Below are 57,671 nucleotides of genomic sequence, written 5' to 3'. Positions count from 1 at the left end.
TTAAATATGTTTTTGGAAGTGTTGGATGCTATTGAACCGGAAAATACCGAGTTAGAAGATATTGATCGCCTTATCGCCATGGTTGATGAACTGGACGATAAAATGCAGCAATTCAGAGCACGTCCGACTGAAGAAGAATAAACATGCATAAAGAAAACGATCCATGCCAGCGACATTGCTGACATGGATCGTTTTCTTATTCTCACAAAATGCTATTACCTCTTCACTAGCCAGCTGCGCTTACTTTTCTTCGTCGCAATCATATCTATACGCCCTTGCATAACCGCATTGATCTGCCCTCCTATTAACAGGAGCATGGCCGATATATACAACCAAAGCATCAAAATGATGATTCCTCCGATACTGCCGTAAGTTGCTGAAAAATTGCCAAAATTATTAATGTATATGGAAAAGGCATACGAGATGATCAGCCAGCCAACTGCTGTAAAAGCGGCTCCGGTCATAACGCTTCTGACATCCAGTTTGATATTGGGTGCTACCCAATAAATTACTGAACACACCCCGAAAATAATCAGCGGCGGTATAGTAAAACGAATGGTAGCCCATAACTCCAGAAAGCCTTCTTCCAATCCAAGGAAAGTGAAAATAAAAAGACCGATTTGCCGTCCAAAAATCGGAAGAACAAGTGCCACGATTAAGATAAAGATGAATAGTACCGTAGAGATGATCGACATTCCCCGTGCTATCAGCAAAGGTCGATTTTCTTCCACACCATATGAAAAATTCAATGATTTAATAAGTGCATCCATGCCAAGGCTCGCCGACCAAATAGTAGCGATAATACCAAAAGATAAAAGACCTCCATTTTGATTGGTCAATATTTCTTTTAGCGTCTCTTCAATAATCGTATACACTTCTATTGGAGCTATTTCTTTCATAAAACTGTAGATTTGATCTTCCGATAAATTTAAATAAGGCAATAAAGTTACTATGAAAATCAAAAGCGGGAATATCGACAACAGGAAAAAGAACGCCAATTGCGCTCCTAGTCCTGTTACATCTATATCTTTGATACGTTTAATTAATTCTTTTAAAAAACCTTTTCCGGTTGTTACATCATGGCTTACCGCCAGATTATGCAACCGTTCCTCTGGCTCTGTATTTTTGCCTTTGTTCCCTGTTTCTATTGGAATTAGACCTTTTTTGAAGTATTCGTGCCAGAAGTCGATCCAGTTCTTGAGCCGGTTGCAGACCCTGAATTAGATCCTGAGCTGCTTCCAGAACCAGATGATGATGAATCACTGCCTTCTGTCAAAGATGAAGTGCCAGATGGGCTGTCTTCTTTCAATGCAGACAGTACATCATCTTTCGAGTCGATCACTGCATCTTTTGTGTCAACAAACGCGTCTTTTGTTTCCATTGCCAATTCTTTGACCTGTGGAGTCAAATCTTTCAACTCATTGACTTTTTCCCCTACATAAGAAGCGTCTTCTGAAATTCGTGAATAGATATTTTGAACTCTTTCTGTCTGCTGCTGTACAGCAGACACTAATTCTTTTCTATTTTGAGCATAATATTGAGCACTGCTGCCCACTTTTTTCGATTTATTCATTACGTCATTTCGTGTATTGCGGTCAAATAAAGATACGATCACTCCAACCGCAGCTCCCATAAGTAATCCTGTTAATAGTTTGTTTTGGCTCATCCTGAATTCCTCCCAATAATTGTAGTACTTGCGTCTCTTTTGGATTTTTCCCTAATCTCCAGAAATTTAAACACTAAGTAAATTTTATTTTTCAAAAAACCCTTGACTCTTTGGTTAATATTTCAGAATATTGAGTCTAAAGGTGGTGAACAAAGGGGGAAGTATTAAAAAATTATACATACAAAGGGGAAATACGATGGAGAGACTAGAATCAATTTTGGGCAACATCAGCAGTTTTGTATGGGGTCCACCGCTTTTAGTATTATTGGTGGGGACAGGGATTTATTTAACGATTCGTTTAGGTCTTTTACAAGTACGATTATTGCCTTATGCGTTAAAACTTGTGTTCACCAAAAATCAAGACACTAAGTCAGAAGGAGACATCAGCCATTTCCAGGCGCTGTCAACCGCTCTGGCAGCGACTGTTGGAACAGGTAATATCGTCGGGGTTGCAACAGCCGTTATTTTGGGTGGTCCGGGAGCTGTATTCTGGATGTGGATGTCCGCATTTTTTGGCATGGCTACCAAATACGGAGAAGCGGTGCTGGCAGTAAAATACCGCGTCGTTGATGCCAGAGGATTGATGGCTGGCGGACCAATGTATTATTTGGAGCACGGCCTGAAACAAAAATGGCTAGGAGTGTCATTTGCCGTTTTCGGTTCGATTGCTGCATTCGGCATTGGCAATGGAACTCAATCAAATTCAGTAGCAGCAGTGGTTCGGGATACATTTAATGTACCCACATGGATTACAGGCATTATCTTAACCGTTTTCGCTGCATCAGTCATTTTGGGCGGCATTACGACAATCGGAAAAGTCACTTCTTATTTTGTTCCGTTCATGGCATTGTTTTACATTATTGCCGGAGCTATTATCATGATTACAAATGTCGAATTGATTTTGCCGGCCATCGGCACTATTCTTAGTTCGGCCTTTACTGGCGAAGCAGCTGTAGGTGGTGCAATAGGGGCCGCTATACGCTACGGAGTTGCGCGTGGGGTGTTCTCCAACGAAGCGGGCCTCGGGTCTGCACCAATTGCGGCAGCAGCGGCTAAAACCGATATGCCCGGCCGCCAGGCTCTCGTTTCCATGACACAGGTATTCATTGATACATTGATCATCTGCTCCATTACAGGCATCACCATTGTTATGTCCGGCCTTTACACAGATAAATCTCTGGAAGGTTCTGCACTGACAACGGCGGCTTTTGAACAGTTTTTAGGACCGGCTGGACCGATTGTTGTTGCAATTGGATTAATTTTCTTCGCTTCTTCCACCATCATTGGCTGGTCGTATTACGGAGAGAAATGTTTCCAGTATTTATTTAAAAACCCTAGCCTTTTGATTGTGTACCGCGTTGCCTTTATTGCAGTCGTGTTCATCGGGGCAACGGTTTCGCTCGATGTGGTTTGGATGTTCTCTGATATCATGAACGGTTTAATGGCTCTTCCGAACTTAATCGGACTTCTCGGTTTATCGGGTGTCATCGCTTTGGAAACAAAACGGATCGTTTCAAAAATCAAAGAAGAAAAAGCACAAGTGATTGCCGACAAAGAAGCGGCACGAGCTGGCAATTGACTTTTATTTTGAACAGTGAAATGATGAGTTATACCCTTCGAAAGGCAGGAACCCATCATGGACCTATCAAAACCGTCAAATGAAAACGTCTCGTTTATGATTGAAGAAATAAAAGCGAAATTGCGCATGGTCAATGCCGACGCGATGAAGCCGGAACATTTCAACTCATCGAAATACGAAGACTTGAAAGAACTGTATGAAATGGTCGCAAGCCGCGACAGCATCACACCAAACGAAATGCAGGCAATTGCGCAGGAACTTGGTTCATTGCGCAAATAATAAAACACCTTGGCATTCAGATTTTTCTGGAATGCCAAGGTGTTTTTTCTATGAATGCAAAGAACGCCCTTTCCGCTAAGCCCTCCAGCGCTTGTCGGAGCTGATCAGGCGCCTTAGCTTTTCTTAATGTCCAGCTTCAGCGCCTAGCTCCTCGAGTCGCTTCGGTCTTCCCGGGAATGGCAAAGAACGCCATTTCCGTTAAGCTCTCCAGCGCTTGTCGGAGCTGATCAGGCGCCTTAGCTTTTCTTTTGATATTGCACAATATACCAGCCGCCTTCTTTGATGACGGTTTGGATGCCAAGCATGGCGAGTCCTGCTTCTTCTCCCCATTCATTAAGTTCCTGTCTGGTCGGCAACCGGTATAAATTATCAAAAGAGGAGAAAAAACTATTAAAGACGTTGGCAAATGGAGGATCATCGCTGGTTCCGGCAATTGGCGTCACAATTGATAGAACTCCATCATCTTCCAGCCAACTGCCCAGTTCGGTGAATAAGGCTTGCCGTTCTTCCAGATCAATATAGTGGATGACATTGTTCATCATAACCATGTCCTGGAGTTTTTGTGGTTTGTAATGCCACAAGTCTGCATTTTCTATTACAATATTGTCATTGTCTGCCGTCAGCTTTTTAGCAGTTTCTGCTACTGTAGGACTGATTTCAATTCCAGTGAATTGAGTATCTGGAAAACGATCCGCCAGTTTCTGGATATACCCTGCTTCTCCGCAACCGATATCGAGAACTGTTCTGCTTTTGCTTTCTCTGATCCGTCTGGACATTTTAGGCATCGCCAATACTTCCAGCAAACGGCTGGTTTCCGCTACTGTCGGTGCGTGTTTTTCTTCATCAAAGTGGCGGCGGTTCTGTTTCCTCATCATTTCCGGATAGCTGAGAAGCGTGGGAATATGCAGTTCCATCATTTCTTTCAGCAAAACCCCTGAGGAATTATGGCCTTTCGGTTTTGGCAGTTTCCAAGCATTCCATGTTTTATAGCGCCCTCTTCCAGCTTCTTTCAAGTGCCCTATAGAAACCCCTACATTGACCCATTGGTTCAGCAGTTCTTCATCCAATTGCAGCGCATCCGCCACATCAAATTTTGTCACTGGCCGCTCAAACGCTTTAAATAAATCCAGTTCATAACCTACATAGGCATGCCAGCTGTATAAAAACGGTTCGTTGCGTTTCATGTACATCCGGGCCTTAAACATTTTCATCACATCTATCATACAAGTCCCTCCACTTTCCACGGATAATCTTCTTCTCTGGTAAAATATTTCAATTCTTTTGTATCTGAGGTTAAATCTCTGCTTCGCACAGGCATGAAACCTCCTTGAATAAACCGGTCACGGACATTTTCTTTCCACATGCCCAGACCGGAAACGTTGAGCATTTGCTTGAAATGAAGAATTGGGTCTTCTTCCATCCGTTCAACGGTCTTTTTCCGGAGATAGCTGACCGTCCGGAAAGGAAACGAATAGGCAAGAGCTGACAAATGGCTAAGCTGCAGCACATGTTCTGCTCTTTTGTAGCGCACTTTTTCATACCACAATAAATTTTCAGGCTGCCGATTCCCGGACTCCATCATATCAGCCAAAAGTTCACCGAGGATATCGGCATCTTGGATGGCCATATTCATGCCTTCACCAGCCATTGGGTGAACTGCGTGTGCAGCGTCTCCAATAATGGCTTTATTGCCTTTTATATAGGCAGGGGCATGGAACATGACTGGAATCATCAGCTGAATTTTCTTCCAGTCTTGCAGCTGCTGAACATAGCCATCAAGAGAAGGCGCCAAATCGGTGTAAAGTTTATGGAAATGGCTGATCGGTTTTTCTTTCAATTGCTGATAATCTCCTTCCGGAATCAAGTACACACTTCGCACCAGATTATCAGGCAATGGAAACAAGCCTAAGAACCTGTTGTATGTAGAAATGATTTGTCCATCTCTGAAATTTTCAGGCCTCGGAAACGTCACGGTTAAAAAATGATGATTGTAGGCGCTTTGTTTTATTTCGATGCCCATCGCTTTACGGGTGATGGAAGCCCGGCCTTCCGCACCGATGAAATAATCGGCCTGTACTTCTATTTGTTCTTTGCCTTTTCGCAAAATGGCCTTATCTTCAGTAACTTTTTTGCATGTTGTTCCTCTCAAATAATGAAAGTTGGAAAAGTGTGAGGCAGCCCCGAGAATAATTGATTTCAACTCTTCATGATGCGCCATATAAGCGGCATTATATTTTCCTGGCAATACACTGTAGTCAAGATATGACTGGTCCCGAACAGCTAGTGTACTCGACAGTTCCAGCATATCGAGTACCTTTATTTCATTAGCGCGTTCCTTAATCTCCTCAAAGAGTCCAAGTCCGTCAAAAATCTGCATGCTTTTAGGCTGCAGCAATTCGCCTTTATAAGCCGGGGTATGGGAAGCCAGACGTTCAGCAATGACAACATCCACCCCGCGCTGTGCCAGCTTCAGCGCCAGCGTCAAACCGCCGACTCCGCCGCCGCTTATGAACACATCTGTTTTCATGAGTTTCAGCTCCTTATTTCTGTTTACCCGCAAGTAAAGGCCGGGAAAACCTTTCTTCTACGGGCATAAAAAAAGAAGCTCTCAAATATTGAGAGCTTCTTCTTGTCCACTATTCATATATCCTGCGAAAACCTCTGACTGCTTTAATTAACAAACCGCGGGGATAAAAAACCCCCGCGGTTTAAAGTGTCTCTATTAAAGTTTGTTATATGCTACAGCTAGCTTCGCGCCAACTTCAGCGTTGTGTTTCACTAATTCGATGTTCGCCACTAGACTTGTGCCTTCAGTCAACTCTTTCACTTTGCCTAGAAGGAAAGGCGTTGTTTCTTTACCTGCAATGCCGTTTTCTTTAGCCTCAGCCATAGCTTGGTCGATTATGCCGTTAATGAAGGATTCTTCCAGAGCATGCTCTGCAGGAATCGGGTTAGCCACAACTGCGCCGCCTTTAAGTCCAAGATCCCATTTCGCTTTCAACACTTTTGCCAATGTGTCAACGTCATCCGCACGGAAAGTCAAATCAAATTCGCTTGACTGCGTGTAGAATGCCGGCATTTTATCTGTTTTATAACCGATAACCGGTACGCCTTTTGTTTCAAGGAATTCCAGAGTCAAACCGATATCTAAAATTGATTTTGCTCCAGCGCATACAACCGCTACTCCAGTAGTTGCCAACTCTTCAAGGTCAGCAGAAATGTCCATTGTAGTTTCTGCACCACGGTGAACGCCGCCAATGCCGCCTGTTGCAAATACGCGGATTCCTGCCAGTTCTGCACAAATCATTGTGGCTGCAACAGTAGTAGCTCCAATTTTACGTGTCGCAATCAACTGGCCAAGGTCGCGGCGTGAAACTTTTGCCACATCCGGGCTATTGCCGAGGAGTTCAAGCTCTTCATCGGACAAACCAATTTTGATTTTGCCATCCATAATGGCGATTGTAGCTGGTACCGCTCCGTTATCACGGATAATTTGTTCAACGATGCGGGCAGTTTCCACGTTTTGCGGGTAAGGCATGCCGTGGGAAATGATCGTAGATTCCAACGCCACGATTGGCTGGTTGTTGTCCATTGCTTGTTGTACTTCTGTTGAATAAGTAATCATTGAGTTCATATAAGTTCCTCCAGTTCATTTTGTAATTGCATTGCCGATAATTCGGTTCTTACTGTTGCTTCGCTTTGCAGCGTCTTGGCTGCATTGACCAGCCCCGTTTGAATAATTTTTTCAAACGGATGGTCTTTTAAATAACTATGGATGATGCCGCTGGAAAAAGCGTCTCCCGCTCCTGTGACATCGAGCAGTTCAGGAACACTGATGGCAGAAAATTGGCTGACCTGTTCCCGGTTCCCAGCCATTGCACCATCTTTGCCGCCGGTAATTACCACATTTCCCGCTCCATGTTCCAATAAGCGAGTAATCGCATCCTGCCAAGTTTCCTCGGAGTCTATCGTAATGTCTAAAAAGCGCTCCGCTTCTCCCCGGTTTAAGATCAGCCAAGTAATACCCGACAAATCTTTTTCAAGCCGGTCGATTTTGGGAGTCGAAACAGGAATAACCGCGAGCGGAATGCCTCTGGCCTTTGCCAGTTCTCGCACATACTGGACCGTTTCTTTTGGACAGTTCAAATCGATGACCAGAAAAGCCGCTGTTAATAAAGCCGGTTCATTGCGTTTGACATAGTCCACTGTCAAAGAATCATAGATGGCCATGTCGGCCATTGCCAAAATCATCTCTCCATCCGGCTCTAATATTGCGGTGTAAGTGCCGGTTGAGAATTCATTATGGGGTATGGTCAAATCGGTATCCATGAAAGGAGACGAATTTTCTTCAATCAATTTCCACTCCTGGTCATTTCCAGCAATGGACATCAGCTTTACTCGGTGCCCCATCCTTCCTAAGTTCTCCGCAACGTTCCGCGCGACTCCGCCGATGCTGACGGAAACCTTAGCCGGATTGGAAGTGCCCATTTGAGCCGCCTTATCGAGCCAGAATTTCCGGTCGACATTGGCACCGCCGATGCAAACAACTGTCCCTTCTTCCGGAAGTATGTATGCACGGCCAGCAATCTTCCCTTGCCGTATGAGACCTGATATTAAGTTGGCTAAAGAAGGACGGGACATTTTCAGAGAATCCGCCATTTCCTGCTGAGACAGATAAGGGTTTTTCTTGATCAAGGCGATAACTTCCTGCTCTTTTTTATTCATTTACCCACCTCCTCGTTGAACATTTGTTTAAATCATAAACTTTTATAATAAAAAATGCAAGTAAATAATACTGTGATTTTCTGCCTAAAGATTGCCAAGCTTGACTGAAAATTGCTAATATAATAATGATGAGAGGGGAGATTTATTTGACAACTTTTGATGAAAAATTAGCCCGCTATGCCCATTTAGCTGTAAACGTTGGCATCAATATTCAGCCTGGTCAGCCGCTTTATATCAATGCAACTCTTGATGCTGCACCTCTGGTACGATTGATTGCAAAAAAAGCTTATGAAGCGGGAGCAAAACAAGTTCACGTGGATTGGAGCGATGATGAAATAACCCGTCTTCGCTTTGAATTAGCTCCGGGAGACTCGTTTTCTGAGTTTCCGGTATGGAAAGTACAAGAACGTGAATTGCTTGCAAATCAAGGGGCTGCCTTTATCAGCATCATGTCTCAAAGCCCGGACCTCTTAAAAGGCATCGACTCTAAGCGTATTGCCGCTTTCCAAAAAGCAACCGGTACTGCTTTAAGCAAATATCGCCAGTATGTCCAATCGGACAAAATCAGCTGGACTGTCCTGGCTTCTCCTTCTAAAGCATGGGCTGCGAAAGTATTCCCCGAGCTTCCGGAAGAACAGCAAGTGGACGCTTTATGGGAAGCGATTTTCAAAGCGGTGCGTGCCGATTTGGACAACCCTGTTCAGGAATGGCTCAACCATGATGAAAAGCTACATACCAAAGTCGATTATTTAAACAATAAAAAATACGCGAAGCTTCATTACACAGCACCGAATACCGACTTGGAAGTCGCTCTTCCAAAAGGACATTTATGGTGCGGAGCAGGATCTGTGAACGAAAAAGGACATACCTTCATGGCAAATATGCCGACTGAGGAAGTGTTTACAGTGCCTGACAAAACAGGGGTCAACGGTGTTGTAGCCAGTACAAAACCATTGAGTTACGGCGGCAATATCATTGATGATTTCAGGATTACTTTCGAAAACGGAAAAATTGTTGAGGTCATTGCTGAACAAGGCGAAGAAGTTTTGAAAGAATTGGTCGCAACTGATGAAGGATCCCATTACTTGGGAGAAGTTGCACTCGTGCCGCACCAGTCACCTATTTCAGCTTCGAACATTTTGTTCTATAACACCTTGTTCGACGAAAACGCATCTAACCATTTTGCTATTGGCAGTGCTTATGCATTTTGCATCGAAGGCGGCAAAACAATGTCCAAAGAAGAATTAGCAGCTCATGGATTAAACCAAAGTATTACGCACGTAGACTTTATGGTGGGGTCAGATGAAATGGACATTGACGGTATTTTAAATGATGGCACTCGAGAACCGATTTTCAGAGCTGGAAATTGGGCTTTTTAAGTATCATTATTTCGACACTTAATTTCTACCTGACTTTCATGTATAATGAAATTTGATGAACGCAGATATGAAAGGAGTTTTCATTATGTTAGAAGGCATTACGATAGTTCTTGGGTTTATGGTTGTCATTTTCTTGCTCTTCTTCACATTGTTGCACTACTTGGGCAAGGAACTTCACGCACACGATGCGGAGCACGTTGATCCACTACCGAAAAAGAAATACTAAAAAAAACCGTTCTCTAATTTTAGAGAACGGTTTTTAATATGTTGAGACGGTTATTTTAATATAATCTTGTTTCATTTTCTTTAAAAAACAATGATATAGTAAATCTTTTTACCTGTTTTTTGTAATTTCAACATACAATAGACCTTTCTAAGGTATCATTTTCATATCAGGTACTTTTTACATTGTTTTTTCCATGGTAAAATGCAGAGTGGTAGTCGTTTATAATAGGAGGAGTTTAGGCATGTTTTCTTCAACAGATATCGGAATTGATCTAGGAACAGCAAATATTTTAGTATATACAAAATCAAAGGGCATTATATTGAATGAACCTTCAGTTGTAGCATTGGACACGAAGACAGGGAAAGTGATTGCTATTGGTGAAGATGCCAAAGCAATGATCGGCAAAACGCCAAGTTCAATTCGGATCGTACGTCCGTTAAAAGAAGGCGTTATTGCAGATTTTGACGTTACCACTGAATTATTGAGATTAGTTATGCAAAAAGCAGCAAAACAAATGGGTGGATCTTTACGCAAACCGAATGTAATGATTTGCACTCCTTGTGGAGCCACATCTGTTGAACGACGTGCAATTCTTGATGCAGTCAAGCAAAGCGGAGCGAAAAGCGTTCATTTGATTGAAGAGCCCGTTGCTGCTGCAATTGGAGCAGATCTTCCTGTCAGTGAACCGATTGCCAGTGTAATTGTAGACATCGGCGGTGGGACCACTGAAGTTGGAATCATCTCATTTGGTGGAGTTGTTTCAGCAAATACAGTGAAAGTTGCAGGAGACCGGATGGATGAAGACATCATCCAATACGTCCGCAAACATTACAATGTATTGATCGGTGAACCTACTGCAGAAAACATAAAAAAAGAAATTGGCTACGCGTTGATTACGCATAAAGAGGAAACGATGGAAATTCGCGGCCGTGATATTATGACCGGATTACCGAAAATCGTTAATTTGACATCTACTGAAATTCAGGAAACATTAAAAGAATCTTTGCTTGCCATTTTGGAATGCATTCGTGCAACACTTGAAAATTGCCCAGCGGAACTGTCCGGCGATATCGTAGACCAAGGAGTTGTCATTTCCGGAGGCGGTGCTTTGCTTAAAGGAATGCAGCAATGGCTGTCAGAAGAAATTTCAGTGCCCGTCCATATTGCACCACAGCCACTTGAATCAGTAGCGGTCGGTACAGGAAAGTCACTTGTAATGCTTAATAAATTGGATAAAATCGCACGTTAATCTAGATAGCTCGGAGGCAATATGCTTCTGGGCTGTTTTTTTCAGTAAAAAGTATTATGATAAGAATAGATTTCTGAAGGAGGAACCGCCATGACCAGATTAGAAGAAATTTTAGAGTACAATGAGTCGTTTGTGAATAATAAAGAATACGAAAAGTACATCACTACGAAATTCCCTGATAAAAAAATTGTCATTCTCACTTGTATGGATACCCGGCTTCTCGAAATGCTACCAAAAGCGATGAATTTAAAAAATGGCGATGCGAAGATTGTAAAAAGCGCTGGCGCCGTGATCAACCATCCTTTCGGAGGAATTATGCGCAGTCTGTTTGTAGCCGTCTATGAACTGAATGCAGAGGAAATTTACATAATCGGCCATCATGACTGTGGAATGGCCGCTATCGATCCTATCACCATTTTAGCTAAAATGAAAGCTCGTGGAATAGATGAAAAAACAATTGAACAAATGGAATATTCCGGAGTTAATCTCGAAGAGTGGCTCCGTGGATTCGACGATGTTACAGAAAGTGTCCGACATGGGGTAAATATGGTCAAGAACCATCCGCTAATGGATAGTAAAGTACCGGTTCATGGCCTGGTCATCGACCCTACAACCGGAAAGCTTGAAATTATCGTCGATGGAAACGAAAACCGCTGAGAAAATTCTCAGCGGTTTTTTAAAGTCCAAAACGGTTTGTCTCACGACTTTGAAAGCAGACTTTTTATCAGTGCTTATTGTTTAAAATATAAATAATCGAGTGCAATGCCTTCCTTGCCAAATTGTCGCAGGAAAGACGTTACTTGTCCTCTATGGTAAGCTCCATGGTTGATGACTGTGAACAGCATTTCTTCACGTGTATTCTCAAAATCATCACCGCGTAAATTTTTGAATTTCAACGGCTCCTGCCATTGTTCTTCTGACAGCGAGGACATGTACAGCTCCATCTCAGCATGCAATAGCATAAAGGCTTCAATTGCTTTTTCAGTTGTCGACACATCAAAATATTCAAATGCCGGGCTCTTTGTTCCAATCATCCGAAGCAGCCATAGTTTTTCAACACCAATCACATGCTCCATTGTTTTTTCAATCGAAGAAAAGGAACTTTGCCCTTCCCTTTGGTAAAGCTCTTCACCAAAAGTCCCAACATGGCGAAGGCTTTCAAGTGTAGCCCATTGATGATAGGAAAATAGCTTATTTCTATCCATAATTTATCTTCCCTCTCCTTGCTTCTATTCAAAAAACCATCTCGCAACTGATTTCCACCATTTTTTATAGGCGGCCTTGCCCTTTCAAAATTCACCTTCCAATAACGCATATTGAAAATGGTCTTCCCACACTCCATTAATATACAGGAATTCTCGCAACAATCCTTCTTTTAAAAAGCTGGATTTTTCCAATACACGAATCGAACCGATATTTCTTGGAGACACATAAGCTTCAATCCGATGAAGATGGAGTTGTTCAAACCCAAAAGCTACGACTAGCTGGACCGCTTCAGTGGCGATCCCTTTGCCGACACATGCTTCATCGATGGAATAGCCGACCAGCGCACTGAGGAAAGGAAGGCGTTTAATGCCATATATTGAAATATGGCCAATCATTTTATTGGATTCATGCTCAAATATCCCAAAACTGTATTCACGGTTTTCTCTCGCTTGATAAATTGATTCCCTTATCTTTTCCCGCTGAACCATGGCAGTAAAATAACTATCTTGATGGCGCGGCTCATAGACAGCCCAATACTCCCGGTTGCGCACCAAAAGTTGTACCATCTCTTCCGCGTCATCAACTGTTAAATTCCGAATGTAACATGTATTGCCGTAAAATGTTAAGTTCATAACATCATTCCACAGAAGAAATTAGCGCATTGAATTCTTCAGCATCTTTTACACACAAAGCAATTCCTTTTTCCCAGAATGCTTCTTGTGTGATGTCTTCATCCAAATGCTTCAGCGCTAAATCTTCAGCTGTCATAATCGCTGTATCACGAAGTAATGCTGTGTACTTTTCTTCAAAACCACTGCCTTCTTCTAAAGCTTTTGCATAAATGCTCAGCGAGAACAAATACCCGAAAGTGTAAGGGAAGTTATAAAACGGTACATCAGTAATGTAAAAATGGAGTTTTGACGCCCAGAAATGCGGATGCGTTGATTTTAATCCTCCAGCAAACCCTTCTTTTTGCGCATCTTCCATCAGTTCATTCAGCCTGGCAGATGAAACAACCCCTTTTTTCCGTTCTTCGTAAAATCGGGTTTCAAACAAGAAACGGGCATGGATATTCATAAAGAAAGCTACGCTTCGCTGTAATTTATCTTCAAGCAATGCGATTTTCTCTTCTTTTGCTTGAGCATTTTTAACTGCAGCATCGGCCACAATCATTTCTGCAAATGTTGAAGCTGTTTCGGCTACATTCATTGCATAGGAACGGTTCAATGGGTGGACAGGACGCAAGGCATACGTATGGAAAGCATGGCCCAGCTCATGCGCTAATGTTGCTACATTGGACATTGTCCCGCTGTAAGTCATGAAAATTCGGGATTCGTCTGTCATCGGAAGCCCCGTGCAGAAACCGCCTGGACGCTTATTCGGCCGGTCTTCCGCTTCAATCCAGCCTCTTTCAAACGCTTGAACAGCAAATTGCTGGAGTTCCGGACCGAATTTTCCAAAATGCTCTAATATGAATTCCGCTCCTTCCTGATAGGAAAAATGCTGTGTACTTTCAGTTACAGGAGCATCAACATCAAACCAATCCAATCCATCTTTTCCAAGAATCTCGGCTTTTTTGTTCAAGTAATTGACAAAAGGCTGTTTGTTTTTGCTGATGGCGCCCCACATGGCATCTAATGTTTCTTGTTTCATGCGATTGATGTGAAGCGGCTCTTGGAGAACACTTTTCCATCCGCGTTTTTTATATACTTCCAGACGGAATCCGGCAATCGAATTCAGCGTCTTCGCAAAAAACTCCTCTTTTTCAGTCCAAGCTTCTTCCAGTTTTTCGTATGACTGCTGGCGGACTGCTGCTTCAGCATGTGAACTTAAATTATTGGTTTGGCCAACAGAAAGAATTTTTTCTTTCCCTTCAATGACCATTTTTATTTTGATCTCTCCGACGAGCATATCGTAGAGCTGGCTCCAGCCGTGGTAACCATCTGTACTAAGCGCGGTGATGATATTTTCTTCTTTTTCAGATAGCAGCATATTTGCTTCTTTTCGCCATTCGTTCAGCACGAAGCTGAAGTCTTTCAAGGATTCAGACGCAAGAAGTTCATTCCAGACACCGTCTTCGGCTTTTGCTAATTGTTGCTGGATTTTTTGAAGTGAAGTCTGAAATTCAGCATTCAGTGCAGATGCTTCACTCTGCAAAATTGCCGCTTTTTTATCTTCTGTATTTTGAGCCATCAAACAGCCAATAAATGATCCCGCTTGGTTCAATTGCTGCATGACTTTTTTGGCTTGTTCCAGCAGGTCTGCAATCCGTGAAGCATCTTCTAAAGAAGCTGGCACTTCAAAGCTTTGGGACATTCTTTCAAATTCCTTTAAGGCAGATTCTGTGTTGTCTATATGTACGCGCAAATCTTTTGAATCGCTTCCCCCTGGGAAAAGCACATCTAAATCCCATACTTCCGGAAATTTCACCGTCATTGTGTTACCCCCTGGTAAACTAAATTTTCTAAAAACACTTATTAGTATATCATTTTTATTCGGCAGGCGGAACAAATGAACGGACTCCCACCATTCAATATTTTGCGGAAAAGTGTCCGACATTTCACAAATTCCCTTTTATTTCAATTTTCTTGGAAATTGCAGTTTGTTGTACTAAACAAGGACAGGTATACTTAAAGAAGAGGAGGGATTTCTAATGTTTCGGATACTGCTGATGACTATTGCTTTTATAGCTGTCATCATTGTCAATGCTTTGGCAAATATTCTACCAATCAATGGCCAGACAACTGGGGAAATTTCTAATCGGGTTCCTGTACTGTTTACACCTGCTGGTTATGTATTCTCAATCTGGTCACTTATTTACATACTGCTTGCTATCTGGATTATCGGTTTTTGGGTGCGCCTGAAAAAAGGACAAGTTCCCTCAACTAAAATAGCCCTGTTCTTTTCTTTAAGCGCCCTTTTCAATATTATTTGGCTGTTTCTTTGGCATTATGAGTTTTTCGGATCGTCGATTATTGCCATGATCGGATACCTGCTTTCTTTAATTGGGCTTTACCTTCAATACGGCAATGAAGAAAGAAGCATTATGGAACGTTTTCCAATTTCGATTAATTTTGGGTGGATCAGTATTGCTACCATTGCCAATATCAGTTTTGTACTCACTTACTATAACTGGGGCGGCTGGGGACTGAGCGATCAGCTCTGGGCCGTCATCATGCTGACAATCGCCACAGCGCTGGCACTTCATATCCGGTTCCATTATTCCGATGTTCCATATGCATTGGTGTTCATCTGGGCATTTGTCGGAATTGCAGTAAAACATGGAACCGATGAATTGCTTCTTACCACAGCTTCCTTGTTTTTATGCGGTGTGATTTTAACCGGAATCTTATTAATTAAAAAAAGACCCTAAGGGGTCTTTTTTTTTATCAATCTATTTTCGTCAGTAAAATCGGCTCGCCTTTTGTAACAAGTACAGTATGCTCAATTTGTGCAACGAGAGACTGATCAGGTGTGATGAACGTCCAGCCGTCTCCAGATTCTACAATATGCTCGGATTTCTGCGAAATGAACGGCTCTACAGCCAGGACCATTCCTTCTTTTAAAATAGTAGTTTCCCAAGCATCATAATAATTCAAAATATGCTGAGGAGCTTCATGCAATGATTTTCCAATTCCGTGGCCAGTCAGGTTCTTGATAACAAATAAGCCTTGCTGTTTAGCTTCACGTTCAACTGCTTTGCCGATCTGGTTTAATTTTGCGCCAGCTTTGACTTTTGTCATAGCACGATCAAATGCAGAAGCCGCTACTTCACAAAGCTTTTCTTTTTCAGGATGTCCATCCCCTACTACAAAAGAAATACCTGTATCTGAAAAATAGCCTTCATAGGATCCTGATACATCAATATTGACCATATCGCCTTCATTGATGACCCGTTTTCCTGGCATGCCGTGTGCCACTTCCTCGTTCACACTGATGCAAGTATAGCCCGGGAAATCATATTCTGATTTCGGGCCTGAGACGCCGCCAAGTTCTTCAAACATTCGGCCGCCCATCTCATCGAGTTCTTCTGTGGTGATGCCCGGCTTAGTGGCAGCTCTCATCGCATCACGAATTTCAGCGACCATTCGGCCGGCTTTTTTTAGCATTTCAATATCTTTTTCTGTATTGGCAATCATTTAATACCCTTCTTTCAACTTGTCTAACAAAAATTATACCATAAGAAAAGAGGACTATCATAACGATAATCCTCTTACAAGCTGATGACATGCTCTCAATAGCTATTTTAAGAAAGCCCGGTAATTCCATTTAAGCTTTTGTATCTACCAGTTTAGGGGCAGCTGCAAAAAGTGCCGAGCAGACAAAAGCCGCAAGCAGAAATACTGGAATCATATATGTGGCATTATAAACTGCTGAATAGATAAAAACATTGCCTTCTGCAAACATGCCAAAGAATAAGATGCCCGTAATTACGTGGGTAATATAACGCAAGAGAGATCCAATAAACAGCCCAATTACTACTGCAGTAATCATGCCGCCAGTGCGATGTTCTCTGTAAGCATGCAAATATCTTCCACGCATCATCCCAGCAAGGCCAACTACTCCGTAGGCAACCAGATAATCCAGGAGCACTTGCATCACTACAAAACCAAACGACAGCGGAGTAACTGAAATGACTCCTGTGACAATTTGCAGCAAGCCTATAAGAAGACCGGTTAATACACCTGCCAGAACGCCTCTTCTAAATGCTATCAAGACGATGGGAATCATTACAAAGCTGACGGAACCACCCTGTGGCATTTTAAACGCCACAAAATCCAGAACATAGCCTAGCGCTCCGAAAATCGCTATTTCCACCATCAATAAAACTCGTAAATTTCTCATGACTTCCTCCTTATGTGTTATGCACATCACCAGAAGGGCCGCAGAAAAAAACCATATAAAAGCGGCGCCAGGATAGATCCTGGCGCCGCGTTAAGGGCAGGTTTCCATCCACATCCCTGCGCAAGTGTTAACTTACAGGTTCGAAGGGTAAGAACAAAATGTTCACTCTCAGCAATTAGCTCCCCTTGTGGTGTATACATTATTTCACTAACACTTGTATTGTACACAAGAATCAGCTTTAAAGCAATATCGTTTCAAGCTATACCGTTAGGGTATACTTTTATAACTGTAAAATTTGAAAGGTGGTGCAGGCAGCTGAACAAAAGCTGCCAAAAAATGATTGAACTGCTTAAGGATTTGATTAAAATCGAAAGTGATACAAAACAGGGAGCGAACGATGCCCTTCTTTTTTGTGCTGACTGGCTGAAAAACAACGGGCAAGATATCACAGTCCATAATAACGATGGCTATTTGATGCTGACAGCCATTAAAGGCCAAGGAACCAAAACGATTGTTTGGAACGGGCATGTCGATGTAGTGCCCGGACATGCCGAACAATTTGTTCCTATGGAAGAAAGCGGTCGAGTTTACGGCCGCGGAGCTGCTGATATGAAAGCGGGAGTTGCCGCCATGATGCAGGCTTTTGTGGAGTTAGATGAAGGCAAGCTTAATCAGATTGTCCAATTACATATCGTCACCGATGAAGAAATCGGTGGGCGCAATACGTCAAAATGGCTAGTGGATCAAGGTTATCATGGAGATTTTGTTATTTGCGGGGAACCCACCGGCTTGAAAGTGGGTCTGCAATCTAAAGGGATACTGCGGATGGATTTGACTTTCAAAGGCAAACCCGCACATGGCAGCCGGCCTTGGGAAGGCATCAACGCCATTGAATCTGCCATGAAATTCCACATCGCCATGGCAGAATTGCCATTCCGAAAAGAATCCACGGAGTATTACGAACAGCCTTCGGTTAATCTGCCAATTATCAATGCCGGTGAACGCTATAATGTAGTTCCTGAAATCTGTCATATGTCTTATGATATCCGCTTTATGCCAGGGCAGGATAAACAAGAAATCATCCGGCAAATGGTGGAGCTTTCCGAAACTTTAAATCTTGATATGGAATATAAGGCAAGCGGTTCAACGCCGGCTCTGACCACTTCAAAAGAGAATCCGTTTATACAAACCTTGCAAAAAGCCATTAAACAGACGACCGGCAAAGAGCCGGTATTGTTCGGCCAGCACGGAGCTGCCGATACCCGTTATTATGCGTCTGTGAACGGCGGTGAAGGAGCTATAGAGTTTGGCCCTGCCGGAGATGACTGGCATGGCAACGCAGAATTCGTTCTGCTTTCCAGTGTCCAGGAGTATAAGGAAGTTCTTATTTCATTGGCCTATTCCTAAAGGTTAGGTTTATAAAAATAGAAACAAGGGAAACTAGTTTATACCTCACTTATGATAGGAGAGATAGCTGTGAAAATAAGTCGTATTGTAAAAACTGCTATTAAAATAGCACCTGTTGCTTATCCGATTATCCGAAAAGCAATGCAAAAAAGCAAAAAAACCGGAAATACCAGCCAATACAAAACTCCACAGGCCAAACGTTAAAGATAACAAAGGGGGCTGTCCAATAAGTCTATTATTAGACTTATTGGACAGCCCCCTGCTTCTAATAAAGCGTAGGTTAATACTATTGCTCCTGCATTGCACCTGCATCGCTGCGCTAGCTTCGGTGCAGAAAAAACCGCCGCTGCGCTAGCTTCGTCGCAAAGGAGTTGTCCCAAATTACTTTTGGGACAACTCCTTTATTATGCATATTCGGCATGAATGGCCAGTCGGTGAAACAACCATTAAGAGAGATGGCAAACCCTTCGTTTGATAAAAGGCTGTTTTCAGGCATAAGGCACAACTTCACGCAGCGCTAAATATTCGATTTCCATCTTCTCAGAAGGACGTACCGAGGTCACGCCATCAATCGTCGCGCTTCTTTCTTCCCCGCCCTGCTCCAGTATTTGCAGCATTTCTTCGAATGTTTTAGGAGCAGCCGCTGGCAATTCCTTATCTTCTACTTCCCAGCCATTTTGATATTGCTCTAAAAAAGCGTTCGCCATCGCTTGATAACCTTTTATATTGGGATGGACATCTGCCGGATTTGGAATTTTATCGATTGCATTTTTTCCAAATGATTGATCTACAGAAACAAATTGCGCTCCTGCTTTTTCTGACGTTTGCTTTAATATGGCGTTAAGTTGGTCAAGCTGTTTTCCGGTACCTTGTTTTTGCGTATCCCGGACATGAGGATAAGCAAAATAATAACCCATTACATACAGGTCCGCTTGAGGAGCGGTCTTTTTCAGCTCGGCAATAATAGCTTCCAGATTAATCCGGGCCTTGTTTAAAGCAAAATCTACTTGGATTTGCTGAAATGCTAATGAGCCTTCTGCTGGATTTGATTGGATTAACGGCAGGAGATCATTCGCCCCCGCAGATAAGGTAATGATGTTGGCAGAAGCGAGTACTTCTTTAGCTTCCAGTGACTGAATCCGTTTCAAAACATCTTCTGTTGTAAACCCGGGAAATGCCAGGTTTTTCGTATAGAAAGCAACCGGTTGATGGCGCGCCAATTCTTGCGCAATCATATCCGAATAACCTGCATCAATTTGAGAATTTGGCGTTTGCCCTGCTGCTAAAGAATCGCCAAGTGCGATATAAACCGCCGGAATTCTCACTTCCGCTTGCACCGTCATCGATCCACTGATCAAAAAGGCAATAGCCAACATTGCTGTCCAAAATTTCTTCAAATTGCTCACCTCTTAGAATGCCCAGTTTCCATTACGGAAAATCGGCTCTTTTGTCCCGTCTTCCCGAATGCCGTCGATATTCATCTCTGCGCTCCCGATCATAAAGTCTTCATGGACAATGGAAGTATTCAAACCGATCGACTCTAATTGCGTCCGCTCCAAGTCACGTGCTCCTTCGCAGCAAGTCGGATAAGAATCACCGATTGCCAGATGATTGGAAGCATTTTCATCAAACAAGGTATTGAAAAACAGGATATTGGCATCCGATATCGGTGAATGGTGAGGCACTAAGGCAACTTCGCCTAGATAAGCTGCTCCTTTGTCGGAGGCTATCATTTCATCAAGCAGTTCCTGCCCTGACGCTGCTTGTGCTTTGACGATTTTCCCTTTTTCAAATGTCAAAGTAAATCCGTCGATGATATTGCCTTGATAGACAAGCGGTTTAGTATTGCGTACCACTCCTTCTACACCGTATTTCAAAGGAACTGTATAAACTTCCTCGGTCGGCATATTGGCGATAAACGGATTGCCTTGCGGCGTTTTCGAAGCTCCAGACATCCAAATATGCTTTTCAGGAAGAGCAATCGTCAAATCCGTTCCAGGCGCTGTGTAATGCAGCTTCTCGAATCTTCTATCATTTAACAAACCTGCGCGCTTTTCTAAAGTGTCAATATGCTCTTGCCATTTTTTCACAGCATCTCCTTCTCCAATGCGCACGGTCTTAAAAATGGCTTCCCAAAGAGCTTCCATCTGCTGATCGCTTTCAAGCTCCGAAAAAACTTTTTGTGCCCATTTCTGGGAAGGAATCGCAACAATTGACCAGGCTACTTTATCTGATCCTACTGCCTGACGGTAGCGCTCCAAAGCCTTTCCTGAAGCTTTTTGCGAATCAGACAGGCGTTTTGCCGGAATCCCCGTCAATAAATCCGGATCTTCTGCGTCAATCCATAAGAACGATCCACCAGTATTGATGACTTCGTCCCGTTGAACTACCGACCATTCCGGATACTCAGTGAAAGCTTCATCCGGCGCCATTTCGAAATGGATTCTTGTTTGAACAGGATCGGCGTAATTCACATAAACGCGTTTTGCTCCTGCTTCGTATGCTTTTTTTACCACGAGGCGGGTAAACTCAATCGTATCAACCGTTGTATTAATCATGATGGTTTGGTTTTTTTGGACGTTCAATCCTACGTAAACGGTAAGGTCTGCATACTGCTCCAATTTTTCTTGGAAAGTCATCGTTTGTTCCCCTTTTCGGACATTGTTTTACTGTTTCCTTCAATCAACTGGCCGCCATGAAGAATTTTCTGAACTGGTTTTGAAGGCAGTTCTTTCGTGAATTTCTTATAATGGCGCTCATCTTGATAAGCTAGCAATGTCAGAACTTCCCCGTCTGCCCCTGCCCGCCCTGTCCGGCCGGAACGGTGCAAATACTGGTCTACTGTTTGTGGGACGTCCACGTGGATTACATGCGTTACTGCATCAATATCCAAGCCGCGCGCAGCTACTTCCGTCGCAATCAGTACGGAAACTTCCCCTTTTCGGAATGACTCAAGCGCTTTTTTACGTTCTTCTTTTTTCATTTCAGAGTGCAGTGTAACTACTTTTGCGTCACGGAATTTCAGTTTATCTTCTTTCATCAGCAGCTGATCAAGATTATTGACGAAAGCCAGTGCTTTCACACCGTCGATATGCGAAATTCTGCGAAGCATATCAGTCTTTTCACGTTCTTCCACTTTAATGAACGAATGCGTCACTTTCCCGAACATCGGCAAATCCTCCGCAGTTACCTGAATGCGCGTCGGATGCTGCATCAGCCGATCCGCTACCAACTCCACTTCTTCTGTTATGGTTGCTGATACAAGAACCAATTGACGGTCATGCTGTGTTTTTTCAATCAAGTCTTTCATGATATTGCGGTGCTCGCGGGCCATCAATTGATCGCCTTCATCCAAAATCAGCATGCGTATTTCGTGCATTTTAAGTTTTTTGCTTTTGACCAATTCGTTTAAGCGGCCCGGTGTTCCCACAACAATCGTTGGTTTTTTCTTTAACTTCTCTAGTTGGCGCTGCACGTTGGCTCCGCCAATCAGTTGGGCGACTGTTACATCGGTGCCTTCTGTCCATTCGCGCAAAACATTGACAATCTGCATAGATAACTCCTGAGATGGGGCTATGATCATCGCTTGAATTGCCGGTTTTGCCGTATTCACACGCTGTAAGATTGGCAATACATAAGCCAAGGTTTTACCAGAGCCTGTCGGAGACTCAGCAACGATGTCATTGCCAGCGAGCATTTCCGGAATCATTTGTTCTTGAATAGGCATGGCCGTTTCAAATCCTGCCTTATTCCATTTTTCTTGCCAAATCGGATTTAATTGTTCTATAAAGTTCATGTCTTATTCCACCTTCTTTTCGATGCTAATAGTGTACCATATTTGGCGTTTCACCGCTTTTTTAAAAAGAAAAGCGCAAGCGCCCATTTAGCCTCGACAAGCGCTGGAGGCCTTGGCGGTAATGGCGTTATTTGCCATTGCTGCCGAGGCTGAAGCGACTCGAGGAGCTGGGCGCTGAAGTCGGACAATCAGAAAAGCGCAAGCGCCCATGTTAGATTCGACGGGCATAAGACAGCCCGGCGAAGCGGCGTGTTTTCAGCCGCATAATCAGATTAGCTTTGGTTCCTCAATTTCTGAGCCTTGGAATCCGAAAATGAAAAAGCTGACCCAATTGCTTGGGGCAGCTTTGGCTTTCCTATTCAGTTACTTCTTTGCGTTTATAAACAATCTCCTTTTCAGCTTCGGAAACTGGGCGAACCGGTTTCTTGATGAAGATGGACAGCGCTAAAGCGACAAGCGCAATGAATGTCGAAACAAAAAACGCAAAGTTGATGCCATCAAGCATCGCTAAATTTAAAATACTTGCCGGATCGGTTCCATTGGCAGCTAAATCCTTTGCAGTTGACTCGGTGCGTACATTCATAATCGAAATCAAGAAAGCCGAACCGACGGCTCCTGCCACTTGCTGAAGCGTATTGTTGATGGCAGTACCATGTGGATATGATTTCATCGGCAAAGTGTTCAACCCGTTTGTCATGACCGGCATCATGACAAGAGAAATCCCTAACATGCGAATTGTATAAATCAGCATGATGTTGAAAAAGCTTGATTCCAAACTTAATTGACTGAACATATAAGTGGTTGCCACTACGATAGCCAACCCGGGAACTGCCAGTACTCTTGCACCGAATTTATCGAACAGACGGCCCGTAATTGGCGACATAACGCCCATCACAAGGGCTCCTGGAAGCATAAGCAGCCCTGATTCAATTGGCGATATGCCTTTGATGGTCTGAATATAGATTGGCATCAAAATCATTGCCGAAAACATCGACATTGAAATTGCCACTGAAATGGCGGATGACAAAGCGAACATCGGATATTTATAGATTCGAATTTGAAGCAATGGTTCATCCAATTTAAGCTGTCGGAACCCGAAAATTAGCAATGAGACAATTCCGATGGCGATTGTTAGCACTACAACAGGGTCAGTCCAGCCCATGGTCCCTGCTGAACTGAATCCATATAGAATGCCGCCAAACCCTAAACTTGAAAGTGCGAGTGATAATTTATCCAAAGACAGGTTTCTGTCCTGGAAAGTTAAGTTTTTTAACTTGAAGATTCCCAAAGCAAGTGGAATCAACGCAATCGGCAGTACAATCCAGAAGAGGACGCGCCATGAATAATGTTCAACGATGAATCCTGACAGTGTAGGCCCGATTGCTGGAGCCACTACCATCACGAGGCCAAAAAACCCCATTGCCGATCCACGCTTTTCAATCGGGAAAGCGGCCAGCATGACGTTCATCAATAACGGCATCATCAATGCCGAACCTGCTGCCTGCACCATCCGGCCAATCAGCAGCACGCTGAACACCGGTGCTATTGCAGCCAGTAAAGTTCCTAATGCAAACAAAGACATGGCCACAATAAATATAGAACGGTTCGAATAGCGCTGGATAAAATATGCACTCGCTGGAATCAAAATACCGTTGACTAACATATAGCCGGTCACCAGCCATTGCACCGTCGAAGCGGTAACATTCAAGTCAATCATGATTTCCGGCAAAGCTATATTCAATAATGTCTGGTTAAAGATTGCCACAAACGCCCCTGTAAACAAAATTGCTATTATGCCATAAGGCGGTTTTTTCTGTTCTGTCATTCTTTTTATTCCTCCGTAATTTCTTGCGTTATTTTAATGTTTTTTCTCCATTGCACAATTCTATACCCACAGTATATTTTTATCAAGTAAAATATACTGACAGTCCAAAAACATTGATTTAAAAGTATTTTCAGGCTACTATAGAACTAGACTGAGAGTATAAAGGTGAGAAACATGAATCTAAAAAAACAGCAAATCATCAATGCCGCTTATTCACTGTTCATCAACAAAGGATATAATTCTTCTTCTATTCAGGACATTCTGGATGAAGCCGGCGTATCAAAAGGCACTTTCTATAAATATTTCACTTCGAAGACGGAATGTCTGATAGCCATCATGGAATCAATCGGCAGTGAAATCCGCCAAAAGCGAATGGCAGCTGCAGTCGGCAAATCAGTGAACGACTCTGAAGTTCTTGCCGAGCAATTGTGCATCCGAATACGGCTTAACCGGGAAAAAAATCTTTTTTCATTATATGAAAGCATTTTTCATTCTCAAGACGAAGAGCTGAAAAAGTTTGCCAAAGAAACATATATTAATGAATTAAACTGGATTAAATTTCGCATAACAGAAGTATTTGGAGAAGAAGCTGAACCTTATGCTTTAGAAAACGCAGCAGTGGTGCATGGATCCATTCAGCAGCTTACCCATATTTGGAAGCTTAGCACCGAAGAAGACCTGCCCACTGATGAATTGGCCTCGTTTGTGATTAGGCGCTTGAAAGCGGCAATCACCCAGCAAATCAAGTCGGGTGACCGGTTTATCAGAGAAGCGAGTATTTCCAGCGAAGCACCAGCAGAAAAGCTGTCTTTAGAGGAACTAAGCAAAAAGCTCAAACAGCTGTTGCAGGATGAGGAAGAAGATACAAGGCAGCTTATCAACTTTTTAGCGGAGGAATTAGTTGCAGAAACTCCCCGCAAAGTGTTGATGGAAAGCGTCTTATCCACTTTGACCCAAACAAACGCATATGAACATGAACTGGTAATGGCATTCGAACAAGTTTGGAAAGAACTGCAGCAAATGTAAAAAGAGGCATCGCCGCAATTGGCGTTGCCTCTTTTCTTATGGTTTTCTTCGGCCTTTCGTAGCCTGTTCAAATGCATAAGCATATTCAATCAGCGCAGGTTCGCTGAATGCATGTCCTGTAAAAGTGATGCCGAACGGTTCGTTTTCCGCTGAAAAGCTGAAAGGCACGGTAATAGAAGGAAAGCCTGCAGCCGCTCCGATATTGCAGCCAAAATCTTGAGGCAATAACAGCGCATCCGCCCTAATTTCATTTAACGTGCTGGTGATTCCCTGCTCGGCTGATAAAAAGCGGTTCCGCTCCAATGCCTCGACGTATTCCCGTTCGTTCAATTTCCCGCTCATGCTATTCGCCTGTTCCATGAGATTCTGGCCAAACTTCAGCATGGTTTCTTCATGTTCATTATTGAAAGCAATGACGTCGTCCATTGAACGGATTGGATTTTGCGGATTCGATTTTGCCAAATATGCGTTAAGATCCGCTTTAAACTCATGCAGCAAAACCGCGAATCCCAAATCATCCTGATCGGCTCCAAGGTCCACGTTGTCGATAATCTCTGCACCACATTCACGCAGCTTGTCCATCGCTTTTTCAAATTGCTCCAATTGTTCCTGTGAGATACCGCCCTCGAACAGAGCTCTTGGCACCCCCAACTTGATGCCTTTCAATCCATCTTTCTTGAAATGCTGCGTCCAGTCATAATCTTCAAACTGCTGCGCATAGACTGTGATGGGATCTTCCGGATCAAAACCGGTCATTGCTGCAAAGACCGTGACAGCATCTTCCACTGTGCGTGCCATTGGTCCAGGAATATCCTGGGTATGGGAAAGTGGAATAACTCCATTCCGGCTGACCATGCCGACAGTCGGTTTGATGCCGACCAAACTATTATGCGCTGCTGGATCAATGATGGACCCGGACGTTTCGGTCCCAAGAGCGGCTGCCGCTAAGTTGGTGGCCACAGCAGCTGCAGAACCTGAACTGGAACCTCCGACATCGAATGGCCCGTATGGGTTCTTTACCTGCCCGCCGCGTGAGCTATAGCCGTTGGGTAGTTTATCTGACATGAAATTAGCCCACTCGGTCATATTTGTTTTGCCAAGTATGACAGCACCTGCTTCGCGCAATTTGACGACTATTTTAGCATCCTCCAGTGCATAATGGTCTTTCAAGGCAAGCGACCCTGCACTGGTATGCATTTTATCTTTGGTATTCATACTATCTTTTATTAAAACCGGAATGCCGTGAAGCGGTGAACGCACTCCGATGTGCTGCCGTTCAAAATCAAGAGCTTGTGCAATCTGTAAAGCATCCGGATTGATTTCCAAGACAGCATTGGTATTTTTATCACGCAGCGAGATGTTTTCCTTGTACATCAATACAAGCTCTTCTGATGTAATGTTCCCATCAGCCAGTTCCAGCTGCAATTCTGCAATGGTTTTTTCATCTAATTGGTTGAGCCGGTATTCTTCTAATTTTTTATGATGCATGCATTTTCCTCCGTTTTCTCATTTATCAAATTTGATATTCAGTTAAATCTCTGTATTGAAAAAAGCCGGAAGCTCCGGCTTACAGTTCTTCTGTATATGTTTTCATCAATTCATATAAAGACAATTCGTAGAGCTGTCTGCCATCGATTTTAAAGACATTTTGCTCTACCAGCTGTTCAATGATGATTGATCGTTTATCTTCAAATTTAGATTCTGGTATTTGTTCCATCTTGTTCTTTCTCTCCTTGTCACGGTCTCTCTTCTCTCTACCCCGTAAAGCGCTTTCATAAAACCTGAAAAGCGATTTATTTGAGTTACTTTTCTAGTTTTTCGGATTGAAACGATGAAATAAAAAAATGATGCGCTAGGCATCATATCAGACTGTAGACAAAGTGTGCTTGAAATGAATAAGACTGTATAAACCCCAACCGGTCCGGCCACTTCGCTTTCCGTGGGCTCGGCTTCAGCCTCCTCGTCACTGGCGTTCCTGCGGGGTCTTCAGCTCGAGCTGATTCCACAGGAGTCTCGTGGCCGGACCGGTTAGGGATGTCACTTTTCAGATAAGTGAGGAGAAAAGGCATCCGGTTTTTATTTCATTTCAGGTTCCGCAGCGGAAACTGGCGAGGGCAAGTCTTTGCGACGAGCTAGCGCAGGGGCACAGGTTTTCGTTAGTTCGGCGCGAGCCCGCGGAAAGCGTCCGGTTGAAGCGCAGGAACCGAGGAGAGAAGCTTGTTTTTGATAGTTATTCAATTGATTGAAAGTATATTCTTTTGTCTACAAGCTCCATTTCTTACTTATTTCAGAATTGAATCCACAGCCAATTTTGCAATTGTAGCATTTGAAAGAATAAAATTATCCACTTTCACATGTGAAAAATTGGGGATATGCTCTTCACGCTCTATTTCGACGGTTGTATGCACTCCAGGCGATATGCGTTCAACCGCGCAAGCAATCATTAGAGATTTCCCGTCTGCCAGGACTTGATCATCAATTTTTTCATCGGAAAATATTAATAGCGCATCAGCATGCTGCACATTGGCTTTGTTCAAAACATCGCCGTCAGTCGCGCGCCCTCTAACAAAATGAATCCGATCATGAATTTCCTTCGCCTTTTCAATCGTATCAATTACGACAATTTCCACTTTGGAATCTCTTGCTAATATTTCTTTAATCGCATTTTCCGCTTTATGGGACCAATCAATGATAACAATATGATTTTTTCCTTCGTACATCAAACCACCGCTTTCTTTCTGTCGTCTGTAAAAGGTTATGCTGTCAATCGCTTTGCCAATGAATGTAGCGAATAATCCAATGCCAATGATGTATAAGAACAGAATGGTGAATACTCTGCCGAGAATAGTTGCAGGGAAAAAATCACCGTAGCCGACTGTCAACATTGTCGTCATCGTAAACCACAAAGCGTCAAAATGTGACGGGAACGTTTCCGGCTCAATCCATGGCAGCAACAATGTGCTGAGAGCTATCAAGATAACTGTACAAGTTGTTAAAATCAACCATGAAAGATTAGTCGCTTTAAAATACAATTTCTTCAGGATAATCATCTTGTCATCTCCCGCCCTGCTTGTAACGTCAGAAAATTTATTTTTCTTTCTCAGTATACTCTTTTCTTTATTTGAAACTCATCATTTTTATTAAATAAACACACAAAAAAACCGATACCTGTTTATGGATATCGGTTTTCATCAAAGTTAATTTTAAACTTTTCTCCTGCTATTTTTCGAAGCAAATCCTGCCTGTTATAATCACGAGATAGAAATCAAGTCAGTATCTTGTTTTTCGTCATTGCCGATTGCTTTATTCAGTCTTGGTATAACTTCGGTTGCCAGCAATTCGATATTTCTCTCTACTTTATGGAATGGAACTCCTCCAATATCAACTTGCGCCAAAAAACGTGTATGCCCAAATAGTTCATGCTGGCGGAGAATTTTTTCTACAACTTGTTCAGGACTTCCTACAAACAACGCTGTTTCCGGACTAGCTAATTGTTCAAAATCACCTCTGGACATTCTTGTCCCCATCCCGCGTTGGCGATTGACATAATTCCAATAGTTAGCGTAATAAGGGTAAAACTCATCCATTGCCTGTTCGGTCGTTTCTGCCATATAAGTATGCCCTGTCACACCGACTTTTAATGCATCCGCTGTATGTCCCGCTTCCATTCCTGCTTGGCGATAGATGTCAACAAGCGGCTTAAACCGCATGGGATCTCCACCTAATATGGCTAAAGCCATTCCGACACCCAATTTCCCTGCACGTTCAGCACTTTCAGGAGTCCCGCCAACGCCAATCCAAATTGGCAGTTGTTTTTGTATTGACCGGGGGGCGATTTCGGCTTCCGTTAATGCAGAACGGAACTTTCCGTTCCAAGAAACAATTTCATTTTCATTCAGTTTTAAAAGCAAATCCAGATGCTCGCTGAAAAGTTCGTTATAATCATTCGTGCTGTAACCGAACAGTGGAAAAGATTCTACGAAAGCTCCCCGGCCAGCTATAATTTCGGCACGGCCACCTGAAATCAAGTCTACTGTAGCAAAATCTTCGTATAACCGAACTGGATCAAGCGTGCTTAATACACTTGTAGCACTTGTTAACTTAATTTGTTTTGTGGCATATGCCATGGCAGACAATACTACTGCCGGAGAGGAAACAGCATAATCCAATCGATGATGTTCTCCCACTCCGAAGATGTCAAGGCCGGCTTCATCAGCTAATTTTGCCGCTTGAATAATTTCGTCCATTCGTTGCTTGGCACTGATCGTCTTTCCTGTAAAAGGGTCTGGACCTATATCTGCCAGTGTATATACCCCTATTTCAATGCTATTTTGTTTTTTTGCAGTCAATAAAATCTCTCCTTCTCAAATAACTGACTTTACAAGTCATTCATCTTTCTTCCTTATTGTTACTTTATATAACTAAGTTTATAATCGTAATATAATAATGTCAAGTAATCATTTTTATTATTAAAGTTATTTTATTGATATTATGAAGACAAAGTGTCTAATATTTTTTGGCCCTTAGCAAAAAAAATTATTTGGTATCCGAGAAAACATAATAAAATCCCGGATTCCAATAGGAACCCAGGATTTTATTGTGTTTGGCGTAAAAATGACCATTTTCTATTTAATCACCCAACTAGTTTTAGCCAAGCTACTGCCACATAGTTTTGCTGCTACCATCATTGAACATCGTTCAATTCAAAGTTATCAAGCAAGGTACGTACTTCAAGAGTTGATTTTGTATTCATTAATTGATTTCTTAATTCACCTGCTCCACGGAAGCTTTTGACATATATTTTAAAGAAGCGGTGAAGCCCTGTAACTGAACGCGGCAATTCTTCTATATAGTGATCATGTAGATCCAGCTGCAATCTTAGAAGATCAAGGTATTCCTTACTGCTATGTTCTTTCGGTTCTTTTTCAAAGGCAAATGGATTTTTAAAAATTCCGCGCCCAATCATAACTCCATCCACGCCGTATTGTTCAACGAGCTTCAGGCCTGTTTGACGATCAGGAATGTCTCCATTGATTGTTAGCAGCGTATTTGGTGCCACTTGATCACGCAATTTTTTAATTTCCGGAATTAGCTCCCAATGCGCATCTGCCTGGCTCATTTCTTTTCTTGTCCGTAAATGGATGGAAAGGTTGGCAATATCCTGTTCCAATATATGTGTAAGCCAGTCTTGCCACTCGTCTAACTCTGTATAGCCAAGCCTTGTTTTTACACTGACAGGCAGTCCGCCTGCTTTTGCTGCCTGGATAATTTCTGCAGCAACATCCGGGCGGAGAATAAGGCCGCTGCCTTTGCCTCTTGATGCCACATTCGGCACTGGACAGCCCATATTAATATCGATGCCTTTAAACCCCATCTCTGCCATGCCAATGCTCATTTGACGGAAATGTTCAGGCTTATCTCCCCAAATATGTGCCACCATCGGCTGTTCATCTTCTGTAAAAGTCAAACGCCCACGCAAACTTTTCTTGCCTTCTGGATGACAATAGCTTTCCGTATTCGTAAACTCTGTAAAAAAAACATCCGGTCTGCCTGCTTCGCTTACTACATGACGAAATACAACATCCGTCACATCTTCCATTGGGGCAAGTACGAAGAAGGGTTTCGGCAAATCCTGCCAAAAATTTTCTTTCATCTTCTTACAAATCCTTTCGTTTGAAAACAAAAGCAGATGATTTAAAAATACAATCCGTACTTTTAAATAGTCTACTTTTATCTCACCACATATTAAATTAGATATTAACGGATATCTTAAAAGCAGGCTACTCAGCTAATTCCAGCCAAGCCACCGCTTCACAATGCGTAGACTGTGGGAACATATCGACCGGCTGCACTTCCTGTGTGCGGTAGCCGCCATCTTCCAAAATGCGTAAGTCACGAGCCAGCGTTGCCGGGTTGCAGGAAACATAGACTACCCGTCTTGGGCGCTGCTTCAGGATAGTTTGCAGCAGCTGCTCATCACAGCCTTTCCGCGGCGGATCGACCATTAAAACGTCTGCTGTCTTGCCTTCTTTATACCAGCGCGGAATCACTTGTTCTGCAGGTCCTGCTTCGAATAAAGTATTTGAAAAGCCGTTTAGCTCGGCATTGCGCTTGGCGTCTTCAATGGCCTGTGGCACTATTTCAACACCCATCACAAATTTTGCACGTTCCGCTAAAAACAACGAGATTGTACCGATGCCGCAGTAAGCATCGATAACGGTTTCGTCTCCTGTTAATTGTGCATATTCCAAAGCTTGTCCGTACAACACTTCAGTCTGTTCCGGATTGACTTGATAAAACGACCGGGCAGAAATTTCGAAACGCACATCGCCGATGCGGTCTTCAATGACATCTTTGCCCCATAGCGTTACTGTTTCATTGCCAAAGATGACGTTGGTCTTTTCACTGTTGACGTTCTGGACGATGGATGCGACTTCAGGGACAAGCGAACGGATCAGTTCCACAGCACGCTCCGCTTGAGGAAACTTCTTTTTCTTCGTCACGAGGACGACCATAATTTCACCGGTTGCGCGCCCTTTGCGAACCACAACATGGCGAAGCAGGCCGCGGTGCTTTTCTTCATCATATGGCTCAATGCCCATTTGATGAAGACTGTTTTTCAAGCCGGTCATAATGGCATCCGCTTCCGGAGTTTGGATGAGGCAGATATCGGTGTCAGCGATATCGTGGGAGCGTGTCTGGTAAAAGCCTGCAACTACGCGGCCATTTTCCGTTCCGAAAGGAATCTGTGATTTATTGCGGTAACGCCAAGGGTTTTCCATTCCTTTAACGGGATGGACCGGCACATCCGGTAATTTTCCGATGCGCGTAATTGCATCGCGGACCAATTTCCGCTTGAACGTCATTTGGCCCTCGTAAGACAAATGCTGGATCTGGCAGCCGCCGCATGTATCAAATACTGGGCAAGGCGCCGTTACACGAAACGGCGACGCCTGCTCGATTTCTATCAATTTTGCAAAGCCATAAGACTTTAAAGTTTTTAAGACATGGACCTGAACATCTTCTCCCGGCAAAGCGCCGTGGATGAAAAGCGGATAGCCGTCGACTTTGGCAACGCCTGCTCCGTCATGCGTCAAATCCTCCACATGAACAAGCAATCGGTCATTTTTTTGTACTGGTTTCAAATCGTTCACTCCATTTCACATTGCTATATTGTATCACAAAAGAAAGGCGAAAGTGACCGTTTAGATTCGACCGGCATAAGACGCTTTGGCGAAGCGGCGTGTCTCCAGCCGCACAGCCAGAGTGGCTTATGACCCGAGAATCTGGTCACTGCAGCTAGACATGAAAAGCGGAAGCGCCTGTACCAGGCACGACAGGCTTAACAGTGGCATCGTAAAACTTTAAAGGCAACAAAAAAACGCGGCAGGCCTAAGCCTGCTCGCGTCTATTATTTGTCTTCTTTTGTCGCGAGTCCATCTTTCAGTGAAAACCAGAAGCCAAATCCAATAGCTCCAAATAACACTAAAAACGGCGCATAAAATATTAAGAAATCCGTCATTCTGTTTCCTCCTTACGCATGATAATCCGATTTCCCTTTAACGTAATCTTTATCAAACAAGAACAGGCGGAACAGCAAGTAAAGCGAAGGCAATAATAAGCCAAGCCCTGCTATGAATGCTACGATCAGCGCAATCGCCATCGATTCATTCGTGAAACTGTCGTAGATCGTTAAATACGGATACAGCAAATACGGAAAATGCGAGATGCCGTATGCGAAAAACGCAGTGAAGAACTGGCCGACGAGCAAAATGAACGCCCAGCCGTAATTCCGGCGTTTCCAAATCAAGTATACGGTTCCCAGGAACAATAGGAACGATATGCCGAATGCCCACCATAAATCAAGAAGGGCTTCGAAATGCCCTGTATTGTGGCTGCGCAACTCGAAAATAATGCCTGTTGCTGTAATGATTGCCGGCCCTGCCCAGATGAGCGCATATTTCCGCATCAAATTTGTCGCTTTGGCGTCGCCTGCTTTATCCGCATACCAAGTGAGGAAAACAGCCGAAATGTAAAGGACTGCTGCCAAACTTAATACTACGATACTCCAGGTCAACGGGCTCGAGAACAATGCCCAGTAATCAAGATACGGCGTGTCGCCATTCATTTTGATAAAGCCACCTTGCGACATGGCGAATACCGGCGACAGAGATGCTGGAAGCAGCAGCCCGGACAATCCATACATATAGATATAACCTCTATGATTGATTTTTGCCCCGTATGTTGCAAAGGCGTAATAAGAGCCGCGAATGGCCAGCAATACGAGCGCTATGCTCGCTGGCACCAGCAAGGCTGTGCCGTAATAAAAGGCGGTCTGCGGAAAGAATCCGACGATGCCGACAAAGAAGAAAACAAAAAAGACATTTGTGACTTCCCATACCGGCGACAGATAGCGCTGGATAATATTCGTTAAAATATGCTGTTTGTTGGTAAAAGCGCTGTAGGCATTGAAGAATCCGGCACCAAAATCAATCGATGCCACAATGACATACAAGAACAAGAATAGCCATAAAACCGATATTCCGATGATTTCAAGCGTCATCCTTGTTCACCGCCTTTTTGTTGTGCTTCTCGGTCAGCTAGTTCTTTTTCGACCGGATTGCGTTTATACATCCGTGACAGGACCACGATAGTCCCGACTCCAAGAATAAAGTACAGTCCTGCGAACAAGATAATCATCAAGTCGACTTGACCACTCGTTGTCGCGGCATCAGCGGTTTTCATATAGCCCCGCAAAATCCACGGTTGGCGTCCGACTTCTGTAAACCACCAGCCGGCTTCGATTGCAATAAGTGCCAGCGGTCCACCAGCCACGATCAGCCAACGGAACCATTTCGCTTTGATAAACGACCAGCCGCGCCATGCAGCCACGACATAAACAAAGGAGAAGAACGCCAGCCACATGCCGATTGTTACCATAATATCAAAGAGGTAATGGATCCACAGCGGCGGAATTTCATCTTTTGGAAATTCTTCCAATCCAATAACTTCCGCGTTAGGCAGACTGTGAGCAAGAATACTTAAGGCATACGGAACTCTTATTTCGTATTTCACATCTTCCCCATCCAAAATGCCGAACAGGATAAGGTCTGCCCCTTCTTCCGTTTCAAAATGCCATTCTGCAGCCGCCAATTTTTCCGGCTGGTATTCAGCTAAGTATTTACCAGAGAAATCTCCGATAAGCGCTGTCGCGATTGAAAATACTAATCCTAACTTCATGGTTAAGAATAGCGCTTTTTTGTGGTAAATATGATTTGACCCGCGAATCATCCGGAAAGCGGCGATAGACGCCAGTAAAAATGCCGAAGTCATAAAGGCCGTTGACATAACATGTGCTACTTTTGTCGGCATTGCCGGACTTAGCATCGCAAGCAATGGACTAACATTGACCAATTCACCATTCAATACTTCAAAACCTTGCGGTGAGTTCATAAAAGCATTCACAATAGTGATGAACACCGAAGATGCAGCCGCTCCGAGAGCTACTGGAATCAGCAGCAAAAAGTGTTTGCGCTGATCTTCAAACCGGTCCCATGTGTATAAATAAATTCCAAGGAAAATTGCTTCAAAGAAAAACGCGAAAACTTCCATAAATAACGGCAACGCAATGACATTACCGGCCATTTGCATGAAATTCGGCCATAATAACGACAATTGCAGACCGATAGCTGTACCGGTTACTACACCGACCGCAACCGTAATAACAAACCCTCTTGCCCATCGTCTTGCCAAAAGAATATAATGATCATCTTTCTTCTTAATCCCTACCCATTGGGCAATCATGATCATGAGCGGAACGCCGACGCCAATTGTTGCATAAATAATATGGAATGAAAGCGTCATTAAAGTCAAAATCCGGCTTAGTAACGCTGTATCTTCAAATCCCATTTTTTTTCTCCTTTCAAAATCGCATTAATTCTGATACTCAACTCTACACCCCTATTGTACCTTATCGCTCTTTTTTTTTAAGTTTTTAACCACTGTAAAACCCCAACAAATGCGCAGCTTTGAATAACTTGTGACAGCAAAAGTTTCAATATTTGAAATATTACCGGAAGTTTAGTATTCTATTTGGAACAAAAACAAAGGATGGGAAAACATGAAAACAAGCCGGAAAGTCTACGCTTATATCACTAGAGGCGTGGAAAACCAAAGGGAGTTGCTGGTCTTTCAACATAAAGGAGAACCAGAAGCAGGACTGCAAGTGCCGGGAGGAACAATCGAAGAAGGGGAAATGCTGATTGATGCCCTTTACCGGGAAGTACATGAAGAAACAGGCTTGCCGCGTGTGGTTCTGGAATTTGTAGGCAAGGTCCATAAATACAATTACTACCCTGAACATCAAGATAAAGTATATGAACGGAATATCTTTCATTTTGAATATACGGGGGAACCTGTAGATTCCTGGGAACATACTATCGTCAGCGATGGCCAAGACAATGGCCGGACCTTCCTATTCCACTGGGAACCGGTGAATAACTGCCCGAAACTGGCGGCCGACCAAGATGCTGCACTTGAACTTATGGAATAGTCAAAGCTAGAGTGCATTAAAAGCTAAACGCTAAAAAAACACATGGCTGGAAATCCATGTGTTTCCTTGCAGACACTCGAATATTCCGAGCTTGTCTGCATTTTTTGGGCATCAAATGCTAAAGATGCTGCTTAAAGAACTCCTGTCGTTCACTTAAATATCTCGGGCATCTGTTTCTTCTTTTAAAAATTCAATAATTTCTCCGTCTGGCTTAACTTTCACTCCGGTCAAATATCGGGCGTAAACAGCACCTGTGTCGATATTCCAAGCATGGCTCTTGCTGTCATACAGCGGTTTTTCGCGTGGCGTATGACCAATGATCTGCAGCTTGCCAATATTTTTTAAAGGGCTGCGGTTCCAGAGAATGCCGTACATATCATCTTCTATATAAGGGTTTTCTGCTTGCATGGATATTCCTGCATGGCTTATGAACAAATGCTCGGTTTCAAAGAATAGTGGCAATCGGCTCAGCCATTCCATATCAGACTTAAAATCCCGATTTGAATTTTTATACTGGGCAAGCGTATCAGCACCGCCCTGCCATAGCCAATTCGGATTGGGCCCGCGGAAAACATGTTCCTCCATCTCAAGCTCATGATTGCCTTTCAGGAAATTGGCCTGCTCTGGCAATTCTCTGCTTAATTGCCTGGCCAGCCCAACCATTTGAGGCGAATTCTTTCCTCTGTCTATTAAATCTCCTACTTGCACCATTACCTCATTTTCTTTATCCCAATAGCGGTTAATCATATTGCTGAACGTGTAATAGCAGCCATGCACATCGCCAATCACAAAATAGTTCATCTGCTAGCCCCCTTTGATAAAGTAAAGGTAAAGATGACAAAAGACCAAACCGCAACCCGATCTGGTCTTTTCGTTTATACAAATTTACTCTTATTTCCGGTCTCTTTCAACAATTGAAGAAAGCGGAACTAAAACTTCGATATGGCGGCCTAGGTTTTCAAACTTTGCGGGCAATAAGCCTCCAAATTCACCATCAAGGTTTAACAGCACCCGTTCATCAGAAGAAACTGAGATCTTGCTGGCTTTTGCATAAATCACATGTGGATCTGATAAATGTTCTCCACGCAGCGCCAAGGAAGCTACGCGAATAAACTCTGCCATGTTCAATTCTTTCAAAATCAGCAAAGTGAATTTTCCGTCATTGATGCTGGCATCAGGAGCCAATTTTTCAAAACCGCCAACGGAATTTGTCAATCCAATTAAAAACATCATTGCCTTGTCATCAAAAACTTGGCCATCATATTCGATTCGGACGTTTGAAGCACGGATAGACGGCAGCATCTCGATGCCTTTTAAGTAATAAGCCAGCTGGCCAAGCACTGTCTTCAGTTTGCTCGGGACTTCATACGTCAATTCGGTCAGTCTGCCGCCTCCGGCTATATTGATAAAATAACGGTCATTCATCATGCCGACATCAACCGGTATAGAATCGCCTTGAATGATGATATCAACAGCTTTATTAATGTCCCGTGGGATGTGAACGGCACGGGCAAAATCATTTGTCGTCCCCATAGGAATCAAACCGATTTTCGGCCGGTCTTCAAATTGGGAGACTCCTGCAACCACTTCGTTCAATGTCCCGTCTCCGCCAACAGCCACAATCAAGTCAAATTTTCTATTTACTGCAAGGGATGCTGCTACTGTGGCGTCGCCTTCACCAGTGGTGGCATGGCAGGATGTTTCATATCCTGCTTTCTCCATTTTTTCAAGCACTTCCGGTAAATGCTTGCGGAACAATTCTCGTCCGGAAGTCGGATTGTAAATGATTCGTGCTCGTTTCATACCATATTCAGCCTTTCTCAACGTTCTATAGAATAAGACTCTTTTAATCGGGCAGAAGTTGCTTTCAATAAAAAAGCCGACATATTGCCGGCCTTTCCACTTCTTACTTCAGTACTTCAATAAAAGTCTTGCGCAAGTCTTCATAGACTGCCTGCCAAAAATCACTGTTCCATGCAAAGCCATCTGAAATTTCACCGATGACCGTTTTCAAATGCAAGTCATGCTGAGGGTCATCTTTTTCAGGAAGTATGGATCTTTTTTCAGTTACGAATTCCTGGACTTTCGGTGCGCGCGGCCCCCAGTCCCCCAGTACTTCGCCTTCTTTGGAAAGAATAATGTATTTTGGGATGGACCGGCCTCCATTCGTCAAATACTGGTCCATCAATTCCAGATTTTGATCGCGGTATACACATCGCACTTGTACTCCTGCCGCTTCCGCCATCTTGCGTAAAATGGCATTATTCATCATCGCATCTCCGCACCAGTCTTCTGTAATGACCAATACATGGGGCTGTTTTTCTTTTAATAGATGGATAAACTCCGGATCTTCCGGAAGTTCGAATTTTTCATAGATTGAATAGGATTTTTCCTGATTTGACTCCATTTGAGCCATATAGCTATCTAAAGTGATAGCATTTTCAAAATACTGCTGTTCCGTTGACATAGTAAGATCACTTCTCCTTTATCCTGCTTTCATACCCAGTAGATTACCCTTCTTCCGGGCAGCGAAAACTCAAATGAGTCAACTTCACACGGTTCAGTGGTTCAGGTGAAGTTTCTCTTTATCCTTAGTTTACTTGTAGTAAGTGGAAGCTTCAACCTATTTTAGCCTTTAGCACATTAATATGTAGACATTAAAAAGATGGCCCTAGAAGGGCCATCTGCTATATTACCGTTTTGCAATTTCTTCAAGCAAGATTTTATTGAGCAATGGCGGATTCGCCTGCCCTTTCGTTGCTTTCATGATTTGCCCTACTAAGAATCCGATTGCACGATCTTTACCGTTTTTAAAGTCTTCAATCGATTGAGGATTATTATCCAATGAGTTTGTCACCAGTTCACGCAAAGTGCCTTCGTCTGAAATTTGGACAAGGCCTTTCGCTTTGACGATGTCATTGGCGTCTCCGCCTTTTTCAATCAATTCTTTAAAGACTTTTTTAGCAATTTTAGATGAAATGGTGCCATCTGAAATCAGCTTGATCATGCCAGCCAATCCTTCTGGAGACAATTTTGTATCACTCAACTCTTTTTGTTCGGCATTCAGGTAAGCAGATACTTCACCCATCAGCCAGTTCGAAGCGAGTTTCGCATCTGCTCCGGCAGCTACAGTCGCTTCAAAGAAATCCGAAATCGGCTTCGCCAATGTCAATACCATAGCATCGTATTCAGACATGCCAAGTTCAGAAACGTAGCGCGCTTTACGGGCATCCGGAAGTTCCGGAATTTCGGCACGTACGCGTTCAAGCCAAGCATCGTCGATAATGATATCCACAAGGTCGGGTTCCGGGAAGTAACGGTAATCGTCTGATCCTTCTTTGACACGCATCAGGATTGTTTTTCCAGTTGATTCATCATAGCGGCGAGTTTCCTGTCCGATGATGCCGCCTGACAACAATACTTGTTCTTGGCGGATTTGTTCGTGCTCAATCCCTCGACGGACAAAGTTGAATGAGTTCAAGTTCTTCAATTCCGTTTTGGTGCCGAATTGCTCTTGTCCGTAAGGGCGCAACGAAATATTCGCATCACAGCGAAGTGATCCTTCTTCCATGCGAACATCGGAAACTCCTGTGTACTGGATAATCGCTTTGACTTTTTCCAGGAATGCATAAGCTTCTTCCGGTGTACGCATATCCGGTTCTGAAACGATTTCAATCAGCGGTGTGCCTTGGCGGTTTAAGTCTACCAATGAATGGCCGTTGCCTGTATGAGTCAGTTTCCCAGCATCTTCTTCCATATGGAGACGCGTAATGCCGATGCGTTTTTTCTCGCCTTTGACTTCGATTTCAACCCAGCCATGTTCGCCGATTGGCTCATCAAACTGAGAAATTTGATAGGCTTTCGGGTTATCTGGGTAAAAATAGTTTTTACGGTCGAATTTCGTGTGGCGGTTGATTTGGCAGTTTAACGCCAAAGCGGCTTTCATTGCCCAATCCACTGCCCGTTTGTTTACTACAGGCAATACTCCTGGATACGCCAGGTCAATGACATTCGTATTGGTATTCGGTTCTGCACCGAAATGGGCCGGTGCTGGTGAGAACATTTTAGATTCTGTTTTTAGCTCGACGTGTACTTCGAGGCCGATTATCGTTTCAAAATTCATTGTGCAGCTCCCTCCCAAACTTGAGGAGTTTTTTTATGGAAATCGGTTGCTTGTTCAAAAACATCCGCAACGCGGTAAACTGTTTCTTCATCAAAATATTTTCCGATGATTTGCAAACCAAGCGGCAATCCATTTTCAAATCCGCAAGGGATTGAAATTGCAGGAACGCCTGCCAAGTTAACAGGGATCGTCAAAATATCGTTCGCATACATTGTCAGTGGGTCATCAATTTTCTCACCGATTTTGAAAGCCGGTGTTGGAGTCGTCGGCCCAATGATAACGTCGTATTTTTCAAACGCTTTATCGAAATCCTGTTTGATCAGCGTGCGCACTTTTTGTGCTTTTTTGTAATAGGCATCGTAATAGCCTGAGCTGAGTGCATAGGTCCCAAGCATAATGCGGCGTTTCACTTCATCGCCAAACCCTTCTGATCGGGTATTCATGTAGAACTCAAGCAAATTGCCCGCTTTTTCTGTACGGTAACCGTAACGGATGCCGTCGAAGCGTGACAGGTTGGAAGAAGCTTCCGAAGAAGCGATCAAGTAATACGTAGCAAGTGCATATTTAGAATGCGGCAAAGAAATCTCTTCCCAAGTCGCGCCTTTTTCTTCAAGTACTTTCAATGCATCGCGAACTGCCTGTTTTGCAGCTTCTCCCACGCCTTCTGCGAAATATTCTTTTGGCACACCGATGCGAAGGCCTTTGATATCGCCTGTCAATGCAGCAGCAAAATCAGGCACTTCAACGTTTGCAGAAGTTGAATCTTTTTCGTCATGTCCGGCAATCGTGTTCAAAAGCAAAGCGTTGTCTTTAACTGTCCGTGTGATAGGCCCTACTTGGTCTAATGATGAAGCATAAGCAATCAAACCAAAACGGGAAACCCGTCCGTATGTCGGCTTCATGCCCACCACTCCGCAAAATGCAGCTGGTTGGCGAATCGATCCGCCAGTATCTGATCCAAGCGTAAACGGTACTTCTCCTGCTGCTACAGCAGCCGCTGAACCGCCTGAAGATCCACCTGGGACTGTTTCAAGGTTCCATGGGTTTTTCGTGTTTTTGTAATAGGAATTCTCGTTTGAAGATCCCATCGCAAATTCGTCCATGTTCAACTTGCCGACGATAACCATTCCTGCAGCTTTCACTTTTTCGACAACGGTTGCGTTGTAGATAGGATTGAAGCCTGTGAGGATACGGCTCGAAGCCGTTGTTTCAATCCCTTCAGTCACGATATTGTCTTTAATGCCGATAGGCAATCCAAAAAGCGGACCGCGTTCAGCAATTGGCGTTTCTTCCAATTTTGCCGCTTGTTCCATTGCGCCTTCTTTATCAAGTGCTAGAAAAGCGTCAACTTTCGAATCCAATTCTTCGATGCGGTCGAACGCTTTTTCCGCCATTTCAGCAATGGTCAATTCTTTTGTATGTATCAATTTCTGCAGCTCCGCTGCAGTCTTATCTGCTAATGACATCTTTTTCCCTCCTTGTGATCAATCTAAGATAGTTGGAACTTTAATCTGTCCAGCTTCATGCTCTTTAACGTTTTTCAAAACCAATTCCCGGTCTAATCCAGGTGCTGCCTTATCTTCGCGCAAGACATTAACCATTTCCAGCACATGTGTTGTCGGCTCGACATTTTCCGTGTCCAATTCGTTCAGCAATTCCATTGCATTCGTAATTGCTTCCAATTGATCCGCAAAATGCACCGCTTCTTCATCAGTAATAGCTAATCGTGCCAAATGTGCCACTTCAATTACTTCGTCTTTTGTTATTTTCGCCATATTTCTACACCTCCGGATTCAGTAAACATACGCTATATCATACCATTTTTCTAAAAAAATGAATAGGGACAGCCGTCTGGCTATCCCCATTCTTGAACAAATTAATCATAAATATGAACATTTGGTTCCTTTTGATCAGCTTTTCTTAGAATGAGTGCTTCAGGTCCATTTGTCGAAGAGACATTAACTTCCACTTCGATGTTTTTAGGGAAATGCTCGAGGACAAGACCCGTCAAATATTGGCTAAAGCCAATCAACTCAGCTGCTCCATAAAATTGTACTGGAATATCAATTTGTATTTTCCGCAATTGGTTTTCTTGATAAAAACCGGTTCCAATAACACTGGTGAAATTTGAAAAATACTCTTCTACATCCATTTTAAAATTTCGGAACGTTGTATCGACTTCACGGTATTTTTCTTCTGAGCCTGACGTTGGAAAAATTACATACTCCTCATTGATAGCCGTCCAATTGACGACTGCATTTTGCCCTCCAGGAGCTACTCCGTAAGAGAAATACGTGCCAGGCGCGATAGCACCGCGGCTATTCTGCTTGTAAAGACCTACCGTAATCGGAATTTTTGCCATTCCTTCTTTTTCACGAAGACGCTTAACGATTTCATTAGCCAGGCGGATTCCTTCTTTTTCGATGTGCGCTTGAGGAATCGCTTCTTCATAGGGAATATCATTGACCGAATTGTAATAGGTGGAATTCAAAGCCAGGCCGACAGAAACTCCGCCTAGCCGAATCGTCTCTTCATTGGTTTTCACCAGGTAATTCTGTTCGACTATATGGGCAAGAATTTCTGCCGGCGGACGGTCTCCCGCTTTTTTCTGGGCTTCAGTACGCGGATCGGCAGGATTCAGCCCTAAAGGATTGTCTTCGCTTTTTCGGCTGAGCCAGGCAGTAGCGTCTTCATCCGTTATTTTTTGGCCTTCCTGGAAATAATAATCATCCGGAGAAAACTGATGCTGCGACAAACGCAGAAGCCCGTTTTCAGCTTCTTTAATGTCATAATGTGAATTTAACCGGTTGACAATTTTTCCTCGGGTAGCACTTTGTTTATAAGGAAGCAAGGTCCGGTAATACCGGTCATCAAGTTGAATGCTCGGGATGATTGCCGTCTCTGCTTCTTCTTCTTCCGTCTTAAGCACTTCTGTGTCATCCGATACAGAAGGCACACATCCCGCAAGCAACAATATGCCAACCGGGATCCACCATATGCGTTTCATCTATAGATCTCCTCATTTGCTCAATTCTTCAATGAGACGTTCTTCGTTCCAAACGTCCACCTTGAGTTCTATCGCTTTCACTAGTTTCGAGCCCGCTTCTTCGCCCGCAATGACCAAGTCTGTCTTTTTGCTGACGCTGCCGGATACTTTGCCGCCAAGCGCTTCAATCTGTGCTTGGGCTTCTCCCCGCGTCAATTTTTCGAGTTTTCCGGTCAAAACGATTTTTTTGCCGGCAAAGGCATTTGCTCCCTCTTCAACACGGATGCGTGAACCGGTGTATGTTAAATTGACGTTTGTCTCTGCCAAACGTTTCATCAATTGTTGAACTTCTTCCGTCTCAAAATAGGAAACGACTGAATCCGCCATTTTCTCGCCAATTTCGTGGATTCCGACTAATTCTTCAAAAGTGGCAGCCATCAACTTTTCCATGGAACCGAAATGCTCGGATAAAATGCGTGCCCCTCTTTCTCCAACATGGCGGATTCCAAGGCCGAACAGCAGCCGCTCCATTGAATTGCTGCGTGAGGCATCGATTGCTGCAATCAAGTTGGAAGCTGATTTCTCTCCCATTCGTTCAAGATTCAATAACTGTTCTTTCGTTAATTTATAAATATCCGAGATGTCAGCAATCAGTCCTTCACGGTACAGCTGCTCAATCACTTTTTCGCCAAGCCCATCGATATTCATGGCATTGCGCGACACAAAGTGGATCAGCCCTTCCGTAATCTGTGCCGGGCATTGCGGGTTGACGCAGCGCAATGCCACTTCCCCTTCAATGCGGATCAATTCACTGCCGCATGCCGGACAGTTTTCCGGCATTTCAAAAGGAAGTTCACTTCCTGTACGCTGCTCAATAAGTGCAGAAACTACCTCTGGAATGATGTCGCCTGCTTTTCGGATAATGACTTTATCACCGATGCGGATATCTTTTTCCCGGATCAAATCCTCATTATGCAAGGAAGCACGCTGGACAGTCGTGCCCGCTACCGATACCGGTTCAAGAATTGCCGTCGGTGTGACTACGCCAGTTCGGCCGACACTGAGTTCAATATCCCGTACCGTAGTCATCACTTCTTCTGCAGGGAACTTGTAGGCCGTTGCCCATTTCGGGCTTTTTGCCGTAAAGCCCAGTTCCTGCTGCTGAAGGTAGCGGTTTACTTTGATGACAATGCCGTCAATTTCGTAGGATAGATTTGAACGTTGCTCGGTCCATTTTTCAATATACGCCAGCACTTCTTCTACACTTTTGCACACTTGGCGTTCGTTATTCGTTTTAAAGCCAAGTGCTTCGATGAATTGAAGCGTTTCTTCATGTTCATTTAAGCCATGCGACTCGGCGTCACCGCCAATGCCGTAAATAAAAACATCCAAATTCCGGCTTGCGGTAATTTTGGGATCCAGCTGGCGCAATGAGCCGGCCGCAGCATTCCTTGGATTTGCGAATAATTCTTCGCCCCGTCCGCCTCGCTCGGCATTCAAATTATGAAACGATCTTTTCGGCATAAACACTTCTCCGCGCACTTCCAATGAAACAGATTTTCGAAGTTTCAACGGGATCGTTCGGACTGTACGCAAGTTAACGGTAATGTCTTCTCCAACCCGGCCATCCCCGCGAGTCGCTCCACGGACAAATTGGCCATTTTCATATATCAGAGACACAGCGAGCCCGTCTATCTTAAGCTCACAGACGTATTCAATATTGTCGCCGGCGCCGTTTCGAACGCGCTTATCAAATTCCCTTATATCCTCTTCATTAAAAACGTTCGACAAACTGAGCATCGGCAATGTATGCGTCACTTTATCAAAATTCGTAATTGGCGTGCCTCCAACCCGTTGAGTAGGAGAATCGGGAAAAATCAAATCGGGATACAAGGTCTCGAGTTCAATTAATTCGTTCAGCAATTGATCGTAGACAGAGTCAGGAACTGCCGGTTTGTCCAGCACGTAATAAGCATGGCCGTATCCCCGAAGTAGTTCATTTAATTCATTAACGCGTTGCTCTGCTTGTATGCGGTCCATTTGGTTTCCTCCCGATTATTCTTTTTCGATTGGCGCAAATTTTGCCAACAGCCGTTTAATGCCTACGGGGCTTGGGAAAGCAATATCAAGTTCAGTTTGTTCGCCGTCCCCTTTAACACTGACCACTGTGCCAGTTCCCCATTTTTTATGTTTCGCCCGGTCTCCCGGTTTCCACCCAAGTTTGTCTCCGCCAGAAGATTGATAAGCAGGACGGCTGACCGCTGCCCGTTTCTGAACTTGCTTATAGCTTGTTGCGCCACCAGCCCGGTGAACCGGTGTTGTCTGTTCAATCAGATCTTCCGAAATTTCATTGATGAAACGGGAAGGCATATTGTAATTGCTCTTTCCGAACAAAGTACGGGAAGATGCATGCGTCAAATACAAGCGCTGTTCTGCCCTAGTGATGCCGACATAAGCCAAACGGCGTTCTTCTTCCAATTCATCATCATCGTTGTTGGAACGGGAATGCGGGAAAACATTTTCCTCGAGTCCAATGATAAAGACCACAGGGAATTCAAGCCCTTTTGCAGCATGCATCGTCATTAAAATGATAGGGCCATCTGCATCTTCTTCATCATCGACTGCATCTATGTCAGAAATCAAAGCTAAATCCGTCAAGAAAGCTACCAGTGACTTATCATCACTTTGCTTTTCAAATGCCTGGGTAACTGACAAGAATTCGTTCAAGTTTTCCAAACGGCTTTCCCCTTCAATTGTTTTGTCGATTTGCAGCATATGCTTGTAGCCTGATTTCTTCAGGACTTCCTCAACCAGCTCTGTTACCGATAGATATTCCTGCATCTGCGTAAAACCGTCAATCATCGTGCGGAACTCGAGAGCTGTCTGCGCCGTTTTCGGCGTCAGCCCCATGAAATCGACTTCTTGCAGTGCATCCATAATGGTTCGGTCCTGTTCAATCGCAAAACGGGCCATGCGCTCAAACGAAGTGGCGCCAATGCCGCGTTTCGGTTCATTGATGACACGGGCCAGCGACAAATCGTCATCGTTATTGGCAATCAACCGCAAATAAGCAAGCAGGTCCTTGATCTCTTTTCGGTCATAGAACTTGGTCCCGCCCACAATCGTATACGGCATATTCGATTTGACGAACATTTCCTCTAATACCCGCGACTGGGCATTCGTCCGGTAAAGAATCGCGAAATCTGAGGTTTTATAGCCTTCTTCCTGCATTAATTTCTGGATCGTCTGCACGACGTATTGTGCTTCTTGGCGTTCATCTCCAGCTTTATGCAAAGTGATGGCCGGGCCATCCGCATTATCAGTGCGCAATTCTTTCGGATAGCGGCTGGTGTTTTTCTTGATAACATCATTTGCAGCCTGCAGAATCCGTTTTGTCGAACGGTAATTCTGCTCCAGCATAATGACTTTGGCGTTCGGATAATCTTTTTCAAACGATAGGATATTTGTGATATCCGCGCCGCGCCAGCGGTAAATCGACTGGTCCGAATCTCCGACGACGCAAATGTTTTTAAATTTGCTCGCAAGCTTTTGAACAAGCTGGTACTGCGCATTATTGGTATCCTGATATTCATCTACATGGATGTAGTGAAATTTGTTTTGGTAATATTCCAGCACTTCAGGCACTGTATTGAATAAAATCAATGTTGTCATAATCAAATCATCAAAATCGAGCGATTGATTTTTTTTCAGCCTTTTCTCGTATGCAGCGTAAACATCTGCCACTGTTTTTTCATATGGATTATGTGGATTCATATTCGCCGCGAACTCTGTTGCGCTGATGCACTCGTTCTTCGATGAAGAAATAGCGTTCAGCATGGTCCGCGGTTCATACTTTTTCGGATCCAAATCAAGCTGTTTCAAGACATTTTTAATAACGGTCAGCTGGTCTGTTGTATCCAGAATCGAAAAACTCTTTGAAAAGCCCAGCCGGTCAATGTCACGGCGCAAAATACGGACGCACATCGAGTGGAACGTCGATACCCACATACGTTCCCCTGTGCCATGCCCAAGTAATCCATCAATTCGGTTGCGCATTTCTCGCGCTGCTTTATTCGTAAACGTAATAGCCAAAATATTAGAAGGATAAACTTCTTTTTCCAGCACTAAATAAGCGATTCGATGTGTCAGCACACGTGTTTTGCCTGAACCGGCGCCTGCCATGATCAGCAATGGGCCGTCAGTCGCTTTAACTGCCCGTTCTTGCTCGGGATTCATCCCTTTTAGTAAATTCTTTGTTATCATTTCCATTGTGCACCACCTCGAACATCTGTTCTTTTCATTATAGCGATTCTTTAGTCATTTCCGCAACCGCCTGGACGGTCGAAATCGCTTTTTCCATATCTTCATATATAATATTGCCAATCACTACCGTATCGGCAATTCCGGCCATTTCTTTTGCTTTTTCTGCTGAATCGATTCCCCCGCCGTAAAATAACCGGGTATGATCAAGAACTTCTCGTATTTTGCTGACCCATGCGGCATCTCCATACGTTCCGCTATATTCCATATAAAAAATCGGCAAACGGAAAAAATGTTCAGCCATTCTTGCATATGCCACCACGTCTTCCAATGACAATGCTGTATTGGCACCGGTCAGTTCTGCCGCTTTGCAATCGGGATTTAAAATACAATAACCTTCAGGAATCAGTTCTTCCCAGTCCATTATATCTCCATACTCACGGATTGCTTCGTGGTGAAGGCCTTTAATCCATAATGGATTGTCGCTGTTCAGCACAGTTGGAATGAAATAATAATCAAACCCCGGCGTAACCGATTCTACCGTGGATACTTCCAGCACCACCGGTACCGTGTAGCGGCGCACCCGCGCCATTAAATCAAGGACATTGTCGAGTGTGACATTATCGCTCCCGCCAATCAAGATGGCATCGGTCCCAGATTCGCAAATTCGTTCCAACTGTTCATCTGCAATGGGTTTTGCCGGATCCAATTTAAACACATGTCGCCATGTTTGAAAGTCCACAATCATCCACCTAACCTTGGTTCATTTTTCATCAATTCATTATAACAAAAAAATGAGGCTAACCAATAAGTCTAGTTTCCGACTTATTGGTTAGCCCTCTTTTTAAAATCAGCGTGGAGTAATATCTCTGCTGCTGTCCAGGAGTTGGCCCAAAGTAATCTGTGCCAACTCATTTATTCATTCTTTTGGCAGTTGAAACGGTTTTTCGTCAGGATACAGCCTGCCCAGCATTTCATCATAGCCATCGTTGCCGTAATGTAGGCAGCGACGCACTCGGGAAATGGTAGCTGTACTCGCACCAGTTTCATTTTTTATTTTTTCATATGTTTTTTTCATTCTCAGCATATGGGCTACTTCCAAACGCTGGGACAGCGACTGGATTTCACTGATGGTGCAAAGATCATCAAAAAAACGATAAGCTTCTTCTTTGTCTTTCAACGCCAATATCGCTTCGATTAATTGGTCTGTTTGAGGCCCCCGGATTTTATCTACCTGCATGCAGCTTCACCGTCCTTTCCTTTTGTTCCTCTTTACTAAGCCATGTCTTTCTATGTAAAAGGCATGAAGAAGCTTGCTTCTCCATGCCTTTTAAGACAATAAATTTAGAAGCCTGTTCCATTAGTTTAGCACTTTCAGCAAAGAGACAGAAATAATACGGCTATCCATAAGCTGAAACGGCTTGCCTTAGCGCATAAATGCTGGGAACAGGATTTTTTTATTCATTACATCGTATATTCCTTTTTGAGTAATTCGTACATATGGAAGATGGGTCGCCTGTAAAAAGAGCAATGTGTAAACTGCATCTCCATGTTTATACCCTCGTGACGCCAACGCTTCTTTTAATGCCGCTTCCTGAACAATCAACTGCTCCATCGGCAAATCAGACATGCCTCCGCCGATTGGCAGCGGCAGCGTGCAAACGTTTGTGCCATCTTCCATCAAGACGATGCCGCCTTTAATGCGTTTCAGTTCTTCAAAAGCGGCCCACATATCTCTGCGGTTTTTGCCGATTAAAATGACATCGCCCGTATTTGTATAAGAAGAAGCAAACCCGCTGACGCCCGATGCAAAACCTTTGATCAACGTATTTACCCGCCATTTGCCATGTCTATCAATTAGCATCAGGAAACTTTCCTCATGATCTTTCGATAAATTGCCGTCATGAGTATCAACACTGACCGAATATGGTTTGGTAATAACATCATTCACCATTTCAAGTCCGAAAGGCATCGAGAATTGGAAGTCGTCTTCGGTCAATTCAAACTCCATATTGAGTTCAGGCATTACCGACCAGTCGATATCCGGAAGCGTATACACTTTTTCTCCGTTTCTTTTCAGCCAAACACCTTTTGATATTACTCCGGAAGGGACCGGATTTGCAATATCGTCCAATATATTTAAGTTGGCTATTCTGCCCGTTGCGATTAGTCCATGAAGATTCGTAACGTTGTAATAACGGGCAACGTTATAAGATGCCATCATATAAGCGTCGATCGGCGGTACCCCCGCCTCCAGCGCAATCTTGATGCATAAGTCCATAACACCATCTTTATGGAAACCAGGAGTTGAACCGTCAGTGGTCATCATCAATTTATCAAACACATTCAACTCACGTTCAACAATTCCCTTTAGCAATTCCGGTAAATCAGGACGGATGGATGAATGCCGGAGCGTTACGCCATAGCCGTGCAGCAAGCGCATTTCCACTTCCTCGACGGTCATTGCTTCGTGATCGCCATCGGCTCCAAGCAATCTCATGCGCGCCAAAGTCTTTTCGGACGCGCCAGGAAAATGGCCTTCGATTTTCTTTAGACCCAATTTCGCTTTCTGAATCCAGTACAGCATCTGGTCATCGCCTGCCATCAGTTTAGGCCAGCCTGTCAATTCTCCGCCGAGCAGGACATCCGGACGGTCCAGCCATTCGCCAACCGCTTTGGAAGTAAATAAACCGTCCTCATTACTCAACTCCGTCTGCGAGTCAAAACGGGTCCACCAATAAAAATTAAAAGGCAGCTCTGCCAGTTTGTCCAGCAATGAAAACGCTTTCTCGTTTTCCAATGCTAAAAACAAAGTCAGATTATCGGATAAGAACGTCGTGGTTCCGCCTTGAGCTGCATAATCAGCAAAAGTTTGCGGGTTGTAAAGCTGGTATGGATGAACGTGCGGTTCTATGTATCCTGGAACGATGAATTTACCTTCCATATCTGCTACTTCAGTGGCAGCGCCAATTTTCGGCATCTCTTGTCCAGCGTATACAATGCGGTCTCCCTTGATCCAAATATTACCTGTTACCCATTTTTTAAAGATCCCATGTAAATAAGTGGCATTCGTCAGAACAAGATCCGGCGATGCTTCTTTAGTAATAATCTTCATTTGTTCTCTGATTTCTGTATTTCTCCATATCGGGTTTACCATGTGCCGGCACCTTCTCTCTCTATTTCTCTACTTAATATCGTAGCATAACATTGTATGAAAATACAGAGAGGACTTCCAAATATAAGAACATTCAGATTAAATTCAGACACAAAAAGTCCACGCTTTCAGCTTGTTGAGCAAGATAAAATTTATATTAGTGTTATCCCTTAACCGATATTCCGCCAACCAGCTGCGAAGACATTGGCCGAGGATTGTGAGGCCAAGTCTTTGCGACGAAGCGCGCAGCGCTGCAAGAGCATATGTTTTCAGCCGCGGGCGAGCGCCAAGCCGCTTCGTCGCTGCGCTGCCCCGCAGGCAAGACATTAGCCGAAGCCTGCGAGGCTAAGTCTTTGCGACGAAGCGTGTAACGCTGCAGGAGCAGTACGGTTTTCTCCGCCGGTTGGCTCCATATCTGGAGAGCAGGAAACAATAAAAGAAAGCTTACTCAAACAGTGACACTTTTAGAGAGTCTCTAAAGGTGACAAAAGAGAGCTGAATGCAGCGGAAGGTGGGCGAAGGGCAAACATGTGCTCCTGCATCGCTGCGCTAGCTTCGTCGCAAACGAACCATGCAAAAGTGCTTTTGCACGCTTCGCTTCCTGCGGAAATAACATGAGCTGAAGGCCCCACAGGAGCGAAGCGACGAGGAGACTGAAGCCATGTCCGCGGAAAGCGTCCCACCTGGAGCGAAATGAGAAAAGGCTATCGAGGGTTTCTCTACAGCATGAAAAAGTCCACGCTTGCCGCGTGGACTTTGTTTTAATTTGAAATTGTATTCGTGAAAGGTTCCAATACATCTTCTTTGGTTTCTTCTTCAAAAGTCAAAACCTTTGAAACCGAATCATAAGATTCTCCATAAAAATGGACGTCTTTATACGTATGAATGTCTTTATACATTTTCTTCATTGCTTCAAAAATTTCTTCTTCAGTTTCCCCGTTTGGAGCCCAATACAAGATCTCCATTGAGTTTTCTTCGCCAGTTGCAAGCGACCGGCGGCAATAGCCGATCGATGACGCATGCTCGAATCCTTCACGAGCATAAAAGCGGAGGCGTTTTTCAGTATCTGTATCTTCATAATTTACCGGTTCCACTTCAAGGATAATCGGCTTGTTTTTGTCTTTCAGCATTTGCAGTGATTTTTTTCCGAGACCCATGCCCCGCGATTCTTTTGAAACAAATAAATAATCAACAAAAGAAAAGTTATCAAACTCTGCGTACATCAATACATGGTATGGACCTTCGTCTTTACGGTAAACATTGCCTTTTTCTTTCAGCAAAGTATCCATATGTTCTTTTGATTTCATTTCTTCTACTGGGAAATACTGATTTAATTTTTCGTACCAATTCATTAAAGGTGCCCCTTTCGTTTTTGCAAATCTTTTTTGTATGGCTACTGAAGTTTGCTGTTATACCGTTCTGGAGTGTACATAGAGGTGTAATCGACGGGTATTTGAAATCTTCAACTTGAATCATATACCCCTTTGTCTTAGGGAGAAAACAAAAAATGGCGTATTTCTTTCGAAATCTACGCCATTTCCTATTTTTTTATTATAGCACATAGAAAATTATTTTGCACGCCATCCGATGTCAGAACGGAAGAAGAAACCGGTCCATTTCAGTTTGCCCAGTTGTTCATACACTTGCCGCTGCGCATCTTCAAGATTCTCACCAGTGGCTGATACTGAAAGAACACGTCCGCCGTTTCCGGCATATCCTTTACCAGCTTGCTTCGTTCCAGCATGAGTGACTTCAACATTTTCTAGCTTGCCAAGATCCGGCAAGGCTTGCCCTTTTACGACAGCTTCCGGATATCCTTCTGCAGCCACGACCACGCCTAGTACAGCTTGGTCATCCCATTCAAGATCAAACGGTTTATTTTTTAATAGGCTATCGATAAAAGCACCGAAATCAGATTTCATGCGCGGCAAGACAACTTGTGTTTCAGGATCGCCAAAACGTGCATTAAATTCAATTACTTTCGGGCCGGTGCTTGTTAAAATAACGCCCGCATACAAAATGCCATTAAAAGGCGTTCCTTCTGCTGCCATTCCCTCAACTGCTGGAACGACGATTTTCGTAAAAGTCTCCTCTACAGCTGCGGCAGGGATTTGAGGGACTGGCGAATACGCACCCATTCCCCCGGTATTGGGCCCTCGGTCTCCATCATACGCACGCTTATGGTCTTGCGAAACGACCATTGGATAAATCTGTCCGTCTTGAACAAATGACATATATGAAAATTCTTCGCCTTCCAAAAATTCTTCAATGACAACCCGTGAACCGGAATCTCCAAATTTTTGGTCTTCCAGCATATCATGGACCGCTGAGATTGCTTCTTCTTCGGTCATGGCTACGACCACTCCTTTGCCCGCGGCCAAACCATCCGCTTTAATGACAATAGGAGCCCCGTGCTTACGAATAAAATCAGTTGCAGGTTTTGTTTCCGTAAACGTCTCGTAAGCTGCTGTCGGAATGCTATACTTTTCCATCAATTCCTTGGCAAAAGCTTTGCTGCCTTCAATTTGAGCTGCCGCTTTCGAAGGCCCGAAAATCCGCAGTCCACGTTCTTCAAAAAAGTCGACAATTCCGGCAGCGAGTGGCTGCTCAGGACCAACAAATGTAAAATCAATACGCTGTTGTTCGGCAAAATCTGCAAGCGCCTGAAAATTCATTTCATCGATTGCTGTGATTTCAGCATCATCTGCCATTCCATCGTTGCCTGGAGCTGCATAAATCTTTTCAATCGAAGCTGAACGTGCAAATTGGCGTACGATAGCATGTTCTCTTCCGCCTCTTCCAATGACCATTACTTTCATCAAATTGCACCTCACTTAGTGTTTGAAATGGCGAACGCCTGTGAAGACCATAGCAATACCATGTGCATTGGCCATATCGATTGAATCCTGGTCTTTTTTCGAACCGCCCGGCTGGATAATTGCTTTGATTCCGGCTTTTGCAGCGGCTTCAACCGTATCAGACATCGGGAAAAATGCATCAGAAGCCATGATTGCTCCTTTGGCACGATTGCCAGCTTGTTCCAAAGCGATTTTTGCAGAACCCACGCGGTTCATCTGGCCAGCGCCAATTCCTAATGTCATATCCGAGTCACAAACAACGATGGCATTGGATTTCACATGTTTTACAACGCTCCACCCAAGTTTCAAGGCTTCAAGTTCTGCTTCAGTTGGTTGGCGGTCGGTTGGCACTTGAATTTCTGCATCTTTATAACTGAAAGTGTCAGGCTGCTGCACAAGCAATCCGCCTTCTACAGAGACTGTATTCCATTTATCTTGTTTCGTACCATCGAAAGGAATCGTCAATAAGCGGATATTTTTCTTCTGCGTCAATATTTCCAGCGCTTCTTCTGAGAACGCTGGTGCAATAATAATTTCAAGGAAGATGCCGGCTAATTGAGTTGCCGTTTCAGCCTCCACTTCCCGGTTCAAAGCAATAATACCGCCAAAAATCGAAGTAGAGTCAGCTTCATAAGCTTTAGCAAATGCACCGGAGATCGTTTCTCCTGTTCCAACCCCACAAGGGTTCATATGCTTCACCGCAACAGCAGCAGGCATTTTGAATTCTTTGATGATCTGAAGAGCAGCATTCGCATCTTGGATGTTGTTATAAGACAATTCCTTGCCATGTACTTGTTTTGTATTCGCAATCGAGAAATCCGATCCAAGAGGGCTGCGGTAGAATGCGGCTTTCTGATGCGGGTTCTCGCCATACCGGAGCGGCTGTTCCAGTTCATATGTAAGGGTAAGCCCTTCCGGATATTCTTCGCCAGTCAATTCTGTCAGGTAGTTCGAGATATACGAATCATATGCTGCAGTATGACGGAAAACTTTCGCTGCCAAACGGCGTCTTGTTTCTGGAGTAGTAGAGCTTTGAGCACGCAATTCACTGATCACAACCGCGTAGTCCTTGGAGTCGACAATAACCGTCACATATGCATGGTTTTTCGCAGCAGAGCGGAGCATCGTCGGGCCGCCGATATCAATGTTTTCAATGGCATCATCCACTGTGACATCCGGTTTAATAATCGTTTCGCGGAATGGGTATAGGTTTACACAGACAACCTCAATCGGAGCAATGCCGTTTTCCGCCATTTCAGTTTGATGCTGGCTGTCATCATGTTTAGCAAGAAGTCCGCCGTGGATTAAAGGATGAAGAGTTTTCACACGTCCGCCCAGAATTTCCGGGAATTTTGTTACTTCATCAACAGCCGTTATGTTAACGCCGTTTTCTTCCAAAAAACGTTTAGTACCGCCTGTCGACAAAATTTCATAGCCCATTTTGTCCAATTCCTGTGCGAATTCCAAAATTCCTGATTTGTCCGATACGCTAAGTAATGCTCTTTTTTTCACTTGGAGTCCTCCTAAAAAGTAAAACCGGTAACATTACCGGTTGAATAATTGCTGTAAAGTTGACGGATATAACCGGTGTTCAATCGCATGTATTTCTTTTTCAACGGCTTCTTGATTGCGGCCGTTTATGGAGAAGGTTTGTTGGGCGATAATTTTCCCGGTATCCATTCCGGCATCCACAAAATGCACCGTGACGCCTGCTCTGTTAGCCCCGGAAGCCATCGTTTGGCCAATCGCATCTTTTCCTGGGAAAGCCGGCAAAGCAGATGGATGGATATTGATAATCCGGTTTTCAAATGCTTCAAGAAGCACCGGACCAATCAACCGCATATAGCCGGCCAGAATAATCCATTCCACTCCATGGCTTTTCAACTTCTCTTTCAGCATCTTTTCATATGTTTGTTTAGAATCGTATTCAGTTGGAATAAAAGCAAAAGAAGCGATTCCTGCTTTCTTCGCGCGTTCCACTACAAAAGCTTTCGGACGGTCTGTCACTACAAGCAGCAATTCAGCCTCCAGCTCACCTGTTTGAATCGCATCGGCAATCGCTTGAAAATTAGAGCCGTTTCCAGAAGCGAAAACGGCAATTTTTGGTTTATTGTTCATCGAGCGTTCCGTCCTGTTCACCTTTGAATTGCACGCCGGATTTGCCAGAAACTTGGCCAATTACATAAGCCTGTTCACCGCTTGCCTCTGCAGATGTTAAAACCTGTTCAGCATCCTTTGGTGCTACGGCAAGCACAAAGCCGATCCCCGCATTGAAAACTGAGAAGATATCGCGGTCTGTCAACGAACCTTTTTCCTGAAGCATTTCAAAAATACGCAATACAGGCCAGCTGCCAAGTTCAACTTCAGCGCCTAGACCTTCCGGCATCATGCGGGGCAAGTTCTCGATAAATCCACCGCCGGTGACATGAGCCATTCCATGGATTTCAGTATCTTTAGCAATAGCTGCCACTGTCTTTGCGTAGATTTTGGTCGGCGTCAGCAATTCATTGCCAATCGGCCCGAGATCTTCGAATCCTTCTACGAGTTGATCCAGCTGGTAATGGTGCTGATCGAAAACAATGTTGCGGACAAGAGAATAGCCATTGGAATGGATTCCACTTGAAGCAAGCCCGATCAAAACATCACCCGCTTGAATCTTTTCGCCGGTGACAATCTTGGATTTTTCTGCCGCACCCACTGCAAATCCTGCAATATCGTATTCTTCTTCATCATAAAGTCCAGGCATTTCTGCAGTTTCCCCGCCGATCAAAGCTGCACCGGCTTGAACGCAGCCGTCCGCCACGCCTTTAACAATCTGTTCGATTTTTTCCGGCACTGCTTTGCCGACTGCTATATAGTCGAGGAAAAACAGCGGTTCTGCACCTTGTGCCACGATGTCATTCACACACATAGCCACACAATCGATGCCAATTGTATCGTGGCGGTCCGCCATAAATGCCAATTTCAGTTTCGTGCCTACACCATCAGTTCCAGAAACAAGAACCGGTTCTTTCAAATTCAGCTCGGATAAATCGAACATGCCGCCGAAGCCGCCGAATGCACCCAGCATTCCTTTGCGCGCAGTCCGTTCCACATGGGATTTCATGCGGGTTACCGCTTCATAGCCTGCTTCGATGTTTACGCCTGCCTTTTCATATGCTTTTGACACACCGGTTCCTCCTTATTTCACTTTCTCTTTTTCATGCGGCAATACCGTATCCGGATAAATATTGGTTGGATATTCGCCGGTAAAACAACCTAAGCAATGGCCACATTTAGAACCCGGGTCTGTACGTCCGATATTCTGCACCATGCCGTCCACTGATAAAAATGTCAAAGAGTCCGCTCCAATAATTTCACGCATTTCTTCGATTGTATTATTCGCCGCAATCAATTCGCCTGATGTTGAAATATCGATTCCATAGAAACAAGGGCTTTTAATCGGCGGTGAACTGATCACGACATGGACTTCTGTTGCTCCCGCTTCTTTCAGTAAGTTGACGATGCGGCGGGAAGTCGTTCCGCGCACAATCGAATCATCTACCATGATGACGCGCTTGCCTTTTACAACTTGGCGCACCGGAGAGAGTTTCATCTTCACGCCTTGTTCCCGAAGATCCTGGGAAGGCTGAATAAATGTCCGGCCAACATAGCGGTTTTTGATCAAGCCAAGTTCATATGGAATGCCGCTTTCTTCCGAAAAGCCGATTGCTGCTGAAATACTCGAGTCCGGCACACCGGTCACGACGTCCGCATCAATCTGGATTTCTCTTGCCAATTGTTTGCCGAGGCGTTTCCGCGCAGCATGCACGTTGATGCCGTCAATGTCTGAATCCGGACGTGAAAAGTAGACATATTCCATCGTGCAGATTGACCGTTCTGCCGGGTAAGCAAAACGCTCGGCCCGCAATCCATCGTCTGTGATCACTAAGAACTCACCTGGTTCAACAGAACGGACAAATTCCGCCCCAATGATGTCAAATGCGCATGTTTCTGAAGCTACCACCCAAGCATCGCCTAAATTCCCAAGAGATAATGGGCGCAAGCCGTTCGGGTCAAGTGCGATATACATCGCTTCTTCTTTCAGAATCACACAGGCAAAAGCGCCTTTCAAAAGAGATAATGCATTTTTCGCCTGTTCTTCAAATGTTGCATAGCCGCTCCGCTTAATCAGATGAGCCAGCACTTCTGTGTCAGAAGTCGTTTGAAAAATGCTTCCCTGTCGTTCCAGGTGGCTTTTCAAATGGTTGGCATTGACTAAATTGCCGTTATGCGAGATAGCTAAGCTGCCAGTTGTCGAGTTAAAGAGCAGCGGCTGAACGTTTTCAATGCCGCTGCCGCCGGCTGTTGCATAGCGGACATGTCCAATTGCCCCAGTCCCAGCTATTTTCTCGATTTTTTCAGGAGAAAATACTTCACTGACCATGCCTTCGCCTTTTAATGCTTGTAAAGAAGCTTTGTCCGTTGAAACAATCCCTGCACCTTCTTGGCCTCTATGCTGCAAGGCATGCAGTCCGTAATACGTTAGCT

At 44.0% G+C, this 57,671-nt stretch carries 54 protein-coding genes and 1 riboswitch (2 of these 55 cut by a window edge); of the genes, 12 read left to right on the top strand and 42 right to left on the bottom strand.

The genetic code is table 11. From position 1 onward, the window contains the following. Positions 1-141, top strand: the 3' portion of a protein-coding gene (locus QWY16_RS05330; RefSeq protein WP_300991891.1) for an SE1561 family protein. The gene continues 54 nt to the left of window position 1, outside the view; 141 of the gene's 195 nt are visible here — the last part of the coding sequence; the start codon falls outside the window, past its left edge; the stop codon is at positions 139-141. Between the two features lie 74 nt (positions 142-215). Here QWY16_RS05330 and QWY16_RS05325 read toward each other — a convergent pair whose 3' ends face one another. Further along, positions 216-1,103, bottom strand: a complete 888-nt coding sequence (locus QWY16_RS05325; protein ID WP_300991889.1) for a YihY/virulence factor BrkB family protein — start codon at positions 1,101-1,103, stop codon at positions 216-218. Positions 1,104-1,153: 50 nt separating this feature from the next. Beyond that, positions 1,154-1,666 (bottom strand): YtxH domain-containing protein, encoded by a 513-nt coding sequence (locus tag QWY16_RS05320; RefSeq protein WP_300991888.1) that lies wholly within the window; start codon positions 1,664-1,666, stop codon positions 1,154-1,156. Between the two features lie 196 nt (positions 1,667-1,862). Between QWY16_RS05320 and QWY16_RS05315 the strand changes: the two genes are divergently transcribed. Both QWY16_RS05315 and QWY16_RS05310 read left to right on the top strand, forming a co-directional pair. Then, positions 1,863-3,245, top strand: a complete 1,383-nt coding sequence (locus QWY16_RS05315; protein ID WP_300991887.1) for an alanine/glycine:cation symporter family protein — start codon at positions 1,863-1,865, stop codon at positions 3,243-3,245. A 57-nt stretch (positions 3,246-3,302) separates the two neighbouring features. Further along, entirely contained in the window at positions 3,303-3,524 is a 222-nt protein-coding gene (locus QWY16_RS05310; RefSeq protein WP_300991886.1) for a DUF1128 domain-containing protein, read from the top strand. 236 nt (positions 3,525-3,760) lie between these two features. On the opposite strand, the gene QWY16_RS05305 is transcribed toward QWY16_RS05310, so the two are convergent. The 4 genes from QWY16_RS05305 to QWY16_RS05290 form a co-directional block, all read right to left on the bottom strand. After that, on the bottom strand, positions 3,761-4,747 hold the full coding sequence (locus tag QWY16_RS05305; RefSeq protein ID WP_300991885.1) for a class I SAM-dependent methyltransferase: 987 nt from the start codon (positions 4,745-4,747) through the stop codon (positions 3,761-3,763). Then, positions 4,744-6,051: an FAD-dependent oxidoreductase gene (locus QWY16_RS05300; protein WP_300991884.1), complete on the bottom strand. Its 1,308-nt coding sequence runs from the start codon at positions 6,049-6,051 to the stop codon at positions 4,744-4,746. The genes QWY16_RS05305 and QWY16_RS05300 overlap by 4 nt, the downstream gene beginning before the upstream one ends. A gap of 195 nt (positions 6,052-6,246) precedes the next feature. Then, positions 6,247-7,158, bottom strand: a complete 912-nt coding sequence (locus QWY16_RS05295) for a pseudouridine-5'-phosphate glycosidase (protein ID WP_300991883.1) — start codon at positions 7,156-7,158, stop codon at positions 6,247-6,249. Further along, positions 7,155-8,249, bottom strand: coding sequence for a carbohydrate kinase family protein (locus QWY16_RS05290; RefSeq protein ID WP_300991882.1), 1,095 nt, complete (start codon positions 8,247-8,249; stop codon positions 7,155-7,157). The genes QWY16_RS05295 and QWY16_RS05290 overlap by 4 nt, the downstream gene beginning before the upstream one ends. 146 nt (positions 8,250-8,395) lie before the next feature. On the opposite strand from QWY16_RS05290, the gene QWY16_RS05285 reads away from it, so the two are divergent. The 4 genes from QWY16_RS05285 to QWY16_RS05270 all read left to right on the top strand — a co-directional run bounded on the left by QWY16_RS05285 (position 8,396) and on the right by QWY16_RS05270 (position 11,760). Then, on the top strand, positions 8,396-9,628 hold the full coding sequence (locus QWY16_RS05285) for an aminopeptidase (RefSeq protein ID WP_300991881.1): 1,233 nt from the start codon (positions 8,396-8,398) through the stop codon (positions 9,626-9,628). Between the two features lie 85 nt (positions 9,629-9,713). Next, positions 9,714-9,854 carry a hypothetical protein gene (locus tag QWY16_RS05280; protein WP_300991880.1) on the top strand — a complete coding sequence of 47 codons (141 nt, stop codon included), beginning with the start codon at positions 9,714-9,716 and terminating at the stop codon, positions 9,852-9,854. Positions 9,855-10,095: 241 nt separating this feature from the next. Further along, the gene (mreBH, locus tag QWY16_RS05275) at positions 10,096-11,103 is read left to right on the top strand and encodes a rod-share determining protein MreBH (RefSeq protein ID WP_300991879.1); all 1,008 of its coding nucleotides are present in this window, start codon (positions 10,096-10,098) and stop codon (positions 11,101-11,103) included. 90 nt (positions 11,104-11,193) lie between these two features. Next, positions 11,194-11,760 (top strand): beta-class carbonic anhydrase, encoded by a 567-nt coding sequence (locus QWY16_RS05270; protein ID WP_300991878.1) that lies wholly within the window; start codon positions 11,194-11,196, stop codon positions 11,758-11,760. A 74-nt stretch (positions 11,761-11,834) separates the two neighbouring features. On the opposite strand, the gene QWY16_RS05265 is transcribed toward QWY16_RS05270, so the two are convergent. The 3 genes from QWY16_RS05265 to QWY16_RS05255 all read right to left on the bottom strand — a co-directional run bounded on the left by QWY16_RS05265 (position 11,835) and on the right by QWY16_RS05255 (position 14,745). Then, entirely contained in the window at positions 11,835-12,308 is a 474-nt protein-coding gene (locus QWY16_RS05265; protein ID WP_300991877.1) for a DinB family protein, read from the bottom strand. 84 nt (positions 12,309-12,392) lie between these two features. After that, positions 12,393-12,941 (bottom strand): GNAT family N-acetyltransferase, encoded by a 549-nt coding sequence (locus QWY16_RS05260; RefSeq protein ID WP_300991876.1) that lies wholly within the window; start codon positions 12,939-12,941, stop codon positions 12,393-12,395. A 4-nt stretch (positions 12,942-12,945) separates the two neighbouring features. Continuing rightward, positions 12,946-14,745: a M3 family oligoendopeptidase gene (locus tag QWY16_RS05255; RefSeq protein WP_300991875.1), complete on the bottom strand. Its 1,800-nt coding sequence runs from the start codon at positions 14,743-14,745 to the stop codon at positions 12,946-12,948. Between the two features lie 217 nt (positions 14,746-14,962). On the opposite strand from QWY16_RS05255, the gene QWY16_RS05250 reads away from it, so the two are divergent. Further along, positions 14,963-15,682 (top strand): TspO-related membrane protein, encoded by a 720-nt coding sequence (locus QWY16_RS05250; protein WP_300991874.1) that lies wholly within the window; start codon positions 14,963-14,965, stop codon positions 15,680-15,682. Between the two features lie 16 nt (positions 15,683-15,698). Here QWY16_RS05250 and map read toward each other — a convergent pair whose 3' ends face one another. Beyond that, entirely contained in the window at positions 15,699-16,448 is a 750-nt protein-coding gene (map, locus tag QWY16_RS05245; protein ID WP_300991873.1) for a type I methionyl aminopeptidase, read from the bottom strand. Between the two features lie 130 nt (positions 16,449-16,578). Continuing rightward, positions 16,579-17,154 (bottom strand): energy-coupled thiamine transporter ThiT, encoded by a 576-nt coding sequence (gene thiT, locus QWY16_RS05240; RefSeq protein ID WP_300991872.1) that lies wholly within the window; start codon positions 17,152-17,154, stop codon positions 16,579-16,581. 96 nt (positions 17,155-17,250) lie between these two features. Next, positions 17,251-17,350: riboswitch (TPP riboswitch) on the bottom strand. Positions 17,351-17,490: 140 nt separating this feature from the next. On the opposite strand from thiT, the gene QWY16_RS05235 reads away from it, so the two are divergent. Both QWY16_RS05235 and yxzF read left to right on the top strand, forming a co-directional pair. Next, positions 17,491-18,561: a M20 family metallopeptidase gene (locus tag QWY16_RS05235; protein ID WP_300991871.1), complete on the top strand. Its 1,071-nt coding sequence runs from the start codon at positions 17,491-17,493 to the stop codon at positions 18,559-18,561. Positions 18,562-18,630: 69 nt separating this feature from the next. Next, a complete protein-coding gene (gene yxzF, locus QWY16_RS05230; RefSeq protein ID WP_300991870.1) occupies positions 18,631-18,765 on the top strand; it encodes a small protein YxzF in 135 nt (44 codons plus the stop codon). Between the two features lie 284 nt (positions 18,766-19,049). On the opposite strand, the gene QWY16_RS05225 is transcribed toward yxzF, so the two are convergent. From QWY16_RS05225 to QWY16_RS05210, 4 genes are all read right to left on the bottom strand, one after another. Further along, positions 19,050-19,967, bottom strand: coding sequence for an SGNH/GDSL hydrolase family protein (locus tag QWY16_RS05225; RefSeq protein WP_300991869.1), 918 nt, complete (start codon positions 19,965-19,967; stop codon positions 19,050-19,052). A gap of 3 nt (positions 19,968-19,970) precedes the next feature. Next, positions 19,971-21,200 carry an aminopeptidase gene (locus QWY16_RS05220; protein ID WP_300991868.1) on the bottom strand — a complete coding sequence of 410 codons (1,230 nt, stop codon included), beginning with the start codon at positions 21,198-21,200 and terminating at the stop codon, positions 19,971-19,973. Continuing rightward, positions 21,197-22,357, bottom strand: coding sequence for a DEAD/DEAH box helicase (locus tag QWY16_RS05215; protein WP_300991867.1), 1,161 nt, complete (start codon positions 22,355-22,357; stop codon positions 21,197-21,199). The genes QWY16_RS05220 and QWY16_RS05215 overlap by 4 nt, the downstream gene beginning before the upstream one ends. A 355-nt stretch (positions 22,358-22,712) precedes the next feature. Continuing rightward, positions 22,713-24,182 (bottom strand): MDR family MFS transporter, encoded by a 1,470-nt coding sequence (locus QWY16_RS05210; RefSeq protein ID WP_300991866.1) that lies wholly within the window; start codon positions 24,180-24,182, stop codon positions 22,713-22,715. Between the two features lie 174 nt (positions 24,183-24,356). On the opposite strand from QWY16_RS05210, the gene QWY16_RS05205 reads away from it, so the two are divergent. Next, positions 24,357-25,208, top strand: a complete 852-nt coding sequence (locus QWY16_RS05205; protein WP_300991865.1) for a TetR/AcrR family transcriptional regulator — start codon at positions 24,357-24,359, stop codon at positions 25,206-25,208. 36 nt (positions 25,209-25,244) lie between these two features. On the opposite strand, the gene QWY16_RS05200 is transcribed toward QWY16_RS05205, so the two are convergent. The 9 genes from QWY16_RS05200 to QWY16_RS05165 form a co-directional block, all read right to left on the bottom strand. Next, a complete protein-coding gene (locus QWY16_RS05200) occupies positions 25,245-26,696 on the bottom strand; it encodes an amidase family protein (RefSeq protein WP_300991864.1) in 1,452 nt (483 codons plus the stop codon). Between the two features lie 79 nt (positions 26,697-26,775). Beyond that, positions 26,776-26,925 (bottom strand): Fur-regulated basic protein FbpA, encoded by a 150-nt coding sequence (locus QWY16_RS05195; protein ID WP_300991863.1) that lies wholly within the window; start codon positions 26,923-26,925, stop codon positions 26,776-26,778. Between the two features lie 565 nt (positions 26,926-27,490). Continuing rightward, a complete protein-coding gene (locus QWY16_RS05190; RefSeq protein WP_300991862.1) occupies positions 27,491-28,258 on the bottom strand; it encodes an ion channel in 768 nt (255 codons plus the stop codon). A gap of 201 nt (positions 28,259-28,459) precedes the next feature. Further along, positions 28,460-29,557, bottom strand: a complete 1,098-nt coding sequence (locus QWY16_RS05185) for an LLM class flavin-dependent oxidoreductase (protein WP_300991861.1) — start codon at positions 29,555-29,557, stop codon at positions 28,460-28,462. 335 nt (positions 29,558-29,892) lie between these two features. Further along, the gene (locus tag QWY16_RS05180; protein ID WP_300991860.1) at positions 29,893-30,861 is read right to left on the bottom strand and encodes a tRNA dihydrouridine synthase; all 969 of its coding nucleotides are present in this window, start codon (positions 30,859-30,861) and stop codon (positions 29,893-29,895) included. 127 nt (positions 30,862-30,988) lie between these two features. Then, on the bottom strand, positions 30,989-32,353 hold the full coding sequence (rlmD, locus tag QWY16_RS05175; protein WP_300991859.1) for a 23S rRNA (uracil(1939)-C(5))-methyltransferase RlmD: 1,365 nt from the start codon (positions 32,351-32,353) through the stop codon (positions 30,989-30,991). Between the two features lie 266 nt (positions 32,354-32,619). Further along, entirely contained in the window at positions 32,620-32,730 is a 111-nt protein-coding gene (cydS, locus tag QWY16_RS19410) for a cytochrome bd oxidase small subunit CydS family protein (RefSeq protein ID WP_436837167.1), read from the bottom strand. Positions 32,731-32,742: 12 nt separating this feature from the next. Further along, positions 32,743-33,771: a cytochrome d ubiquinol oxidase subunit II gene (locus tag QWY16_RS05170; RefSeq protein ID WP_300991858.1), complete on the bottom strand. Its 1,029-nt coding sequence runs from the start codon at positions 33,769-33,771 to the stop codon at positions 32,743-32,745. Next, complete coding sequence (locus QWY16_RS05165) at positions 33,768-35,117, bottom strand: cytochrome ubiquinol oxidase subunit I (protein WP_300991857.1); 1,350 nt, start codon at positions 35,115-35,117, stop codon at positions 33,768-33,770. Before QWY16_RS05165 ends, QWY16_RS05170 begins: the two co-directional genes overlap by 4 nt. A gap of 211 nt (positions 35,118-35,328) precedes the next feature. On the opposite strand from QWY16_RS05165, the gene QWY16_RS05160 reads away from it, so the two are divergent. Next, positions 35,329-35,760: an NUDIX hydrolase gene (locus QWY16_RS05160; protein WP_300991856.1), complete on the top strand. Its 432-nt coding sequence runs from the start codon at positions 35,329-35,331 to the stop codon at positions 35,758-35,760. A 153-nt stretch (positions 35,761-35,913) separates the two neighbouring features. On the opposite strand, the gene QWY16_RS05155 is transcribed toward QWY16_RS05160, so the two are convergent. The 18 genes from QWY16_RS05155 to purF all read right to left on the bottom strand — a co-directional run. Then, positions 35,914-36,561, bottom strand: coding sequence for a metallophosphoesterase (locus QWY16_RS05155; RefSeq protein ID WP_300991855.1), 648 nt, complete (start codon positions 36,559-36,561; stop codon positions 35,914-35,916). A gap of 90 nt (positions 36,562-36,651) precedes the next feature. Continuing rightward, positions 36,652-37,563 carry a diacylglycerol kinase gene (locus tag QWY16_RS05150; RefSeq protein WP_300991854.1) on the bottom strand — a complete coding sequence of 304 codons (912 nt, stop codon included), beginning with the start codon at positions 37,561-37,563 and terminating at the stop codon, positions 36,652-36,654. Positions 37,564-37,666: 103 nt separating this feature from the next. Beyond that, the gene (locus tag QWY16_RS05145; RefSeq protein WP_300991853.1) at positions 37,667-38,227 is read right to left on the bottom strand and encodes a thioredoxin family protein; all 561 of its coding nucleotides are present in this window, start codon (positions 38,225-38,227) and stop codon (positions 37,667-37,669) included. A gap of 225 nt (positions 38,228-38,452) precedes the next feature. Further along, entirely contained in the window at positions 38,453-39,883 is a 1,431-nt protein-coding gene (gatB, locus tag QWY16_RS05140; RefSeq protein ID WP_300991852.1) for an Asp-tRNA(Asn)/Glu-tRNA(Gln) amidotransferase subunit GatB, read from the bottom strand. Beyond that, on the bottom strand, positions 39,880-41,349 hold the full coding sequence (gatA, locus tag QWY16_RS05135; protein WP_300991850.1) for an Asp-tRNA(Asn)/Glu-tRNA(Gln) amidotransferase subunit GatA: 1,470 nt from the start codon (positions 41,347-41,349) through the stop codon (positions 39,880-39,882). Before gatA ends, gatB begins: the two co-directional genes overlap by 4 nt. An 18-nt stretch (positions 41,350-41,367) precedes the next feature. Further along, positions 41,368-41,658 carry an Asp-tRNA(Asn)/Glu-tRNA(Gln) amidotransferase subunit GatC gene (gatC, locus tag QWY16_RS05130; protein WP_300991848.1) on the bottom strand — a complete coding sequence of 97 codons (291 nt, stop codon included), beginning with the start codon at positions 41,656-41,658 and terminating at the stop codon, positions 41,368-41,370. Between the two features lie 101 nt (positions 41,659-41,759). Continuing rightward, on the bottom strand, positions 41,760-42,890 hold the full coding sequence (locus QWY16_RS05125; RefSeq protein ID WP_300991846.1) for a CamS family sex pheromone protein: 1,131 nt from the start codon (positions 42,888-42,890) through the stop codon (positions 41,760-41,762). Between the two features lie 12 nt (positions 42,891-42,902). Beyond that, a complete protein-coding gene (ligA, locus tag QWY16_RS05120; protein WP_300991844.1) occupies positions 42,903-44,909 on the bottom strand; it encodes an NAD-dependent DNA ligase LigA in 2,007 nt (668 codons plus the stop codon). Between the two features lie 15 nt (positions 44,910-44,924). After that, positions 44,925-47,138 (bottom strand): DNA helicase PcrA, encoded by a 2,214-nt coding sequence (gene pcrA, locus QWY16_RS05115; RefSeq protein ID WP_300991842.1) that lies wholly within the window; start codon positions 47,136-47,138, stop codon positions 44,925-44,927. A gap of 31 nt (positions 47,139-47,169) precedes the next feature. Next, the gene (gene pcrB, locus QWY16_RS05110) at positions 47,170-47,877 is read right to left on the bottom strand and encodes a heptaprenylglyceryl phosphate synthase (protein WP_436837166.1); all 708 of its coding nucleotides are present in this window, start codon (positions 47,875-47,877) and stop codon (positions 47,170-47,172) included. 171 nt (positions 47,878-48,048) lie between these two features. After that, positions 48,049-48,369, bottom strand: coding sequence for a YerC/YecD family TrpR-related protein (locus QWY16_RS05105; RefSeq protein ID WP_300991841.1), 321 nt, complete (start codon positions 48,367-48,369; stop codon positions 48,049-48,051). Positions 48,370-48,555: 186 nt separating this feature from the next. Further along, complete coding sequence (locus QWY16_RS05100) at positions 48,556-50,286, bottom strand: adenine deaminase C-terminal domain-containing protein (protein ID WP_300991840.1); 1,731 nt, start codon at positions 50,284-50,286, stop codon at positions 48,556-48,558. 758 nt (positions 50,287-51,044) lie between these two features. Then, positions 51,045-51,635: an N-acetyltransferase gene (locus QWY16_RS05095; RefSeq protein WP_300991839.1), complete on the bottom strand. Its 591-nt coding sequence runs from the start codon at positions 51,633-51,635 to the stop codon at positions 51,045-51,047. Positions 51,636-51,851: 216 nt separating this feature from the next. Continuing rightward, entirely contained in the window at positions 51,852-53,102 is a 1,251-nt protein-coding gene (gene purD / locus QWY16_RS05090) for a phosphoribosylamine--glycine ligase (RefSeq protein ID WP_300993297.1), read from the bottom strand. A 15-nt stretch (positions 53,103-53,117) separates the two neighbouring features. Then, a complete protein-coding gene (gene purH, locus QWY16_RS05085) occupies positions 53,118-54,653 on the bottom strand; it encodes a bifunctional phosphoribosylaminoimidazolecarboxamide formyltransferase/IMP cyclohydrolase (RefSeq protein ID WP_300991837.1) in 1,536 nt (511 codons plus the stop codon). 33 nt (positions 54,654-54,686) lie between these two features. Continuing rightward, a complete protein-coding gene (gene purN, locus QWY16_RS05080) occupies positions 54,687-55,259 on the bottom strand; it encodes a phosphoribosylglycinamide formyltransferase (RefSeq protein WP_300991835.1) in 573 nt (190 codons plus the stop codon). After that, a complete protein-coding gene (gene purM, locus QWY16_RS05075; protein ID WP_300991833.1) occupies positions 55,249-56,310 on the bottom strand; it encodes a phosphoribosylformylglycinamidine cyclo-ligase in 1,062 nt (353 codons plus the stop codon). Before purM ends, purN begins: the two co-directional genes overlap by 11 nt. 12 nt (positions 56,311-56,322) lie before the next feature. Continuing rightward, a protein-coding gene (gene purF / locus QWY16_RS05070; protein ID WP_300991831.1) for an amidophosphoribosyltransferase crosses the window boundary here: on the bottom strand, positions 56,323-57,671 show its 3' portion. 73 nt of this gene lie beyond the right edge of the window; 1,349 of the gene's 1,422 nt are visible here — the last part of the coding sequence; its start codon lies beyond the right edge, outside the window; it ends in the stop codon at positions 56,323-56,325.

It is taken from the genome of Planococcus shenhongbingii (assembly GCF_030413635.1).
In the GTDB taxonomy this organism is placed as follows: Bacteria; Bacillota; Bacilli; order Bacillales_A; family Planococcaceae; genus Planococcus; species Planococcus shenhongbingii.
Note: the sequence above shows the minus strand (reverse complement) of the source record. Positions and strands in the feature narration are given on the sequence as shown.

Excerpts from the sequence above, each read along its gene's own strand:
- QWY16_RS05320 (WP_300991888.1), bottom strand. The coding sequence starts at position 1,666 with ATGAGCCAAAACAAACTATTAACAGGATTACTTATGGGAGCTGCGGTT.
- QWY16_RS05315 (WP_300991887.1), top strand. The coding sequence starts at position 1,863 with ATGGAGAGACTAGAATCAATTTTGGGCAACATCAGCAGTTTTGTATGG.
- QWY16_RS05310 (WP_300991886.1), top strand. The coding sequence starts at position 3,303 with ATGGACCTATCAAAACCGTCAAATGAAAACGTCTCGTTTATGATTGAA.
- QWY16_RS05305 (WP_300991885.1), bottom strand. The coding sequence starts at position 4,747 with ATGATAGATGTGATGAAAATGTTTAAGGCCCGGATGTACATGAAACGC.
- QWY16_RS05300 (WP_300991884.1), bottom strand. The coding sequence starts at position 6,051 with ATGAAAACAGATGTGTTCATAAGCGGCGGCGGAGTCGGCGGTTTGACG.
- QWY16_RS05295 (WP_300991883.1), bottom strand. The coding sequence starts at position 7,158 with ATGAACTCAATGATTACTTATTCAACAGAAGTACAACAAGCAATGGAC.
- QWY16_RS05290 (WP_300991882.1), bottom strand. The coding sequence starts at position 8,249 with ATGAATAAAAAAGAGCAGGAAGTTATCGCCTTGATCAAGAAAAACCCT.
- QWY16_RS05280 (WP_300991880.1), top strand. The coding sequence starts at position 9,714 with ATGTTAGAAGGCATTACGATAGTTCTTGGGTTTATGGTTGTCATTTTC.
- mreBH (WP_300991879.1), top strand. The coding sequence starts at position 10,096 with ATGTTTTCTTCAACAGATATCGGAATTGATCTAGGAACAGCAAATATT.
- QWY16_RS05270 (WP_300991878.1), top strand. The coding sequence starts at position 11,194 with ATGACCAGATTAGAAGAAATTTTAGAGTACAATGAGTCGTTTGTGAAT.
- QWY16_RS05265 (WP_300991877.1), bottom strand. The coding sequence starts at position 12,308 with ATGGATAGAAATAAGCTATTTTCCTATCATCAATGGGCTACACTTGAA.
- QWY16_RS05260 (WP_300991876.1), bottom strand. The coding sequence starts at position 12,941 with ATGAACTTAACATTTTACGGCAATACATGTTACATTCGGAATTTAACA.
- QWY16_RS05255 (WP_300991875.1), bottom strand. The coding sequence starts at position 14,745 with ATGACGGTGAAATTTCCGGAAGTATGGGATTTAGATGTGCTTTTCCCA.
- QWY16_RS05250 (WP_300991874.1), top strand. The coding sequence starts at position 14,963 with ATGTTTCGGATACTGCTGATGACTATTGCTTTTATAGCTGTCATCATT.
- map (WP_300991873.1), bottom strand. The coding sequence starts at position 16,448 with ATGATTGCCAATACAGAAAAAGATATTGAAATGCTAAAAAAAGCCGGC.
- thiT (WP_300991872.1), bottom strand. The coding sequence starts at position 17,154 with ATGAGAAATTTACGAGTTTTATTGATGGTGGAAATAGCGATTTTCGGA.
- QWY16_RS05235 (WP_300991871.1), top strand. The coding sequence starts at position 17,491 with ATGATTGAACTGCTTAAGGATTTGATTAAAATCGAAAGTGATACAAAA.
- QWY16_RS05220 (WP_300991868.1), bottom strand. The coding sequence starts at position 21,200 with ATGACTTTCCAAGAAAAATTGGAGCAGTATGCAGACCTTACCGTTTAC.
- QWY16_RS05215 (WP_300991867.1), bottom strand. The coding sequence starts at position 22,357 with ATGAACTTTATAGAACAATTAAATCCGATTTGGCAAGAAAAATGGAAT.
- QWY16_RS05210 (WP_300991866.1), bottom strand. The coding sequence starts at position 24,182 with ATGACAGAACAGAAAAAACCGCCTTATGGCATAATAGCAATTTTGTTT.
- QWY16_RS05205 (WP_300991865.1), top strand. The coding sequence starts at position 24,357 with ATGAATCTAAAAAAACAGCAAATCATCAATGCCGCTTATTCACTGTTC.
- QWY16_RS05200 (WP_300991864.1), bottom strand. The coding sequence starts at position 26,696 with ATGCATCATAAAAAATTAGAAGAATACCGGCTCAACCAATTAGATGAA.
- QWY16_RS05195 (WP_300991863.1), bottom strand. The coding sequence starts at position 26,925 with ATGGAACAAATACCAGAATCTAAATTTGAAGATAAACGATCAATCATC.
- QWY16_RS05190 (WP_300991862.1), bottom strand. The coding sequence starts at position 28,258 with ATGATTATCCTGAAGAAATTGTATTTTAAAGCGACTAATCTTTCATGG.
- QWY16_RS05180 (WP_300991860.1), bottom strand. The coding sequence starts at position 30,861 with ATGAAAGAAAATTTTTGGCAGGATTTGCCGAAACCCTTCTTCGTACTT.
- cydS (WP_436837167.1), bottom strand. The coding sequence starts at position 32,730 with ATGACGGATTTCTTAATATTTTATGCGCCGTTTTTAGTGTTATTTGGA.
- QWY16_RS05170 (WP_300991858.1), bottom strand. The coding sequence starts at position 33,771 with ATGACGCTTGAAATCATCGGAATATCGGTTTTATGGCTATTCTTGTTC.
- QWY16_RS05165 (WP_300991857.1), bottom strand. The coding sequence starts at position 35,117 with ATGGGATTTGAAGATACAGCGTTACTAAGCCGGATTTTGACTTTAATG.
- QWY16_RS05160 (WP_300991856.1), top strand. The coding sequence starts at position 35,329 with ATGAAAACAAGCCGGAAAGTCTACGCTTATATCACTAGAGGCGTGGAA.
- QWY16_RS05155 (WP_300991855.1), bottom strand. The coding sequence starts at position 36,561 with ATGAACTATTTTGTGATTGGCGATGTGCATGGCTGCTATTACACGTTC.
- QWY16_RS05150 (WP_300991854.1), bottom strand. The coding sequence starts at position 37,563 with ATGAAACGAGCACGAATCATTTACAATCCGACTTCCGGACGAGAATTG.
- QWY16_RS05145 (WP_300991853.1), bottom strand. The coding sequence starts at position 38,227 with ATGTCAACGGAACAGCAGTATTTTGAAAATGCTATCACTTTAGATAGC.
- gatB (WP_300991852.1), bottom strand. The coding sequence starts at position 39,883 with ATGAATTTTGAAACGATAATCGGCCTCGAAGTACACGTCGAGCTAAAA.
- gatA (WP_300991850.1), bottom strand. The coding sequence starts at position 41,349 with ATGTCATTAGCAGATAAGACTGCAGCGGAGCTGCAGAAATTGATACAT.
- gatC (WP_300991848.1), bottom strand. The coding sequence starts at position 41,658 with ATGGCGAAAATAACAAAAGACGAAGTAATTGAAGTGGCACATTTGGCA.
- QWY16_RS05125 (WP_300991846.1), bottom strand. The coding sequence starts at position 42,890 with ATGAAACGCATATGGTGGATCCCGGTTGGCATATTGTTGCTTGCGGGA.
- ligA (WP_300991844.1), bottom strand. The coding sequence starts at position 44,909 with ATGGACCGCATACAAGCAGAGCAACGCGTTAATGAATTAAATGAACTA.
- pcrA (WP_300991842.1), bottom strand. The coding sequence starts at position 47,138 with ATGGAAATGATAACAAAGAATTTACTAAAAGGGATGAATCCCGAGCAA.
- pcrB (WP_436837166.1), bottom strand. The coding sequence starts at position 47,877 with ATGATTGTGGACTTTCAAACATGGCGACATGTGTTTAAATTGGATCCG.
- QWY16_RS05105 (WP_300991841.1), bottom strand. The coding sequence starts at position 48,369 with ATGCAGGTAGATAAAATCCGGGGGCCTCAAACAGACCAATTAATCGAA.
- QWY16_RS05100 (WP_300991840.1), bottom strand. The coding sequence starts at position 50,286 with ATGGTAAACCCGATATGGAGAAATACAGAAATCAGAGAACAAATGAAG.
- QWY16_RS05095 (WP_300991839.1), bottom strand. The coding sequence starts at position 51,635 with ATGAATTGGTACGAAAAATTAAATCAGTATTTCCCAGTAGAAGAAATG.
- purD (WP_300993297.1), bottom strand. The coding sequence starts at position 53,102 with ATGAAAGTAATGGTCATTGGAAGAGGCGGAAGAGAACATGCTATCGTA.
- purN (WP_300991835.1), bottom strand. The coding sequence starts at position 55,259 with ATGAACAATAAACCAAAAATTGCCGTTTTCGCTTCTGGAAACGGCTCT.